Here is a 57,671-nt window from a genome sequence, read left to right as displayed (position 1 = left end):
CTTCTTTTTGTCGGCCGAAAAACCTACGTCGGCATATTTCGCGCGTAGAAGATTTCCAGCATTTCGTGTTTCACCCGTTCAGTCACCTGGCTGCGCTGTTCCGCCGAGAGGTTGCTGGTGGCGTCACCGAACAGGTAGTTGTCCAGTTCAAAGTCCTTGAGCAGCATCTTGGTGTGGAACAGGTTTTCCTGGTAAACGTTCACATCCGTCATCTGATAGCTCTTGCGGCTGTCTTCCGAGAGATAGTTCTGGATCGAGTTGATCTCGTGGTCGATGAAATGTTTCCGGCCTTCGACATCACGGGTGAAACCGCGCACGCGATAATCGACGGTGACGATATCCGAGTCGAACTGGTGAATCAGGTAGTTGAGGGCTTTGAGCGGTGAGATGACGCCGCAGGTCGACACATCGATGTCCACACGGAATGTCGCGATACCGTCGACCGGATGGATTTCCGGGTAGGTATGCACCGTGATATGGCTCTTGTCGAGGTGAGCCAGGATGGTCTCGGGCAACGGGCCCGGGGATTCTTCGATCTGGCTGTCGGTTGGCGTCACCGGCTGCTCGGAGATCAGGATAGTGACACTGGCACCTTGAGGGTCGTAGTCCTGACGCGCGATGTTCAGGATATTGGCACCAATGATATCCACCACTTCCGTGAGGATCTGCGTCAGGCGTTCCGCGTCGTATTCCTGGTTGATGTACTCGACGTAGGCCTGCTGGTCCTGCGGGGTTTCCGCATAGCAGATGTCATAGATGTTGAAGCTCAAGGTCTTGGTCAGGTTGTTGAACCCGTGGAGCTTGAGTTTGCTTTTCACCGTTGGAAACTCTCTATGTCGATGCGGCACCGCCGCGTGATCAAGCATGCCCGTCAGTTGTGAACGACACAGCTGCGTAGGACGGTTAACACCTCTTCGCGATGGCGACTCTGGTTGCTGTTCGGATCCGCGGCCGCAGGCGTGCTGCTGGCCGGGCGCCCTGAAAAAAGTGGCGCGCTATGCAGACCTGAACGAGTGCTCGCCAGAGTCTGCATGGACTTTATGATAGTTGAATGTCGACTCAGCCGAGTTCGATGATCTCGTAGTCGTGAGTGATGGCAACGCCAGCAGCACCGAGCATGATCGAAGCCGAGCAGTATTTCTCCGCCGACAGCTCGATCGCCCGCTTGACCTGGGCTTCCTTCAGGCCACGGCCCTTGACCACGAAATGCAGGTGGATCTTGGTGAATACCTTGGGATCTTCAGTCGCGCGCTCGGCTTCGAGAAAGGCTTCGCAGCTTTCAACCGGCTGACGGGCTTTCTTCAAGATGCTGACCACATCGAAGTTGCTGCAACCGCCCAGGCCCAACAGCAGCATTTCCATGGGACGAACGCCCAGGTTGCGACCACCGCTTTCCGGCGGACCGTCCATGACCACCACATGCCCGCTACCGGACTCTCCGAGGAACATGGCTTCGCCAGCCCATTGGATGCGTGCCTTCATCACCTAGACTCCACTGCTGAAAAAAGGGAGCCAGCTTAGCACAGCCCCCCGCTCCGACAGGAAGCCGACAACGGGCGACGACCGGTTAGTCAGCCACCTAAATTCCCCATTTTCCACACAATGCCTCTGTTATGCTGGCGCCAAATCGCTGGCGTTCTGCCAGCGTTGCAGCTATGCCTAAAAAAACAAACCACACCGCGCAGTCTTTTCGGGATACCACCATGGTTGCTCTGGCTTCCGCTTCCTCCCCCAAGATCAAGAACCTCGACAAACTGCTGATGCATTGTCAGCGCCGCCGCTACCAGGCCAAGAGCAATATCATTTGTGCCGGTGATCGTTCGCAAACCCTGTCGTTCATCATCAAGGGCTCGGTCACGATCCTGATCGAAGATGACGACGGACGGGAAATGATCATCGCCTACCTCAATGCCGGCGATTTTTTCGGTGAACTGGGTTTGTTCGAGCAGGCCGGCCATGAACAGGAGCGCAGCGCCTGGGTGCGGGCCAAGGTCGAATGCGAAGTGGCGGAGATCAGCTACTGCAAGTTTCGCGAACTGGCCCAACAAGACCCGGATATTCTCTACGCCCTCAGCGGCCAGATTGCCCAACGCCTGCGCAACACCACGCGCAAGGTCGGTGACCTGGCGTTCTTCGACGTCACCGGTCGTGTTGCCCGTTGCCTGCTCGAACTGTGCAAGCAACCCGATGCCATGACCCACCCCGACGGTATGCAGATCAAGATCACCCGCCAGGAAATCGGCCGGATCGTCGGCTGCTCGCGGGAGATGGTCGGACGGGTGCTCAAGGATCTGGAAGAGCAAAACCTGGTGCACGTCAAAGGCAAGACCATGGTGGTATTCGGCACCCGTTAAGGCTGGAAGATATCCTGCAACATCTGTTGGTACAGCTCGCTGAGCCGCTCAAGGAATAGCGGCGCGGCATACACCTCATGCAAGGCGACATGGCTTTGCGCCCTGACCCGGGCATCCAGCTGACAGGCCTGGTTGAAGCGATTGACCGCCGCCGCCATCGAATCGCGCTCGTTATCCATCAGCATCGCCCCATGCACCAACCCCACCGGCCGAGTGCCACCCTGGCTCTGGCGCCAGCGCTGGGCGGTGCCGACCATCTTGCGGCCATTGAGGTTGACGTTGAAGCGGCCGTCGCAAAACGCACCGTCGATTTCGCCCAGGGATGACACGCCCCCCAGCTCATCGAGGGCATCGCAGATCGGCTGGCACAGGCGCCGATAACCGGTTTCGATACGATTCTGGTCACCTTCGTGACGGGGCGGAGCATACACCAGGGCAATATTGACCGTGGCGCCGGACTGCGGCACCGGCTCGCCGCCGGTTTCACGCAGCAATACCGGCCAGCCGGTGGCCGCCAGGTCATCGCACGCCGCGTCGAACCCCGGCAAACGATTCAAGCGCCGTGGCATCACCAGGGCACGGTCGCTGGGTTGCCAGAACAACAACCCCCAATCCTGCTCACCGGCACAGACCGAGGCCAGCAAATCCTGCTCGGCGCGCAGTCCAGCTTCTACGGTGAGGGCAACAGCCAGGGGCATCGAGGTCATCCTGATAGCAAGTCCCGGTCAGTCGAGGGTCGAACCGCTGATGGCCGGTGCACCACGCTCGGGGAAAAACAGCCGCTGCAGTTCATCGCCCGGGCTGTCCGCGCGCATGAAGGCCTCGCCTACCAGGAACGAATAGACCTCGCTGATTTCCATCAGCTCGACATCCGCCCGGTTGAGAATACCGCTCTCGGTAATCACCAAACGATCCCGAGGGATGATCGGCAACAGGTCGAGGGTGGTTTCCAGGCTGACCTCAAAGGTGTGCAGGTTGCGGTTGTTGATCCCGATCAGCGGCGTGTCGAGGACCTTCAAGGCCCGCTCCAGTTCGGCGGCGTCATGGGATTCCACCAGCACATCGAGACCGACGCCCTTGGCTACCGCGGCCAGTTCGGCCATCAGCCCGTCGTCCAGCGCCGCGACGATCAGCAGGATGCAATCGGCGCCGAGGGCACGGGCTTCGACGATCTGATACGGGTCGACCATGAAATCCTTGCGGATCACCGGCAACTTGCACGCCGCGCGCGCCTGTTGCAGGTAAAGGTCGGAACCCTGGAAATAGTCGACGTCGGTCAACACCGACAGGCAGGTCGCCCCGCCCTTTTCGTAGCTGCGGGCGATATCGGCCGGAATGAAGTTCTCGCGGATCACACCCTTGCTCGGCGAAGCCTTCTTGATTTCGGCAATCACCGCCGGCTGCTTCTGCTTCGCACGCCCGATCAGCGCCTGGGCGAAACCACGCGGCGCATCGGCGGCCCGTGCCAGCGTCTCAAGCTCGGCCAGACTCACACGGGCGCGGCGCTCAGCCACTTCCTCGGCCTTGCGGGCGAGGATCTTCTCCAGAACGGTTGGCACACTCATCCTTCATTCTCCTGCTTGAATACGGCGGTGAACGCGCCCAGCTCTTCGAGTTTTTCCCGGGCAAGGCCGGTGTGCAGTGCATCGTGAGCCAAGGCTACGCCTTCTTTGAGGCTGCTGGCATGGTCGGCGGCATACAGCGCGGCGCCGGCATTGAGCACGATCATTTCGGCGGCCTTCTGGCCGTTCTCGGTCTTGCGACGACCCAGGGCATCGCGGATCAGTTCCAGGGATGCCGCCGGACTCTCGACCACCAAGCCAAATAGACTCTGGCTTTTTATACCCAAGTCTTCCGGCTGAACCCAGTATTCAGTTATTGCACCATCTTTCAGCTCCGCCACAAAGGTCGGCGCGGCAAGGCTGAATTCGTCCAGGCCATCCTGGGAATGCACCACCAATACATGCTTGCTACCCAGGCGGTGCAGCACTTCGGCCAATGGCCGGCACAAGGCCTGGGTGAAGACACCGACCACCTGATGTTTCACGCCGGCCGGATTCGTAAGCGGGCCGAGCATGTTGAACAAGGTGCGCAGGCCGAGATCGCGGCGCGGACCGGCGGCGTACTTCATGGCGCTGTGATGGGTCTGGGCGAACATGAAGCCGATGCCGACATTGTCGATGCAACGCGCCACCTGGACCGGGGTCAGGTTGAGGTAGATACCGGCGGCTTCGAGCAGGTCGGCACTGCCGCTTTTACCCGAGACCGCGCGGTTGCCGTGCTTGGCCACAGTGCAACCGGCAGCGGCCACCACAAAGGCGGAAGCGGTGGACACGTTGAAAATATTCGCCCCGTCACCGCCGGTGCCGACCACATCGACCACGCCGTCGAGGGTCTTGAGTTCGACCTTGTCGGCCAACTCGCGCATCACCGAGACCGCGCCGACGATCTCGTCGATGCTTTCGCTCTTCATGCGCATGGCCATCATAAAGGCGCCGATCTGCGCCTCGGTGCATTGCCCGGTCATGATTTCACGCATGACGTCGCGCATTTCTTCGGTGCTCAGGTCCAGATGGCCGACGATACGGCCCAGGGCTGTCTTGATATCCATGAAAACTCCTTAGCGCGTGCCGCCGGTCTGTTTGAGAAAGTTGGCGAACAGCTCGTGGCCCTGCTCGGAGAGAATCGACTCGGGGTGGAATTGCACCCCTTCAATGTTCAGTGTCTTGTGCCGCAGGCCCATGATCTCGTCGACCGAGCCGTCTTCCAGTTGGGTCCAGGCGGTCAGCTCCAGGCAGTCCGGCAAGGTTTCGCGCTTGACGATCAAGGAGTGATAGCGGGTAACGGTCAGCGGCAGGTTCAAACCGGCGAACACGCCCTTGCCTTCGTGGAACAGCGGGCTGGTCTTGCCGTGCATCACCTGGCGGGCCCGCACCACATCGCCGCCAAAGGCCTGGCCGATGGATTGGTGACCGAGGCAGACCCCGAGGATCGGCAGCTTTCCGGCGAAATACTTGATGGCCTCCAGGGAAATGCCCGCCTCGGTCGGCGTGCACGGGCCTGGAGAGACGACAATGCGTTCCGGCTTGAGGGCTTCGATTTCGGCCACGGTCAATTCGTCATTACGCACGACCTTGACGTCCGCGCCCAGCTCACCGAGGTATTGCACGACGTTGTAGGTAAACGAGTCGTAGTTATCGATCATCAGCAACATGACAAAAAGCTCCTCAGGCGTCGGACGCGGGGGTTTGTTCAGCGAGGGCGACAGCACGGAACATCGCGCGACGCTTGTTCAGCGTTTCTTCCCACTCCAGCGCCGGCACCGAGTCGGCGACGATGCCGCCACCGGCCTGCACATGCAGCTCGCCGTCCTTGATCACCGCGGTCCGAATGGCGATGGCGGTGTCCATATTGCCGTTCCAGGCGTAGTAACCGACCGCGCCGCCATACACACCGCGCTTGACCGGCTCCAGTTCATCGATGATTTCCATCGCGCGAATCTTCGGCGCACCGGACAGCGTGCCCGCCGGCAGGATCGCGCGCAGGGCGTCCATGGACGTCAGGCCGCTCTTCAGTTGCCCGGTGACGTTGGACACGATGTGCATCACATTCGAGTAACGCTCGATCACCATCTTCTCGGTCAGCTTCACCGAACCGATCTCGGACACCCGACCGGTGTCGTTGCGGCCCAGGTCGATCAGCATCAGGTGCTCGGCGATTTCCTTGGCGTCGGACAGCAGGTCGTCTTCCAGGGCCAGGTCGGCTTCCTCGGTAGCACCCCGTGGACGGGTACCGGCGATGGGGCGGACGGTGATCAGGTTGTCTTCGACCCGCACCAGCACCTCCGGCGAACTGCCGACCACATGGAAGTCGCCGAAGTTGAAGAAGTACATGTACGGCGTCGGGTTGAAGCAGCGCAACGCCCGGTACAGGTCGATGGGCGCGGCCTTGAAATCGATGGACATGCGCTGCGACGGCACGACCTGCATGCAGTCACCGGCAAGGATGTATTCCTTGATGGTGTCGACTGCCCGCTCGTAGTCACCCTGGGTGAAACTCGAACGGAACACCGGGTCGGCGGCCGGTGGCCGGTCGAGTTCCAGGCCGCGACGCGGAATGATCGGCTGGCGCAGTTGTTCCAGCAATTCCTGCAGACGCGCCTGGCCTTGTTCGTAGGCGTTGTCCTGGGACGGATCGGCCAGGACGATGGCGTGCATCTTACCCGCCAGGTTGTCGAAGACCACCACGGCGTCGGAAACCATCAACAGGATATCGGGTACGCCCAGTGGATCCGGGTTCGGGCATTTACCCAGACGCTTTTCCACATAACGCACACAGTCATAACCGAAGTAGCCCACCAGCCCGCCGTTGAAACGCGGCAACCCGGCGATGGTCGGCACGTTGTAGCGCGCCTTGAAGGTCTCGACGAAATCCAGCGGATCCTCGGCCTCGCAACGCTCGATCTCGACGCCGTCGTGAGTCACGCTGACCTGGTGGTCGTGCACCCGCAGCACGGTGCGGCACGGCAGGCCGATGATCGAATAACGGCCCCATTTCTCGCCGCCCTGCACCGACTCCAGCAGGTAGGAGTTGGGCTGGTCGGCCAGTTTCAGGTAGATCGACAACGGGGTATCGAAGTCGGCCAGGGTTTCGCAGGCAAGCGGGATGCGGTTGTAGCCGGCAGCGGCCAAACGCAGGAATTCTTCGCGGGTCATCATATGCCTCGTGGCTTGAGGGTCGAACAGTCAGGTATGCAAACGCGCCGCATGAGTCGCGGCCAGGATCAAGTCAGGCGCGCCAACGCCAGCGGGCCAGGGCCTTGATGACTTTCATCCAGAGTTTGCGAGTAACCACCACGATGGCGTTTCCAGGAGGGGATTGAACAGAGTCCACCGACATTAGCTCAGCGCCAGCTTCCAGGCAACCGGGAATCAGCGCCCGCAGATCGTCGATGACCAGCGCGGGCTCTTCTTCGGCGATCGGCCGGCCATGGTTGTAGCCATAGCTGAGGGCCACGCAGGTGACGCCGGCGGCCTTGGCGGCCTGCACATCACTGCGCGAGTCACCGATAAACAGGCACTGCGAGGCCGGGATACCAGTCATTTTCATCACATGGAACAGCGCCGCCGGGTCGGGCTTGCGCTGCGGCAAGGTGTCGCCGCCGATGATCAGGCGGAAAAACCGTCCCAGTTTCATTTCATCCAGCAAGGGCGCGACGAACTGCTCCGGCTTGTTGGTGATCAGGGCCATTTCCATGCCCTGCTTGTGCATCCAGCTCAGGGTTTCGTGCACGCCGGGATAGACCTGGGTCAGCTCATGACCACCGGAATAGGCCTCCATGAAGATCGCCAACGCCTGCTCGGCTTCGTCGTCGTCGACGCCCGAGTGATCGATATGACCGGCCAGCGCCCGACGTACCAGGACCAGCACGCCGTTGCCAACCCACTCGCGCACCGCGTGCAGCCCGGCCACCGGACGCCCGAGGGCGAGCAGCATTTTATCCACCGCCAGGGCCAGGTCGGGCACCGAATCCACCAGCGTCCCATCCAGATCGAACATCACCAGCTTGGGCAAACGGCCCGGAAAAAGCTGCTCGAACACGGTCATGATCGAGCCAGCGCCAGTTCGGCGCGCATTTTCTCGATGACTTCAAGGTAGTTCGGGGCATTGAAGATCGCCGAGCCGGCGACAAAGGTGTCGGCACCGGCCGCGGCGATTTCGCGGATATTGTTGACGTTCACACCGCCGTCGATTTCCAGGCGGATATCACGGCCAGAGGCATCGATCAGGGCCCGCGCTTCACGCAGCTTGTCGAGGGTGCCGGGAATGAACTTCTGCCCGCCAAAACCCGGGTTGACGCTCATCAGCAGGACCATGTCGACCTTGTCCATCACGTACTTGAGCACATCCAGGGGTGTGGCCGGGTTGAACACCAGGCCGGCCTTGCAACCGCCTTCGCGGATCAGTTGCAGGGAACGGTCGACGTGCAGCGTGGCTTCCGGGTGGAAGGTGATGTAGGTCGCACCGGCTTCGATGAAGTCGCCGACGATGCGGTCCACCGGGCTGACCATCAGGTGTGCATCGATGGGCGCGGTGATGCCGTACTTGCGCAGTGCCGCGCAGACCATCGGGCCGATGGTCAGGTTGGGCACATAATGGTTGTCCATGACATCGAAGTGCACGAAGTCGGCTCCGGCAGCGAGCACGTTGTCCACTTCCTCACCCAGACGGGCGAAATCGGCGGAGAGAATCGACGGAGCAATGACGAAGGGCTGCATGACGCACCTTTTTTGAGCAGAATCACGATGGCGGGCATTGTATACCGCCCGCTTTGCCCCGCCCACCGTGACCGCGACGATTGGCCATGCAAGCCTGGAATGCTTGAGCCAAAGCCCTCAGTAAGCGGCGCGGTAGATCTTTTCGATGTCCACCGCACTCAGGCGACGGGGATTGTTGCGCATCAAACGCTCGGTGGCCGCCGCCTCCTCGGCCATGGCCGGGATCGCGTCCAGGGGGACGCCGAAGCTTGCGAGACCGGCGGGAATCTCCACCGCGGCGCACAGATCGGTCATGGCGGCTACGGCTTTGTCGGCCGCTTCGATCAGGCTCAGACCCGTGACATTGACGCCCATGGCGATGGCAATGTCACGCATGCGCTCGACACAGGCGATCTTGTTCCAGCTCATGACATAGGGCAGCAACAGGGCATTGCTGACCCCGTGGGCGATATTGAAGCGTCCACCCAACGGATAGGCCAGGGCATGTACGGCACCGACGCCGGCATTACCGAAAGCCATCCCGGCCATCAGGCTGGCGGTAGCCATTTCCTCACGGGCCTGGAGGTTGGACGGGTTGGCGTAGGCCTTGGGCAGCGCCGTGGCAATCAGCTTGATCGCGCCAATGGCCAGGGCATCGGTAATCGGCGAGGCATTGAGTGACAGGTAGGCTTCAATCCCGTGGACCAAGGCATCGACGCCACTGGCGGCGGTGACGCTGCGCGGGCAGGTCAGGGTCATCTGCGGACTGACCAGTGCCACATCCGGCAGCAGGTAATCGCTGACGATGCCCTTTTTCAGCTGGGCCTGCTTGTCGGAGAGAATGGCGACATTGGTCACCTCGGAGCCGGTGCCGGCTGTGGTGGGGATGGCGATCAGCGGCGGGCCCTTGCGCGGCACCTGGTCAATGCCGAACAGATCCTCCAGGGCCCCGTGATAACCGGCGTAGGCACCCACGCTTTTAGCGATGTCGATGGCGCTGCCACCGCCCAGGCCGATCAGGCCGTCGTGCCCGCCTTCGCGGTAGGCCCGCATGCAGTCCTCGACAATGGCGATTTCCGGGTCGGGCAGCACACGGTCGAAGATTGCATAGGTGCGCCCACCCAGGTGAGCCAGTGCCAGCTCGACGGTCCCTGACTTGACCAGTGCGGCATCGGTCACGATCAACGGATGGTCGACATTCAGCCGGGTCAGCTCATCGGCCAATTGCTCGATGGCGCCACGGCCGGTGATCAGTTTATGGGCGATCTTGAATGAGGAAATGCTCATGCTCGCAGCCTTCTTGTCGTGATGATCAGGGCACGGGCAAGCATAACCGGGATTGGCTTTGCTCTGTCATCCAGAAGATGAATTCAGGTTATGAATGGGAAATGCGCTCCCATGAGCGCCATGAAACCTGTAGGAGCAGGGCTTGCCCGCGAAGGCGTCCTTAAAGGCGCCAAAAGCTTCGCGGGCAAGCCCTGCTCCTACAGGTCCCATGGTGTTTTCAAGAGATCATTTTCAGACCTGGGTCGTGCGCAGTTTCTCGCTGCGCCCGCGCAGCCATTCCAGGGTCAGCAGCAGGATCACCGAGAAGACAATCAGCAAGGTCGCCGCCGCGGCGATGGTCGGGCTGAGGTTCTCGCGAATGCCGCTGAACATCTGCCGGGGCAGGGTCGCCTGTTCGGGGCCGGCAAGGAACAGGGTCACCACCACTTCGTCGAACGAGGTCGCAAAGGCAAACAGCGCCCCGGAAATCACCCCCGGCGCGATCAGCGGCAGGGTCACCCGGCGGAACGCCGTCAGTGGCGAGGCCCCCAGGCTGGCCGCGGCACGTACCAGGTTGTGATTGAAACCCTGCAAGGTCGCCGACACGGTGATGATCACAAAGGGCACGCCCAACACCGCATGCACCACGATCAACGAGAAGAAACTGTTACCCAGCCCCAGGGGAGCGAAGAACAGGTAGCTGGCCACACCGATGATCACCACCGGCACCACCATGGGCGAGATCACCAGGGCCATCACCAGCGGCTTGCCCGGGAAATCGCCCCGGGTCAGGCCGATCGCCGCCAGGGTCCCGAAGACCATCGCCAGCGCCGTGGCCGCCGGAGCGACGATGATGCTGTTGCGCAAGGCGCGCATCCATTCCGCCGAGGCGAAGAAGTCCTGGTACCAGTGCAGCGAGAAGCCTTGCAGCGGATAGACGAGGAAACTGCCCGAGTTGAACGACAGCGGGATGATCACCAGCACCGGCAGGATCAGGAACAGCAGGATCAGCCCGCACAGGGTGCGCAAACTGTAGAACCAGACCCGCTCGACGGGCGACATGTAGGGACTCAGCATTTCTTATTCTCCTTAGCTCAGGCGCAGGCGGCTGGCGCCCACCAACCGGCTGTAAATCAGGTACAGGACCACGGTCGCCAGCAGCAGCAAGCCACCCAGGGCGGTCGCCATGCCCCAGTTGATGCTGGTGTTGGTGTAGAAGGCGACGAAGTAGCTGACCATCTGGTCGTTCGGACTACCGAGCAGGGCCGGGGTGATGTAGTAACCAATCGCCAGGATGAACACCAGCAGGCAACCCGCGCCCACGCCGGCATAGGTCTGCGGGAAGTACACCCGCCAGAAGCTGGCGAACGGATGACAGCCCAGGGAGATTGCCGCGCGCATATAGGTCGGCGAGATGCCCTTCATCACGCTGTAGATCGGCAGGATCATGAACGGCAGCAGGATGTGCACCATGGAGATGTAGACGCCGGTGCGGTTGAACACCAACTCGAGCGGCTTGTCGATCACCCCCATGGCCATCAACGCGCTATTGATCAGGCCACCAGACTGCAACAGCACGATCCAGGCCGCGACCCGCACCAGGATCGAAGTCCAGAACGGCAGCAGCACGAGGATCATCAACAGGTTGCTCTGCCGCGACGGCAGGTTCGCCAGCAGGTAGGCCAGCGGGTAGGCCAGCACCAGGCAGATGGCGGTGATCACCAGGCCCATCCAGAAGGTGCGGGCAAAGATATCGAGGTAGATCGCCTGGTCCGGGGTGGCCGGGGCCAGTTCGCCGAGGTCGTCGATCCGATGGTCGACGGCCGCCAGCAGGTAATAAGGGGTGATGCTGCTGGTATTGCGCCGGATCGCCTGCCAGTACGCCGGATCACCCCAGCGTTCGTCGAGGGCTTCCAGGGCTTCTTTATAGGAGGCCGGTTCGGTCTTGAACGGCAGGGCGCGCGCGGTCTTGGTCAACAGGCTGCGATAGCCGGCCAGTTCCATGTTCAGGCGCTTGGACAGATCGCCCAGGGTCTGATTCTTGCGGGCGTCGCCGAGGTCTTCGCTCAAGGCCTTGTAGACCGGCTCGCCGGGCAGGCTCTTGCCGTCCCAGGCGGCGACGGCGACCACGGTGCGCGGCATGGCGCCGACCACTTCCGGGTTACCGACACTTTTATAGAGCAGCGCCACGATGGGCACCAGGAACACCAGCAACAGAAACAGCACCAGCGGTGCAATCAAGGCCTGGGCCTTCCAGCGGTTGACCCGCTCGGCACGCGCCAGGCGCTGCTTCAAGGTGGGACTGGTGACCTCGTTCAGAGGAACGGTGAGGGCCATGGCGAACTCCGGAATTCTTTTATTGTTACAGCGGGCGGTGTCGCGTTGCCGCGCACCGCCCGCTGTTCTTGGGACCTGCTGTGTTACTTGGCAGCCCAGGCGTTGAAGCGCTGTTCCAGCTGCTCACCGTTATCCGCCCAGAAGGCAACGTCGATCTGCACCTGGTTGGCGATGTTTTCCGGGGTGGTCGGCATGTCTTTCAGGATGGCTTTATCGAGCAACGGCACCGCCTGGACGTTGGCCGGGCCGTAGGCGATGTTTTCCGAGTAGACCTTCTGCTGCTGCGGCATCACCGAGAAGGCGATGAATTTCTTCGCCGCTTCAAGACGCTCGCCCTTCAGGCCTTTTGGAATCGCCCAGGCGTCGAAGTCATAGACGCCGCCGTTCCAGACCACTTTCAGGTTGCTTTCTTTCTGTACCGCGGCGATCCGACCGTTGTAGGCCGAGCTCATCACCACGTCGCCGGAGGCGAGGTACTGCGGCGGCTGCGCGCCGGCTTCCCACCACTGGATATTCGGCTTCAGCTCGTCGAGCTTCTTGAACGCACGGTCCTGGCCATCCTTGCCGGCCAGTACCTTGTAGACGTCTTTCGGCGCCACGCCGTCAGCCATCAAGGCGAATTCCAGGGTGTACTTGGCGCCCTTGCGCAGGCCACGCTTGCCGGGGAATTTCTTGGTGTCCCAGAAATCGGCCCAGCTGGTCGGTGCACTGCTCACTTTGTCAGCGTTGTAGGCCAGTACCGTCGACCAGACAAAGAAGCCCACGCCGCAAGGCTGGATGGCGCCCTTGACGTAATCTTCGCCCTTGCCGAACAGCGCCGGGTCGAGGGGTTCGAACATGTCTTCGTCGCAACCGCGGGACAGTTCCGGCGACTCGACCTCTACCAGGTCCCAGGACACGCTCTTGGTGTCGACCATGGCCTTGACCTTGGCCATTTCACCGTTGTACTCGCCGGCCACGATCTTGCCCTTGCCCGCCGCCTCCCACGGCGCATAGAACGCCTTGACCTGTGCGGCCTTGTTCGCGCCACCAAAGGACACCACGGTCAGGTCGGGCCCCGCCATGGCATTTGCCGCGCACATCAGCCCAAGGGTCAGGGCGCTGAATTTCAGGGATTTAAGCATTTATTCTTCTCTCCACAGTGCAGGTTGGTGAAGCACGGGGCGATGGATTCGCCTCTTGGGTTACCGCGGTCAACTGGCGTCCAGTAACGGATCGAGCGCGCGAACGTGCTCCACTTGCCAGCCGATAGGTACGACGTCGCCGACCGCCAGGGCTGGGTCCAGCTCGGCAATGGGCTGTTTCACGAAAAAGTCGGTCTTGCCGCAGACTTCCAGGCGCACACGCACGTGGTCGCCCAGATAGATGAACTCGGCCACACGGCCCGAGAAGCGGTTGACGCAGGACTCGCTGGAGCCGTTGAGGCTGATGCGTTCCGGGCGGATCGACAGGGTCACCGGCTCGCCGGTCTTGCCGACGTTCACCGCCAGTGCCTCGACCTTCTCACCACGGCCGAGCTCGACCACGCAGCGATCACCGCTGTGACTGTGCAGGCGGCCGTTGAGGCGGTTGTTCTCGCCGATAAAGTTGGCGACGAAGGTGTTCTTCGGTTCTTCGTAGAGGGTGCGCGGCGGCGCGATCTGCTGGATCTCGCCCTGGTGGAACACCGCCACGCGGTCGGACATGGTCAGGGCTTCGCCCTGGTCGTGGGTCACGTAGACCACGGTCACGCCGAGGCGCTGGTGCAGGTGCTTGATTTCCATCTGCATGTGTTCGCGCAACTGTTTGTCCAGTGCACCGAGGGGTTCGTCCATCAGCACCAGTTGGGGCTCGAACACCAGGGCCCGGGCCAACGCCACCCGCTGCTGCTGGCCACCGGACAACTGCGCCGGGTAGCGCTGGGCGAACTTGTCGAGCTGGACCATGCCCAGCACCCGCTTGACCCGCTCGCTGACGTCGGTCTTGCTCAAACCGCGCACGGTCAACGGGAACGCCAGGTTCTCGGCGACGGTCATGTGCGGGAACAGGGCGTAGTTCTGGAACACCATGCCGATGTCGCGTTTGTGCGGTGGGACATTGTTGATGGAGCGGCCGGCCAGCAGGATCTCGCCGGCGGTCGGGGTTTCGAACCCGGCCAGCATCATCAGGCTGGTGGTCTTGCCAGAACCGGAAGGCCCGAGCAGGGTCAGGAATTCGCCCTTGCGAATGTCCAGGTTGAGGTCTTTGACGATCAGGTTCTCACCGTCGTAGCTTTTCTGTACGCCACGAAAGCTGACCAGTACATCGTTCGCCCCAGCGCTTGAATCAACCTCGCTCATACCCTCACCTTTTTGTTTTGGACTGCCGTGGGGCTAAGCCTAGTGAAGGCTGGTGGCAGCGCAAATCGGGGGGCGGGAGAGATTGTCCTCAGCCGTCTGGAAGAATTGGGGTAGGGATTGCCCTACAAGGATGGCGGGATTGGATAAGCCCATGAAGCGCTCTCGACGGAGAGGCCCGGAACATCGTCAGACGACCATCCAAGGCTGTCGCAAATGGATATGTGCATACCTGTTTTTGTAGGAGCGAGCTTGCTCGCGATGGTGACCCAGGCTCCGCGGGGCATCAGACTTCCCGCGTTATCGTTAACGTCCATCGCGAGCAAGCTCGCTCCTACAGGGTCAGGGAATTCCGCCTCAGAGCAGCTTGTGCTCCATCGCGTATTTCACCAGTTCGGCCAGGGAGGTGATGTTGAGCTTCTGCATCAACCGCGCCTTGTGGGTGCTGATGGTCTTGCTGCTCAGGGCCAGTTGCTGGGCGATGTCGTTGACATTGGCGCCCTGGGCCAGGCGCTCGAAAACCGAGAACTCGCGCTCCGAGAGCAAGGCGTGCAGTGGTCGCGAATCGGTCAGGCCGACTTCGAAGACCATGCGGTCGGCCAGGTCCGGGTCAATGTAGCGACCGCCGGCCGCGACCTTGCGGATCGCCGTCAGCAACAGCGCCGGATCGCTGTCCTTGGTCGCATAGCCGGCGGCACCGACCTTGAGCGCCCGAGCCGCCATCTGCGCCTCGTCGTGCATGGACAGCACCAGGATCGCCGGGGGATTGTTCAACGCGCGAATCCGCGGGATGGCCTCCAGGCCGTTGACACCCGGCATCGAGATATCCAGCAGGACCACTTCGCAGGGCGTATGGCGCAGGACTTCGAGCAGTTGTTCGCCATTGCTGGCCTCCCCCACCACGGACAGGTCCTTGGCCAGACCGATCAACTGCTTGATGCCCTCGCGGACAATGGTGTGGTCTTCGGCTACCAGTACGCGGATCAATGTTATCTCCCGGTTGAATCAGTTGAACCGCTATCAAGGCCTACACGTCCAACGGCACCCGTGCGCTGAGGGTCGTCCCCTCACCCACCACGCTTTCCAGGCGCAACGTGCCGCCGAGCATCAATACCCGCTCACGCATGCCGACCACTCCAAAGGAGGTCGGCCTGCCGCTGGCGGAGACGAATCCTACGCCATCATCACTGATGGTCAGGCATAAATCCTCGCCCTCAACGGTCAGTGTCAGCTCAACAGTATGCGCCTGGGCATGGCGCATGACGTTGGTCAGCGCTTCCTGGAGGATACGAAACAGGCCGATGGCTTTTGCATCACTGAGTGCCGGCAGATGCTCCGGCACTTGCACCAGGCAGGGAATCTGCGTCCGCGCCTCGAACCGCCGGGCCTGCCATTCGATGGCCGAGGCAATGCCGGCATCGAGAATCGGTGGGCGCAAGGCCGTCGCCACATCCCGGACCAGTTGGAACAGTTGAGCAATCAGCTTCTTCATGCTGTTGAGCCGATCATTCAGGCCAGGATCGAGCTGAGCATAGGCCAGTTCGCACATGGACGTTTCCAGCTTGAGCACCGTCAGCATCTGCCCCAGTTCGTCGTGAACCTCCCGGGCGATACGGGCCTTCTCCTCTTCACGGACGCTTTCCAGGTGGGCCGACAGCTCGCGCAGCTGTTCGCGGGACGCCGCCAGTTCCAGCTCGATGCGCTTGCTCTCGCTGATATCCCAGACGATACCGTCCCAGACCACGCTGCCATCCTCCAGCCGACGGCTGATGGCCTTGATCTCGGCCCAGCGCTGGCGGCCTTCGCGGGTCATGATCCGGCCTTGCCAGGACCAGTCGCTGTCCGCCTCCAGCGCCCGATCCTGGGTCTGGTGGTAACCGGCCCTGTCGTCCGGATGCACCAGGCTGCGCAAGCCGATGTCCTGCTGGCGCAGGGTCGCCGGGGCATAGCCCACCAGACTCTCGCTGCCTTCGCTGATATAGGGAAAATGCAGCTCGCCGGTCAACGGTACACGCTCCAGTCGGAACACCAAGCCCGGCACATTGGCGGCGATTGCCTTCAAACGCGCTTCGCTTTCCTGGGCTGACGCCAGCGCACGGCGGCGCTCGGTGACGTCGTTGAGGTAGACCACCAGGTATTCGCCCTCGCGAAAACGCAGGAAGCTCAACGACACATCGGCCGGCAGGATGCTGCCATCGGCGCGAACGCATTGGGTTTCCAGACTTTGCGGGCCTTCCTCGCTAGCCCGGGCACGCTTCCACAGGTTCAGCCAGCGATCCATGTTCAGGTTCGGATCGAAGTCGATCAAGGGGCGGTCGAACACCGCGCCCGGCGGATAACCGAGCATCTCTTCCGCCGCTCGGTTGGCATAACGGACATGACTGTCCCAGTTGACCCAGAGAATCCCCACCGTGCTCTGGTCGATGGAAAACTGGGTCAGGCGCAGGGCTTCTTCACTCGCCTCACGTCGGGCGAGGGCTTCCCGGGCGGCGAGCAGCTCATGCTCCAGGCTGTGCTGCTGGCGACGCAGCCAGAAGATGATGGCCAGGCCCGCGAACAACAACACCACCAGCAGCAGACAGAGGTTTTGCCAGAAGCCCGGTGACTCCGTCAGGCGCGGGTACTTCGGTTGCAGCCAGCGGGCATGCAGTTGCTCCAGATCCCGCGCCGGGATCGCATGCAGAGCCTTCTCCACAACCCCCGCCAGTTCCGGCCAGTCGCGCCGTGTCGCCACTCGCAGTAGCTGCGGCAAGCCGATATCGCCGACCACTGCCAGCCCGGCAAACTCTTCTTCGTTGGACAGGCGACTGAGCTGCGCCTCATCGATCACCGCGTAGCGAGCCTGCTGGCTTGTCAACAATTGCAGGGCCTGGCGCTCCAGCGGCACACCCTGCAGATTGAGATTGGGGTAGGTGTTGCGCAGGTAATCGGCGACCGTACTGGGCATGCGCACGGCCACGCGGGTCTGGCTGTCGAGTTTTTCCAGCTCCACGGCGCCGGCGCCGTTGCGTTCGCCCACCACCAGTTGCGGTACACGCATATAAGGATCGGAGAACAGCCACAGGCGCAGCCCCGCCGGGGTCTGGGTCAGCCCCGGTGCGAGGTCGATCTCGCCTTCGCGCAAGGCTTTTTCCAGTTGCGTCTGATCGGGAAAGTTACGCCAGGTCAGTTCGACATCGAGGCTCTTGGCCACCCAGGCCATCAGTTCCACATTGGCCCCGGACAAGCGCTGCAGCCGACGGTCGTATTGCGCATACGGCGCCTGCAGGACCAGACCGACCCGCAACTCGTGGTGCTGGTCGAGCCACTCGCGCTGCTCGCCGGACAAGACAACCCCTTGCCCATGGGAAGCAGGCGCCGCCCAGGCAATCAAGGGAAAACACAAACAGCCGATAACCCACAGGCAGCAAAACCGTATCATTCGACGCTCACACACTGACAAATGCTGACCAACCCATTAGGCTGCCAGGATGACTCTGGCCTGGAAAATTCGATGCCTCTTCTCTACCGCCTGGCACTGCCCGCGCTGTGCCTGTCGCTGATACTACCTTGTGCCGCGCCCGTCATGGCCGCCGACCCGGCGCAGAAGCCCGCCGAAAAGCCGGTGGAGCGCCAGCCCCTGCTCGAGCGTAGCCAGGAAGACGCGACCGCGCTGGAACGCCAATTGCCCCAGCAGGAACAACAGCAACTGCAAGCCGGCGGCGACAGTTTCCTGGCCTTGTGGAAACCGGCCAACACGCCTTCGCCCCTGGGCGCGGTGATCCTGATTCCCGGTGCCGGCGAAACCGCTGACTGGCCCCAGGCAATCGGCCCGTTGCGGCGCAAGTTCCCGGATGCCCAGTGGAGCAGCCTGAGCCTGACCCTGCCGGACCTGCAAAGCGACGCGATCCAGCCACGGGTGGACGAAGCGCCCAAGGCACCGGCGGCGACCGCCAGCAACAGCAAGGACGCCAGCACCACGGCCAAGCCCATCGAACAGGCGGCCAGCGCCGAAGCCGAGGTGGTCGACCAGGCCGCCGCGCAAACCGCTGAAGATCAGCTGAAGGCCGACGCGGAACGGATCTTCGCACGAATCGACGCGGCGATTGCCTACGCCAAACAGCAAAATGCCCGCAGCGTGGTCCTCCTGGGCCATGGCACCGGCGCTTACTGGGCGGCCCGCTACATGAGCGAGAAGCCTTCGCCGCAGATCCAGAAACTGCTGTTGGTGGCCGCACAGACGCCGACTACTGCGCCACAGAACCTGGCCCAGATCACCCCCGGACTGAAACTGGCGACGGCGGATTTCTTCTACCAGGACCGGCCGCTGGATCGCAAAGCCGCACTGGAGCGGTTGCAGGCCAGCAAGCGGCAGAAAACCACAAGCTACAACCAGATCGCGCTGAAGGCCCTGCCGGGCAATGCCGGGCAGGAACAGTTATTCCGGCGCATCCGTGGCTGGTTGAACCCGCAGGATGTGGGCGGTCTCTGAAACGTAGCGCCTAACGGAAATCCCGGCGATCGCGAATCAGCACATAGGCATTGTGCAAATCGCGGGTTTTTTCCGTGGCCTCGCGCACTTGTAGAGGCGTGGCGCCACTGCCCGCGATCTTGTCCGGGTGGTGGCGACTGAGCAGGCGCCGATACGCCCGCTTGATTTGCGCCGGCTCACTGTTGGCCGCCACGCCCAGTAACACCAGCGCCTCCTCATAAGTCCCGGTCGTGTTCGACAGCACCTTGCGCCCCGGCTCGTAGTCATGGGCCAGGGCCTGGACCTGATGGCTGGTCCAACCCAGCCATTTGCCCCAGAGCATGATCAACTCACGCTCCTTCGTCCCGACCCGACCGTCGGCCCAGACCATTCGCCAGCACGCCCGCAAAACGCCTTCGGCGGCATGGGGCTGGGTCTTCAGGTGATTCAGGTAGCCGCGCAGTCGATCATTCCCCGACTTGCCCCGGTTGAACGCGGCAATCGCCCGGCTCCGCGCCGCATCAGCCATATCCAGTTGACGCATTTCCTCGCGCGCCTGCTGGATATGTCCGTCGACCACCTGCCCATCGCTCTTGGCCAGTCGCCCCAGCAAGACAAACAGCAATTCATCGTTGCGTAACGCCGGCTTGCCCCCCAGGCGCTCGCGCAAATGGGCAAGGCTGTGCAATTGCAGGCGCCGATCCAGCGCCTGCCCGAGTAACGCGCCCAACATGGCCCCCGGAATACTGGCGATCGCAAAACCCGCCCCGGCTCCAATCAGAGTCCCTGGCCACAACATAATCAGTGTCTCTCTTTCAACAATTGCTCGACTTGCGCCAGGCGCTCCACGGTGCCGACATCCACCCAGTGTCCGTGCATGTGCTCTCCACTCACCAGCCCCCGCGCCATCGCCTCGCGCCACAACGGCGCGATCTTGAAGGCGCCGTCCGAGCAGGCGGCAAACAGTTGCGGGTGCAGGACTGAAATACCGCTGTAGGTCAGCTTCTCGCCCAGCGCCCCACCGTCATGCAGTTGGCCGTCGAGCAGGTTGAAGTCGCCCCCGGCCGGGTGGTGCGGCGGATTGTCGACCATGACCAGATGCGCCAGACCGGCAATCGGCCGACGTAGCGAAGCAAAGTCATAGTCAGTCCAGATATCGCCATTGACCACCAGGAAGGGCTCATCACCCAACAGCGGCAACGCACGGAAGATACCACCACCGGTTTCCAGCGGCTCCCCCTCGGGCGAATAGGCGATGCTCAGGCCATAGCGGGAACCGTCGCCGAGGTAGTCTTCGATCTGCTGTCCCAACCAGGCGTGGTTGATCACCACCTCCTTGAACCCGGCGGCCGCCAGCGCCCGCAGGTGATAGTCGATCAGCGGCGTGCCGTTGGCACGGATCAGCGGCTTGGGGGTGTGCAAGGTCAACGGACGCATCCGCTCGCCTTTGCCGGCAGCCAGGATCATTGCCTTCATATCTCGGCCCCCACCGGGCGACGCAGGCTGGCCAGCAACTCGCCCAGTTCGGCCAGCTCCGGACGGCGCGCTACCACCGCTTCTATATAAGCGAAGAAGCGCGGTACATCCGCCAGGTAACGTGGCTTGCCGTCACGATGGCAGATGCGTGCAAAGATCCCGATCACTTTCAGATGACGTTGCACGCCCATCAGGTCGCTGGCCCGGAGGAATTCCTCGAAATCGGCCTGTACCGCGATACCGGCACCTGTCGCCTTCTGCCAATAATCCTGCAGCCAACCACGCACCCGGGCCTCGGGCCAACTGAGGAAGGCGTCCTTGAACAGGCAGGTGATGTCGTAGGTCACCGGCCCATAGACCGCATCCTGGAAATCCAGCACACCAGGGTTGGGCTCGCTGGCCATCAGGTTGCGCGGCATATAGTCACGGTGCACCAGTACTTTCGGCTGGGCCAGGGCGCTGTCGATCAGCCGGTCGCTGACCCGTTGCCACATCGCCAACTGCGCGGGATCGAAAGCGCGGCCCAGCTCATGCCCGACGTACCACTCGGGAAACAGCTCCAGCTCACGGCGCAGCAAGGCCACGTCATAACTCGGCAGTTCGCTGTCCATCGGCAGTTGCTGGAAAGCCAGCAAGGCGTCGATGGCATCGGCGAACAACCCATCGGCGTTGTCGCTGTCGATCACGTCCAGATAGGTCTGGTTGCCCAGGTCATTGAGCAAAAGAAAACCGTTTTCCAGATCCTGCGCGTGAATTTTCGGCACGTTGATTCCGGATTTCGCCAGCAAATGGGCGATATCCACAAAGGGTTTGCAGTTTTCCCGGGGTGGCGGAGCGTCCATGACGATCAAACTACGGCCCCCGCCCTCCCAGCGGAAGTAGCGTCGAAAACTCGCGTCACTGCTGGCCGCGGTCAACGTAGCCGGGGGGATGGTGCCCCAGCCTTCGCCCAGAAAGAGCGTTTCCAACTGCCGATCCAGCCAAACTTTCAGGTGTTGCAAGCGTACATCTTGGTCAGGCATTACATGGGTCTCCGACGACGCTAGCCGTCAAGCGGGTGTTGCTTTATTATCCAGCATCTTTTTCTGACCATCGATAGGCGTGTGACCCCCACCGCGGGCAGATGGCACGCAGGAAGCCCGGACTAATAAGATGGCATTGAAATCCCCCGCGTTTCGTAAAAAATTCCCGTTGCTGGTTACCGGCGGTTTGCTGGCTCTGCAACCTCTTGCCACCCCGTTCGCTGTCGCCGCGGAACAGTATGACTGTTCCGTCTCTGCTTCCGGTGCCTGGGACTGTGCGCCCAAAACCACTACGGCCCAGTTGCCACCTCGCCCCGTGCATGACGGTAATGCCGAGGCCTTGGGCACTGCCGCCACGGCGGACAGCGGTTCCAGCAGCGAGAAAGCTGCCGGCCCGGTGCTGGTCACCGAAGCCAAGGGCCGCGGCCTGAAGTCGCGCAGTGCCGACTACAGTCACCTCGACTGGGTCCCGCGTGACAAGCTGACACCTGCCCAGTTGGCCGAAGCCGGTCCTTATTGCTCTGGTTCCTATATCGAACCGATTCGTCCTGGCATGAATGACACGACGAATAAAAGTGATGCGCCGACCTTCATCGGGGCCAAGGCCTCGCGTTATGAGCAGGACAAGCAGGTCGCGACACTGGCCGGCGACGTGGTCATGCGCCAGGGCAGCATGCAGGTCGAGGCCGACGAAGCCAGCCTGTACCAGGCTGAAAACCGTGGCGAGCTGAACGGCAACGTTCGGGTTCGCGACCAGGGTGCCCTGCTGGTCGGCGACCATGCCGAAGTACAGCTGGACACCGGCGAATCGCGGGTCGACAACGCCGAATACGTGATGCACAAGTCGCGGGTCCGTGGTAACGCGCTATATGCCAAGCGCGCAGAAAACGCGATCATCCGCCTCAAGGACGGTACGTACACCACGTGCGAACCGAACAGCAACGCCTGGCAGCTCAAGGGTAACAACATCACCCTGAACCCGGCGACCGGCTTTGGTACGGCGACCAACGTGACCTTGCGCGTCAAGGACATTCCGGTCCTCTATACCCCGTACATCTATTTCCCGATCGACGACCGTCGCCAGTCCGGTTTCCTGCCGCCGAGTTTCTCCAGCGACAGCACCTCAGGCTTCAACCTGACCACGCCTTACTACTTCAACCTGGCACCAAACTACGATGCCACGTTGTATCCGCACTACATGAGCAAGCGCGGCATGTTGACCGAGGGCGAGTTCCGCTATCTGACCAAGTCCAGCGAAGGGCAGTTCGGCGGTGCGTACCTGAACGATGAGAGCAATGATCGCTCCCTGCAGTCGGACGCCACTAAAGATCGCTACATGGTCAACTGGCAGCACAAGGGCGGCTTGGATTCCCGCGTACTGACAACGGTCAACTACACCAAGATCAGCGACCCGTACTACTTCCAGGACCTGCAGAGCAACCAGATCGGCGTCAAAAGCGCTGACTATGTAAATCAACAGGCCACGACGAGCTATCGCGGTGACAACTTCATCGCCCAGGTGAACGTACAGGCCTATGAGCTGGCGAGCGTGGCGGTTATCACACCGTACAACCGCCTACCACAGATCACCTTCAACGGTAGCCTGCCGTATCATCCGGAAGGCCTCAGTTTCACCTATGAAACTGAAGCCACCCGTTTCGAGCGGAGCCTGGAAAACGGCACCTTCTCCGACAAGGATGGCGTCACCTCGCCACGCCTGGATACCAACGTGACCGGTCTGGCCCGCGCCAACGGCGACCGCCTGAATCTGAAGCCGGGTGTCAGCCTGCCGCTGAATTGGACGTACGGCTTCATCACGCCGTCGCTCAAGTATCAGTACACCCAATACGATCTGGATCTGGGCTCACTGGGCCAGTCTCAAATCGTGGCAGCCCAGGCGGCTAATCCGAATTACGTCGGCGGAACCTACAGCAGCTCGCAAAGCCGTGGCGTCCCTATTGCCAGCATCGACAGCGGTCTGTACTTCGACCGCAACACTGAACTCTTCGGCACAAACTATCGCCAGACCCTGGAACCGCGCCTGTTCTATCTCTACGTTCCGGAGAAAGATCAGAAAGATATTCCGGTGTTCGACACCGGCGAGTACAGCTTCAACTATGCCTCGCTGTTCCGCGACAACCGTTTCTACGGCAGCGACCGCGTCGGTGACGAGAACAAACTGTCCCTGGGTGTCACCAGCCGCTGGATCGAAGACAACGGTTTCGAACGTCAGCGCGTGAGTGTCGGCCAGGCTTACTACTTCAAAGATCGAACCGTGCAATTGCCAGGTGTCGACTTCAATACCCGTGCCGACGCCAAGACCAATGTCTCGCCGTACGCCCTGGAATACGCCTACAACTTCAACCGCGACTGGCGCGCCACGGCCGACTACAACTGGGATCCGAAAAGTCACCAGCCACGTTCCGGCAGCGCGATGTTCCACTACCAGCCTGAAGACAACCCGAACAAGGTCATCAACGCCGGCTATCGCTATCGCAACGACCAGGTGATCTACAACCAGAACACTGGCCAATGGCAGTTCGGCGGCGACTACGGCACACCTGGCCAACCCGGCTACGTGAAGGACTACTACAAGATCGAGCAGCACGACTTCTCGGTCATCTGGCCGGTCGTTCCACAGTGGAACGTCATCAGCCGCTGGCAGTACGACTACAACCGCAACCGTACGCTGGAAGCCTTCGGTGGCTTCGAGTACGACAACTGCTGCTGGAAAATGCGCCTGATCAACCGCTACTGGGTCCAGTATGACGAGTTCAGTCAACAGGCTCCGCAAAACGAACGAGGCGACCACGGTATCTTCCTTCAGTTTGTACTGAAGGGCCTGGGTGGCGTCATGGGCAACAAAGTCGAGAGCTTCCTCGACAAAGGCATCCAAGGTTATCGTGAACGTGAAGATCAAGCTTTCTGATTGTCTGCGCCCGCTGATGCTGGGCGCGCTGGTCCTGAGTGCGGCGGTTCACGCCGCTGTGCAGCCCCTCGACAACGTCGTGGCCATCGTCGACAACGATGTGATCATGCAGAGCCAACTGGACCAGCGTGTCCACGAGGTTCAGCAGACCATCGCCAAGCGCGGGGGCGGCGTGCCGCCCACCAGCGTCCTCGACCAACAGGTCCTGGATCGCTTGATCGTCGAAAACCTGCAATTGCAGATCGGCGAGCGCTCGGGTATTCGCATCAGCGATGATGAGTTGAACCAGGCCATCGGCACCATTGCCCAGCGCAACAACATGAGCATCGATCAATTCCGCGCGGCCCTGACCCACGACGGCCTATCCTATGAGGACGCCCGTGACCAGGTTCGCCGGGAAATGATCATCAGCCGTGTGCGTCAGCGTCGTGTCGCCGAGCGGGTCCAGGTGTCGGAGCAGGAAGTGAAGAACTTCCTCGCCTCGGACCTGGGCAAGATGCAGCTCTCCGAAGAACTGCACCTGGCCAATATCCTCGTGTCGACCCCGGACAGCGCCAACTCGCAAGTCATCCAGGCCGCCGCAACCCAGGCCCAGGACCTCTACCGGCAACTCAAGCAAGGCGCTGACTTCAGTCAGTTGGCCATTGCCCACTCCGGCAGCGATAACGCCCTGGAAGGCGGCGACATGGGCTGGCGCAAGCCGGCTCAATTGCCACCACCGTTCGACCACATGCTCAGCAGCATGGCGGTTGGCGACATCAGCGAACCGACACGCACCCCAGGGGGCTTCATTATCCTGAAGGTCCTGGAGAAGCGCGGTGGCGAAACGCAGATGCGCGACGAAGTGCATGTTCGTCACATCCTGATCAAGCCCAACGCCATTCGCAGCGAAGCCGACACCCAAGCCCTGGCGCAGAAGCTCTACGAGCGGATCTCCAACGGCGAAGACTTCGGTACGCTGGCCAAGAGCTTCTCGGAAGACCCGGGCTCGGCGCTTAACGGCGGCGACCTGAACTGGGTCGACCCGAACGCACTGGTACCGGAATTCCGCGAAGTGATGGCCAAGACCCCGCAAGGTGTCCTGTCCAAGCCGTTCAAGACCCAATACGGCTGGCACGTACTGGAAGTCCTTGGCCGTCGCGCCACCGACAGCACCACCCAGGCACGCGAACAGCAAGCCATGACCGTGCTGCGTAACCGCAAATACGATGAAGAGCTGCAAACCTGGCTGCGTCAGATCCGCGACGAAGCCTACGTTGAAATCAAGCTCCCCGGCGCGGAACAGGCGCCAAAGTGAAACCCCGGCGTTTCGCGTTGACACCCGGCGAGCCGGCGGGCATTGGTCCAGACCTTTGCCTGCTGCTCGCCTCGCGCCCCCAGCCTTACCCCCTGATTGCCATTACCAGCCGCGACCTGCTCTCCGAGCGGGCCGCGCAACTGGGCGTGGCCGTCGATCTGCTGCCAGTCGCGCCGGGCCAGTGGCCTGAGCAACCGGCAGCGGCGGGTAGCTTGTATGTCTGGGACACCCCGCTGGCGAGCCCGGTCATCGCAGGGCAACTGGACCAGGCCAATGCCGCCTTTGTCCTGGAAACCCTGACCCGTGCCGGTCAAGGCTGCCTGGACGGCGATTTCGCCGGCATGATCACCGCCCCGGTGCACAAAGGCGTGATCAACGACTCCGGGATCGCCTTTTCCGGCCACACCGAATTCCTCGCCGACCTGACCCACACCCCCCAGGTGGTGATGCTGCTGGCAACCCGGGGACTGCGCGTGGCCCTGGTGACCACCCACCTGCCCCTGCGGCAAGTCGCCGATGCGATTACCCCAGAGCGCCTGGAGCGGGTCACCCGTATCCTGCATGGCGACCTGCGGGAAAAGTTCGGCATTGCCAACCCTCGTATCCTGGTCTGCGGGCTCAACCCCCATGCCGGCGAAGGCGGGCACCTGGGTCACGAAGAAATCGACATCATCGAACCGACATTGGAGCGCTTGCGCGGCGAGGGCATGGACCTGCGTGGCCCGCTGCCTGCCGACACTCTGTTTAACCCCAAATATCTGGAGCACTGCGACGCGGTGCTGGCGATGTACCACGACCAGGGCCTGCCCGTGCTGAAATACAAAGGTTTCGGCGCCGCAGTCAACGTGACCCTGGGCTTGCCGATCATCCGCACGTCGGTCGACCACGGCACTGCCCTGGACCTGGCCGGCAGCGGCAACATCGACACCGGCAGCCTGCAAGTCGCCCTGGAAACCGCCTACCAGATGGCCGAGACCCGTTTATGACTGAGCAATACCAACACCGGGCGCGCAAGCGCTTCGGGCAAAACTTCCTGCACGACGCCGGCGTGATCGACCGCATCCTGCGCGCCATCCATGCCAAACCCGATGACCGCCTGCTGGAAATCGGCCCGGGCCAGGGCGCCCTGACCGAAGGCCTGCTCAACAGCGGTGGACAGCTGGATGTCGTCGAGCTGGACAAGGATCTGGTACCGATCCTCAATGAGCAATTCGGCAGCCGAGCCAATTTCAACCTGCACCAGGGCGATGCGCTGAAGTTCGACTTCACCAGCCTCAACCCGGCACCCAACAGCCTGCGGGTGGTCGGCAACCTGCCCTACAACATCTCCACGCCGCTGATCTTCCATCTCCTGCACAACGCCAGCCTGATTCGCGACATGCACTTCATGCTGCAAAAGGAAGTGGTCGAGCGCCTGGCTGCCGGCCCCGGCGGTGGCGACTGGGGTCGCCTGTCAATCATGGTCCAGTACCATTGCCGCGTGGAACATTTGTTCAACGTCGGCCCGGGCGCCTTCAACCCGCCGCCCAAGGTCGACTCGGCCATCGTGCGCCTGGTGCCCCACGCCGTCCTGCCCCACCCGGCCAAGGATCATCGCCTGCTGGAGCGCGTCGTGCGCGAAGCCTTCAACCAGCGTCGCAAAACCTTGCGCAATACCCTCAAGGCGCTGCTCAGCAACGCCGAGATCGAAGCCGCCGGCGTCGACGGCAGCCTGCGTCCGGAACAGCTCGACCTGGCCGCCTTCGTGCGCCTGGCCGACAAACTCAGTGAGCAAGCCGTCACCGCCCCCGACGTCGACTGACCCCATCGGTAGCAGGCCAGCGCGCATGTCTGGCCTACTACCCGGGACTTGACCTAGACTGGGCTTCGTCCAGCGTCTCTTGCGCTTCAGCTTCCAAGGCCTCTTGCATGTCCGATCCTCGTTACCAGGTCGACGTCAGCGTCGTCACCCGCTTCCTTGCAGAACAATCGCAACCCGAGCAGAACCGCTTTGCCTTTGCCTACACCATCACGGTGCGGAACAACGGCGAACTGCCCGCCAGGTTGATGTCGCGGCACTGGGTGATCACCGATGGCGACGGTCACGTGGAAGAAGTTCGCGGTGCCGGTGTCGTCGGTCAGCAACCGCTGATCGAGGTCGGCCAGAGCCATACCTACAGCAGCGGCACGGTGATGACGACGAAAGTCGGCAACATGCAGGGCACCTACGAGATGGTGGCCGAGGACGGCAAGCGCTTCAACGCCGTGATCGCCCCCTTCCGCCTTGCCGTACCCGGGGCCCTGCACTGATGGCGGTGTATGCCGTCGGCGACCTGCAAGGCTGTCTGGAACCGCTCAAGTGCCTGCTCGAACGCGTCAAGTTCGACCCTACCTGCGATAAGCTGTGGCTGGTGGGCGACCTGGTCAACCGGGGCCCGCAATCCCTGGAGACCCTGCGCTTTCTCTACGGTATGCGCGAATCGCTGGTCTGCGTGCTGGGCAATCATGACCTGCACCTGCTCGCCGCCGGGCACAATATCGAGCGCCTGAAAAAAAGCGACACGCTGCGTGAGATCCTCGACGCCCCGGATCGGGCCGATCTGCTGGACTGGCTGCGCCGCCAGAAGCTGCTGCACCACGACGCCGAGCGCAACGTCGCCCTGGTCCACGCCGGCATCCCCCCCCAGTGGACGCTGAAGAAAGCGCTCAAATACGCCGCCGAAGTGGAAACCGCCTTGCGCGACGACAACCTGCTGACGCTTTTCCTCGACGGCATGTACGGCAATGAGCCGAACAAGTGGGACGGCGATCTGCAGGGCGTGGCCCGCCTGCGGGTGATCACCAACTATTTCACGCGGATGCGCTTCTGCACCGCCGACGGCAAGCTCGACCTCAAGGGCAAGGAAGGCGCCGACACCGCCCCCCGCGGCTACGCCCCCTGGTTCAGCTACAAGGAGCGCAAGACCCAGGGCCTGAAGATCATCTTCGGCCACTGGGCCGCCCTTGAAGGCCGATGCGACGAGCCCGGGATCTTCGCCCTCGACACTGGTTGTGTCTGGGGCGGGGCCATGACCCTGATGAACGTCGACACCGGCGAGCTTCTGACCTGCAAGTGCGATGCCCAGGGTGGCGTTGCTCCGCCACCGACCCTGGCCGAGCGCTTCCGGGCCTGGTTATATCGCTAGACTGTACGACCTACCTGCCCCAGATGGAGCCCATCATGACCGAATTCAAACGTATCCCGCCCGAACAAGCCCAGGCCCTGCGCGAGCAGGGCGCCGTGGTCGTCGACGTCCGCGACCCGCAGACCTTTGCCCTGAACCACATCAGTGGCGCCCGTCACCTGGACAACCACAACATCGCCGATTTCATTCGCGCCGCCGACCTCGACGCACCCACGGTGGTGTGCTGCTATCACGGCAATTCGAGCCAGAGCGCGGCCGCCTACCTGGTCAGCCAGGGCTTCAGTGACGTCTACAGCCTGGACGGTGGCTTTGAGCTGTGGCGCACGACCTATCCGTCAGAAATTGCTCAAGATATTTCCGAATAATTTTTTTCTGCTGCTGGAGCCCGCGGGATTCGCGGGCTAGAGCCTTTCCTGACGAACGGTCAGGCGTAACTAATTGCTCATCTTGACTTGCCCCCGCCGATTCCGAACTATCCTTAAGCGCAGGCCATCCAAATCAGGGGAGAGCCGGTACACCGGCGTACGGGTCATCGGTAGTAATTTTCAAAGTGATCATCGCTTTGAAGGTGTTCTGGGGGGTAAACGGCAACGGCTTTCGCGGTTGCATGCCAGCACTGGACTGACTGATCCGGCACCGGCTCCACGTATCGAGCGAGGTGACGTCATGAGCATTTTCAGCCATTTCCAACAACGCTTCGAATCCACACGGCAAGAAGAACTCACGCTGCAGGAGTACCTTGAGCTGTGCAAAAAGGATCGCAGTGCTTACGCGTCGGCAGCTGAACGGCTGCTACTGGCAATCGGCGAACCCGAACTGCTGGATACGTCCACCAACTCACGGTTGTCGCGCATCTTCTCCAACAAGGTGATCCGGCGCTATCCGGCCTTTGAAGACTTCCACGGGATGGAAGAATGCATCGACCAGATCGTTTCGTATTTCCGCCACGCCGCCCAAGGCCTGGAAGAGAAGAAACAGATCCTTTACCTGCTCGGCCCCGTCGGCGGCGGTAAATCGTCCCTGGCCGAAAAGCTGAAACAGCTGATCGAGAAGGTCCCCTTCTACGCCATCAAGGGCTCGCCGGTCTTCGAGTCGCCCCTGGGGTTGTTCAACGCCACTGAAGACGGCGCGATCCTCGAGGAAGACTTCGGGATTCCACGGCGTTACCTGAACACCATCATGTCGCCCTGGGCGACCAAGCGCCTGGCCGAATTCGGCGGCGACATCAGCCAGTTCCGGGTGGTCAAGCTCTACCCCTCGATCCTCAACCAGATCGGCGTGGCCAAGACCGAACCGGGCGACGAAAACAACCAGGACATCTCGGCCCTCGTGGGCAAGGTCGATATCCGCAAACTGGAAGAGTTTCCACAGAACGACGCCGACGCCTACAGCTACTCGGGCGCCCTGTGCCGGGCCAACCAGGGCCTGATGGAGTTCGTGGAAATGTTCAAGGCACCGATCAAGGTGCTCCATCCATTGCTCACCGCGACCCAGGAAGGCAACTACAACAGCACCGAAGGCCTGGGGGCCATTCCGTTCACCGGAATCCTGCTGGCCCACTCCAACGAATCGGAGTGGCACACCTTCCGCAACAACAAGAACAACGAAGCCTTCATCGACCGGATCTACATCGTCAAGGTCCCGTACTGCCTGCGGGTCAGCGACGAAGTGAAGATCTACGACAAACTTCTGTTCAACAGCTCCCTGGCCAAGGCCCACTGCGCACCCGACACCCTGAAGATGCTCGCCCAGTTCACCGTGCTCTCGCGCCTCAAGGAGCCGGAAAACTCGAACATCTACTCGAAAATGCGCGTCTACGACGGCGAAAACCTCAAGGACACCGACCCGAAAGCCAAGTCGATCCAGGAATATCGCGACAGCGCCGGTGTCGACGAAGGCATGAACGGCCTGTCGACCCGTTTCGCCTTCAAGATCCTCTCGAAAGTCTTCAACTTCGATCCCCACGAGATCGCCGCCAACCCGGTGCACCTGCTCTACGTGCTGGAACAACAAATCGAACAGGAACAGTTCCAGGCCGAAACCCGTGAGCGCTACCTGCGCTTCCTCAAGGAATACCTGGCACCACGCTATATTGAGTTCATCGGCAAGGAAATCCAGACCGCGTACCTGGAGTCCTACAGCGAGTACGGCCAGAACATCTTCGACCGCTACGTGCTGTACGCGGACTTCTGGATTCAGGATCAGGAATACCGCGACCCGGAAACCGGCGAAATCCTCAACCGCGTGGCCCTGAACGAAGAGCTGGAGAAAATCGAAAAACCGGCCGGTATCAGCAATCCGAAGGATTTCCGCAACGAGATCGTCAACTTCGTCCTGCGTGCCCGGGCCAACAACAACGGCAAGAATCCGACCTGGCTCAGCTACGAGAAGCTGCGGGTGGTGATCGAGAAGAAAATGTTCTCCAACACCGAGGATCTGCTGCCGGTCATCAGTTTCAACGCCAAAGCCAGCAAAGAGGATCAACAGAAGCACAACGACTTCGTCACCCGCATGGTCGAACGTGGCTACACCGACAAACAGGTACGACTGCTCTCCGAGTGGTACCTGCGGGTCAGAAAATCGCAGTAGTAACGGCAGCTGCAAGCGGCTCGCGACAAGCCGCAGGCACGTTTATCGACGTGCCTGCGGTGCAGGAGCTGACCGCTTGTCTTTAAGCTTCCAGCTTGGCGCTTGAAGCTTGTAACTTGAAGCTGTCCGGAGGGCTCCTCATGAGCTATGTGATCGACCGACGTCTCAATGGCAAGAACAAGAGCACGGTGAACCGTCAGCGCTTCCTGCGGCGTTACCGTGACCATATCAAAAAGGCTGTCGAGGAAGCCGTGAGCCGGCGCTCCATTACCGATATGGAGCATGGCGAGCAAATCAGCATCCCCGGCCGCGATATCGATGAACCCGTGCTGCACCATGGCCGTGGCGGCAAGCAGACCGTGGTGCATCCCGGCAACAAGGAATTCACCAGCGGCGAGCATATCCCCCGGCCACCCGGCGGCGGTGGCGGCCGAGGTCCGGGCAAGGCCGGCAACTCGGGCGAAGGGATGGACGAATTCTCCTTCCAGATCACCCAGGAAGAGTTTCTCGAGTTCATGTTCGAGGACTTGGAGCTGCCGAACCTGGTCAAACGCAACCTCACCGGCACCGACACCTTCAAGACCGTTCGCGCCGGGATCAGCAACGAGGGCAACCCCTCGCGCATCAACATCATCCGCACCCTGCGCTCGGCCCACGCGCGGCGGATCGCCCTGTCCGGCAGCAGCCGGGCCAAACTCAAGGAAGCCAAGGCCGAGCTGGAGCGTCTGAGACGCGAAGAGCCGGACAACTTCGGCGATATCCAGGAGATCGAGGCGGAAATCGAGAAACTCAGTGCGCGTATCCATCGCATTCCGTTCCTCGACACCTTCGACCTCAAGTACAACCTGCTGGTCAAGCAACCCAACCCCAGCTCCAAGGCCGTGATGTTCTGCCTGATGGACGTCTCCGGCTCCATGACCCAGGCGACCAAGGACATCGCCAAGCGTTTCTTCATCCTGCTGTACCTGTTTCTCAAGCGGAACTACGACAAGATCGAAGTGGTGTTCATCCGCCATCACACCAGCGCCCGGGAAGTCGACGAGGAGGAGTTCTTCTACTCGCGGGAAACCGGCGGCACCATTGTTTCCAGTGCACTGAAGCTGATGCAGGAAATCATGGCCGAACGCTACCCGACCAATGAATGGAACATCTACGCCGCCCAGGCTTCCGACGGCGACAACTGGAACGATGACTCGCCCATCTGCCGCGACATCCTGATCAACCAGATCATGCCGTTCGTGCAGTACTACACTTACGTAGAGATCACCCCCCGCGAACATCAGGCCCTGTGGTACGAATACGAACGCATCAGCGAGGCGTTCGGCGATACGTTTGCCCAGCAGCAGCTGGTGTCGGCCGGCGATATCTACCCGGTCTTCCGTGAACTCTTCCAGCGCAGGTTAGTGACATGACCGCCAGAGAGCCGAAACAACAGAAACGCCAACCCCTCTCCACCGGTTCGGAGTGGACCTTTGAGCTGATCCAGGCCTACGACCGCGAAATCAGTCGTATCGCCAATCGTTATGCCCTGGATACCTACCCCAACCAGATCGAAGTCATTACCGCCGAACAGATGATGGACGCCTATGCCTCCGTCGGCATGCCCCTGGGTTATCACCATTGGTCCTACGGCAAACACTTTCTAAGTACGGAAAAGTCCTACAGCCGCGGCCAGATGGGCCTGGCCTACGAAATCGTGATCAACTCGGACCCGTGCATTGCCTACCTGATGGAAGAAAACACCATCTGCATGCAGGCACTGGTGGTGGCCCATGCCTGCTATGGCCACAACAGCTTCTTCAAGGGCAACTACCTGTTCCGCACCTGGACCGACGCCAGCTCGATCATCGACTACCTGGTCTTCGCCAAGCAGTACATCATGCAATGCGAGGAGCGCCATGGCATCGACGCGGTCGAAGACCTGCTCGACTCCTGCCACGCCCTGATGAATTACGGCGTCGACCGCTACAAACGCCCCTACCCGATTTCCGCCGAAGAGGAACGGCGGCGGCAGAAAGACCGCGAAGAGCACCTGCAAAAGCAGATCAACGACCTGTGGCGCACCATCCCCAAGGGTGCGGACAAGTTCAGCGACAAGGACAATGCACGCTTCCCCGCCGAACCCCAGGAAAACATCCTCTATTTCATCGAAAAACACGCACCGCTGCTGGAACCCTGGCAGCGGGAAATCGTCCGGATCGTGCGCAAGATCGCGCAGTACTTCTATCCCCAGCGCCAGACCCAGGTGATGAACGAAGGCTGGGCAACCTTCTGGCACTACACCCTGATGAACGATCTCTACGACGAAGGCCTGGTCACCGACGGCTTCATGATGGAGTTCCTCACCTCCCACACCAGCGTGGTCTTCCAACCGGGCTTCGACAGCCCCTACTACAGCGGCATCAACCCCTATGCCCTGGGCTTTGCCATGTACCGCGACATTCGGCGGATGTGTGAATCCCCCACGGAAGAAGACCGTCACTGGTTCCCGGACCTGGCCGGCAGCGACTGGCTCTCGAGCATCAAGTTCGCCATGAGCAGTTTCAAGGACGAGAGCTTTATCCTGCAGTACCTGTCACCCAAAGTGATTCGCGACCTCAAGCTGTTCAGCATCCTCGATGACGACCAGCGCGACGACCTGCTGGTGCCGGCCATCCATGACGAAGGCGGCTACCGGACCATCCGTGAAACCCTGGCCGCCCAGTACAACCTGGGCAACCGCGAGCCCAACGTGCAGATCTGGAGCATCGACCGCCGTGGCGACCGTTCGCTGACCCTGCGTCACCAGCAGCACGACCGCAAACCCCTGGGCGACTCTACCGAGGAAGTGCTCAAGCACCTGCACCGCCTCTGGGGCTTCGATATCCACCTGGAGACCCTGCAAGGCGACCAGGTCATGAAAACCCATCACGTCCCACCCAAGGGCGAGCACGGCGAAGGGGAGTACGGTCGACTGGACCTGGCCGTGATTCATCTCTGAGCAGCTCCTCACCTCCGTTGACGCGATTCACGGGTTATCCTGTCGTGCCAACGGAGGTTTTTCATGCAGATTTATAAAGTCGGCGGCGCGGTCCGCGATCGCCTGCTGGGTCAGCCGGTTACCGATATCGACTGGGTGGTGGTGGGTGCCAGCGCCGAAGAGATGCTCGCCAAGGGGTTTCGCCCGGTCGGTGCGGACTTTCCAGTTTTTCTTCATCCATCCAGTGGCGAGGAATATGCCCTGGCCCGAACCGAACGCAAAAGCGGACGCGGTTATGGCGGGTTCACGTTCCACGCCAGCCCCGATGTCACCCTGGAAGAGGACCTGATCCGCCGGGACCTGACCATCAACGCCATGGCTGAAGACGAGCACGGCAAGCTGACCGACCCCTATCACGGCCAGGCGGATCTCGCCGCCCGCCTTCTACGTCATGTTTCCCCCGCATTTGCCGAAGATCCCCTCCGTGTTCTGCGCGTTGCCCGCTTTGCCGCGCGCTATGCCGCCATGGGTTTCAAGGTGGTCCCCGAGACCCTGGCCCTGATGCGTCAACTGGCCGAATCGGGCGAACTGCAAGCCCTGACACCAGAGCGCAGCTGGAAAGAAATCTCCCGGGCCCTGATGGAAGACCAGCCCCAGGTGTTTATCCAGGTGTTGCGCGACTGCGGCGCGCTCGCCGTGCTGTTTCCGGAAGTCGACGCGCTGTTCGGGGTGCCGCAACCCGAGGCCCATCACCCGGAAATCGACAGCGGCGTACACACCCTGAGCGTCCTGGAGCAAGCCGCCCGCCATCAGCAACCACTGACCGTGCGCTGGGCCTGCCTGCTGCACGACCTCGGCAAGGGACTGACACCCGAAAGCGAGTGGCCCAAGCATATTGCCCACGAGTTCAAGGGCCTGAAGCTGATCAAGGCGGTGAACGAGCGCTACAAGGCGCCACGCGACTGCCAGGAACTGGCCTTGCTGGTCGGCGAATACCACACCCATGGCCATCGTGCCCTGGAGCTCAAGGCTTCGACCTTGCTGGAGTTGTTGCAGAGTTTCGATGTCTATCGACGCCCGCAACGTTTCGAGGAGTTTATCGCCTCGTGCGAGATGGATGCGCGGGGACGCCTGGGGCTGGAGGAGCGAACTTATCCACAGGCGGACTATTTACGCGGGGCTGCGACGGTCGCCAAGGCAGTCGCGGTTCAACCGCTGCTGGAGCAAGGCTTCAAAGGGCCGGAGTTGGGTGAAGCGCTCAAACGTGAGCGCCTGAAAGCCCTCAAGGCCTACAAGGAGCAGGCCGCAGGCTAGGTGCGCAAAAGATCAGGGGGCGTCAGTTGCCCCCCACGCCATTCAAACGCCACGGGGGCCAGCACCTGATCGATCTGCGCCTCTTCCCACAACATTGCGAAAGACTTCCCCGCCTCTGGATGCAAACGGTCCGGCGCAATCAGCGCCAACGGCCACAACACAAAGGCATTCTTGAGAATTTCCGCCCGCGGCAGGATCAGCCCGTCGAAATTCCCGACCTGCTCACCATACAACAGCACATCGATATCCAGCGGCAGGCCCTTGCGGTCCGGCGCATAACGGCCATTGTCGGCCTCGATGAACTTCAACCGGCGGTCCAGCTCCAGCAACGGCAGGTCGGTAAACGCCGACACCACCAGATTGAAGAACGGCCCGCTCTTGATGCCCACCGGCTGGCTTTCGAACACCGCCGAACAGCGGATATCCACCAGGAACGCGGCCAGTGCGTCCAACCCGGCACACAAGTGGGTTTCGCGCTCGATATTACTGCCGAGCCCGAGATAAACCTGAGTTAGCGACATCCGCGCTCAATCTCCACGCCCACGCCCCTGGCCGCCGCAACGGCCCCCGGCTTGGTCAGTTTGAGGTGCAACCAGGGAATCTGGAACTCGCTCATCAGCACCTGGGCCAGACGTTCGGCGAAGGTCTCCACCAGTTGGAACTGCGACTGCTCGGCAAACAGCTGGACGCGCGCAGAAACACTCGCATAATCGAGAGCCAGGCTCAGATCGTCGCCGGCCGCCGCCGGGCGGTTGTCCCAGGCAAAACTGAGATCAAGGCGCAGGCACTGACGGATGCCGCGCTCCCAGTCATAGGCACCGATCACGGTGTCGACTTCCAGGCCCTCGATAAACACTCTGTCCAAGCACTTCTCTCCGCAGCACGACAAGGGCGCAATGCGCCGTTAGAATCAGGGCGTCCCCGCCCGGAATAGTTAGCATGTTTTGGTTACTGGCGATCCTCGCCTACCTGCTCGGCTCTCTGTCCTTTGCCATTTTGCTCAGCCGCCTCACGGGAAATCCCGATCCGCGAATGAGTGGCTCGGGCAATGCCGGCGCGACCAACATGCTGCGCCTGGCCGGCAAGAAGCTGGCCATCCTGACCTTGCTCGGCGACCTCTGCAAAGGCCTGCTGCCGGTGCTGATCGCCGGCTACGCCGGGCTGTCGCTCCAACAGCAAGCCTGGGTCGGGCTCTGCGCCGTCCTCGGCCACCTGTTTCCGTTGTACTTCCGCTTTCGCGGCGGCAAAGGCGTCGCCACGGCCGCCGGCATGCTGCTGGGGCTGTATCCCCCCGCTGCCCTGTTGGCCCTGCTGACCTGGCTGCTGACCTTCTACCTCACCCGCACCAGCTCGCTGGCCGCCCTGATCGCCACGCCACTGACCCTGCCGCTGCTGGCCTGGCAGGAACCGGCCGCATTGCTGCCGATGAGCGTGGTGACCGGGCTGATCGTCTGGCGCCATCGCGGCAATCTACGCGACCTTTTCGCAGGGCGCGAACGACATTTCTGATCCTGATCGTGAAGGTGACTCACGCGCCACCTTGCACCGATCCCACTCAAATCGCCGACAACTGCTCCATCGGCCAGCGTGCCTGCACGCTGATCGCCAGGCTTTCCTTCTGTCCGGCCTGCAAGCGCTGGCACCCGGCAAACGCAATCATCGCGCCATTATCGGTGCAGAACTCGGGACGGGCATAGAACACGTCGCCCTTCATCTCACCGAGCATCTTTTCCAACGAAACACGCAGGGCCTTGTTGGCGCTGACGCCCCCGGCGATCACCAGACGCTTCATGCCCGCCTGCTTCAACGCACGCTTGCACTTGATGGTCAAAGTCTCCACCACCGCCTGCTGGAAGGCCAGCGAGATGTCGCAACGGGTTTGCTCGCCGTCGTCTCCAGTGCTCGCGCACTGCTGCCAGGTATTCAGGGCGAAGGTTTTCAAACCACTGAAACTGAAATCCAGCCCCGGGCGATCGCACATCGGCCGCGGGAAGACGAAGCGCCCCGCTACACCCTGCTCGGCCAGGCGGGCGATTTCCGGACCGCCCGGATAATTGAGCCCCATCATCTTCGCGGTCTTGTCGAAAGCTTCGCCGGCCGCGTCATCCAGGCTTTCCCCCAGCAACGCGTATTGGCCGATGCCATCGACCCGAACCAGCTGCGTGTGCCCGCCGGAGACCAACAAAGCGACGAACGGAAACTCCGGCGGTCGCTCCTCCAGCATCGGCGCCAGTAAATGGCCTTCCATGTGATGCACACCCAGGGCCGGTATATCCCAGGCAAAAGCCAGGGCCTGGGCGCACGAAGCCCCGACCAGCAAGGCCCCGACCAGGCCCGGACCGGCCGTGTAGGCAATCGCGTCGATCTCGGTCGGCGCGCAGTCGGCCTCGGCCAGGACCTGGCGGATCAACGGCAGCATGCGCTTGACGTGATCGCGTGAGGCCAGCTCCGGCACCACGCCACCATAGGCGCGATGCAAGTCGATCTGACTGAACAACGCATCGGCGAGAAGCCCGCGTTCACTGTCATACAGCGCGACGCCGGTTTCGTCGCAGGAGGTTTCTAATCCCAGTACTAGCATGGGTTTGCGCCTTGTAGAGGCTAGATTCGAAGGCGCGCATAATAGTCGTCACTCCAGGCCCCTACCAGCGGTTTTCGATCAGAGGCTTTGCATTCCGCGTCATGAGGGGTTAACATCCGCAACCCTTAAAAACCGACGATCTCCAGTGCGCTTTTGCCTGAGGACGTCGACCCCGGTAATGAATGAAGGTAGCTCTGGATGCCAGCCGTCAAAGTTAAAGAGAACGAACCCTTCGACGTAGCTCTGCGTCGTTTCAAGCGCTCCTGCGAAAAAGCCGGTGTTCTGGCTGAAGTTCGTAGCCGCGAATTTTACGAGAAGCCGACTTCGGAGCGTAAGCGCAAGGCAGCTGCTGCTGTTAAGCGTCACGCCAAGAAAGTTCAGCGCGAACAGCGCCGCGCCGTTCGTCTGTACTAATACACAGACGTTCGTTGCAAGCTTCTGCCAAGCCCGGCCCTCAGCCGGGCTAATGGCATTTGCGGATATCGCTTGATGCTTCACCGTCGAAGCCGCCGATGCGACCCAGACGAACCTGCTTGACCCCGTCAGACCTGGCACTTGCCAGCGGTGCGCGTCTTTCTGACGAGCCTTCCAAGGCTACCGACGAGCACACCCTTTCCGTTCCAGCTATCGAGCACTCTGCGATGATGAGAACGCCATGGCCGGGCTAATTCCCCAAAGCTTTATTGACGACCTTCTCAACCGCACCGACATCGTCGACGTGGTGAGTTCCCGTGTGCAACTGAAAAAAGCCGGCAAGAACTACACCGCCTGCTGCCCGTTCCACAAGGAAAAGACACCGTCCTTCAGCGTCAGCCCGGACAAGCAGTTCTACTACTGCTTTGGCTGCGGCGCTGGCGGCAATGCCCTCGGCTTCCTCATGGACCACGACAACCTGGATTTCCCCCAGGCGATCGAGGACCTGGCCAAAGCCGCCGGCATGGAAGTACCCCGCGAGGAAAGCGGACATGCGCGCAAACCGCGCCAGCCGACCGATTCGCCGCTCTACCCGCTCCTGACCGCGGCCGCCGACTTCTATCGCCAGGCCCTGAAAAGCCATCCGGCGCGCAAGGCGGCGGTGGACTACCTCAAGGGCCGCGGCCTGACCGGTGAAATCGCCCGGGATTTCGGCCTGGGCTTTGCCCCGCCGGGCTGGGACAACCTGTTCAAGCACCTGTCCAGCGACACCCTGCAGCAGAAAGCCATGATCGACGCCGGCCTGCTGATCGAGAACGCCGAAACCGGCAAGCGTTATGACCGTTTCCGCGACCGCGTGATGTTCCCCATCCGCGACAGCCGCGGCCGGATCATCGCCTTCGGCGGCCGGGTGCTGGGCGACGACAAGCCGAAATACCTGAACTCCCCGGAAACCCCGGTGTTTCACAAGGGCCAGGAACTCTACGGCCTGTTCGAGGCGCGCAAGAACAACCGCAACCTCGACGAAATCATCGTCGTCGAAGGCTACATGGACGTCATCGCCCTGGCCCAGCAAGGCCTGCGCAATGCCGTCGCGACCCTGGGCACCGCCACCAGCGAAGAACACCTCAAGCGCCTGTTCCGCGTGGTGCCCAACGTATTGTTCTGCTTCGACGGCGACCAGGCCGGCCGCAACGCCGCCTGGCGCGCACTGGAAGCGACCCTGGGCAGCCTGCAGGATGGCCGCCGCGCGCGCTTCCTGTTCCTGCCCGAAGGCGAAGACCCGGACACCCTGATTCGCGCCGAAGGCACCGACGCCTTCCGCGCCCGGATCAACCAGCACGCGCAGCCCCTGGCGGATTACTTCTTCCAGCAACTGACCGAAGAAGCCGATCCACGCTCGCTGGAGGGCAAGGCACACATGGCCACCCTCGCCGCGCCGTTGATCGACAAGGTGCCGGGCGCCAACCTGCGCACCCTGATGCGCCAGCGCCTCACCCAGATCACCGGCCTGACCCACGAAACCGTCAGCCAACTGGTGCACAGCGCACCGGCCGACGCGCCGCCGGCTTATGACCCCGGTATCGACTATGACGCCATGCCCGACTATTCGGACTATCATGTTCCCCAGCAGGAGGCTTACGCGCCCCAGCAGGAGTGGACGCCGAAAAAGCCCGGTGCGGGCGGCAAGAAGTGGGACAAGAAGCCCTGGGACAAGAACGGCAAGCGCGGTGGCGACCGCGACGAGCCCCGCGGCCCGCGCATCCCGGCCGCCGTCGAGCCACCGACGCTCACCGCCCTGCGCACCCTGGTCCATCACCCGCAACTGGCCGGCAAGGTCGAGACCGCCGGTCACCTCGCGGACGAAGAAAACACCCATGCACAGCTGCTCGTGGCCTTGCTCGAAGCCGTGCAAAAGAATCCTGGGCTAAGCTCATTTCAACTGATATCGCGTTGGCACGGCACCGAACAGGGTCGATTACTCACCCGTCTGGCGGAAAAGGAGTGGCTGATTGAAGGAGAGAACCTTGAACAACAGTTTTTCGACACCATAACCAGCTTGTCAGCCCGTCAAACCGAGCGAAAGCTGGAACAACTCATCAGGAAGTCGCGACAAGGCGATTTGAGCGCTGAAGACAAAATTCAGCTGCTTGAGCTGCTAAAACGCAATCTTCCTGCATCAAACCCGACCTCAACTGGCGCGTGAGGTCATAGCTCGGGTATAATCCTCGGCTTGTTTTTTGCCCGCCAAGACCTTCAGTGGATAGGGTGTTATGTCCGGAAAAGCGCAACAGCAGTCTCGCCTCAAAGAGTTGATCAGCCGTGGTCGTGAGCAGGGTTACCTGACTTACGCCGAGGTCAACGACCACCTGCCGGAGGATATTTCAGATCCGGAACAGGTGGAAGACATCATCCGCATGATCAACGACATGGGGATCAACGTATTCGAGAGTGCTCCGGATGCGGATGCCCTTTTGTTGGCCGAAGCCGATACCGACGAAGCCGCTGCCGAAGAAGCAGCGGCTGCGTTGGCGGCCGTGGAAACCGACATCGGTCGCACTACTGACCCGGTGCGCATGTACATGCGCGAAATGGGTACGGTAGAGCTGCTCACACGTGAAGGCGAAATCGAAATCGCCAAGCGTATCGAGGAAGGCATCCGTGAAGTGATGGGCGCAATCGCGCACTTCCCTGGCACGGTTGATCACATCCTCAGCGAATACGATCGTGTTACCAGCGAAGGCGGTCGGCTGTCCGACGTCCTGAGCGGCTACATCGACCCGGACGACGGCATTGCGCCGCCGGCCGCCGAAGTACCGCCGCCTGTCGACGCCAAGGCCGTTAAAGCCGACGACGACACGGACGACGAAGAAGCCGAAGCCAGCACCGACGACGAAGAAGAAGCCGAAAGCGGTCCCGATCCGATCATTGCCGCACAGCGCTTCGGCGCCGTGGCCGAGCAAATGGAGATCACCCGCAAGGCCCTGAAAAAGCACGGTCGCAACAACAAGGCGGCGATTGCCGAACTGTTGGCCCTGGCCGAGCTGTTCATGCCGATCAAACTGGTACCGAAGCAATTCGAAGGCCTGGTCGAGCGTGTTCGTGGTGCCCTGGATCGCCTGCGTCAGCAGGAACGCGCCATCATGCAGCTGTGCGTGCGTGATGCCCGCATGCCGCGTGCCGACTTCCTGCGCCAGTTCCCGGGCAACGAAGTCGACGAAAGCTGGACCGATGCACTGGCCAAGGGCAAGAGCAAATACGCCGAAGCCATTGGTCGCGTACAGGCCGATATCGTTCGCTGCCAGCAGAAGCTGACCGCGCTCGAGACCGAAACCGGCCTGACGATTGCCGAGATCAAGGACATCAACCGTCGCATGTCGATCGGCGAGGCCAAGGCCCGCCGCGCGAAGAAAGAGATGGTTGAAGCGAACTTGCGTCTGGTGATCTCCATCGCCAAGAAGTACACCAACCGCGGTTTGCAGTTCCTCGACCTGATCCAGGAAGGCAACATCGGCCTGATGAAGGCCGTGGACAAGTTCGAATACCGTCGCGGCTACAAATTCTCGACTTATGCCACCTGGTGGATCCGTCAGGCGATCACTCGCTCGATCGCCGACCAGGCCCGCACCATCCGTATTCCGGTGCACATGATCGAGACGATCAACAAGCTCAACCGCATTTCCCGGCAGATGTTGCAGGAAATGGGTCGCGAACCGACCCCGGAAGAGCTGGGCGAACGCATGGAAATGCCTGAGGACAAGATCCGCAAGGTATTGAAGATCGCTAAAGAGCCGATCTCCATGGAAACCCCGATCGGTGATGACGAAGACTCCCACCTGGGTGACTTCATCGAAGACTCGACCATGCAGTCGCCAATCGATGTTGCTACCGTTGAGAGCCTTAAAGAAGCGACACGCGAAGTACTCTCAGGCCTCACTGCCCGTGAAGCCAAGGTTCTGCGCATGCGTTTCGGCATCGACATGAATACCGACCACACCCTTGAGGAAGTCGGTAAGCAGTTCGACGTTACCCGTGAGCGGATTCGCCAGATCGAAGCCAAGGCGTTGCGCAAGCTGCGCCACCCGACGCGAAGCGAGCATTTACGCTCCTTCCTCGACGAGTAATACCAAAACCCCCGGCTCGCCGGGGGTTTTGCTTTCTGCAGTTTCCCTTCTCTCTGCCCGCCGTCCGTGCGCTGCCCGTCTACACTCGAATCATTCCTCCGAGCCATAACGAGACCGTTATGCCCAGACTGTCGGCCCTGCTTCTGTTTTTGCTGCTTACCTGGACCGCAACGGCTGGCGCGTTGAATCTCACCGATGATGAACGTGACTGGCTGAAAGCCCACCCGCAACTGCGCCTGGGTGTGGATGCCTCATGGCCGCCCTTCGAGTTCAGGGGCGAAAATGGCGCTTACCAGGGACTGACGAGCGATTACGTTCACCTGATCGAAAACCGCCTGGACATCACGCTCAGCCCCATCGAGCCGGTGAATTGGACCGAGGTGCTGGAACAGGCGAAGGCCGGCCAGATCGACCTGCTGCCCGGCATCATGTCGACCCCGGAACGGCAAGCCTATCTGTCCTTTACCCGCCCTTACCTGGATTTTCCGATTGTCATCCTGGCCCATGAAGGCGGCGCCAACCCCCATGACATGAAAGAACTCTATGGCCTGAAAATAGCCGTGGTGGAGAACTACGCACCCCACGAGCTATTGCGCAGCCATCATCCGGACCTCAACCTCGTCCCCATGCCCAATATCAGCTCGGCCCTGCAGGCCCTGGCCACCGATGAGGTCGATGCGGTCATCGGCGATCTCGCCTCCAGTGTCTGGAGCCTGAACCAGCTCAAGCTCGAAGGGCTCTACGTCAGCGGTGAAACGCCCTATCGCTACCAGTTGGCGATGGCCGTGCCCAAGGAACAGAAAGTCCTCGTGGGGATTCTCGACAAGGTCATGGCCGACATGACCGTCGCCGAAAAGGAGACGATCCAGAACCGCTGGGTGGGCAACGTCCTGACCAGTCGCTCCATCTGGGCCGATCTACTGCTTTACGGCTTGCCCTGTGCCCTGCTGCTGATCGCCATACTGGCTGCGGTCATTCGCATCAACCGCCGCCTGAGCTCGGAAATATCCCAGCGCGTGGCCCTCGAGCAGGAACTGCGCAGTAGCGAATACCATTACCGCGGCCTGGTGGAGAGCCTGTCGGCCATCGCCTGGGAAGCGCGCATGGACTTCACCTACACCTACGTCTCGCCCCACGCCGAAGCCTTGCTCGGTTATCCGCTGGCCCATTGGCTGATTCCCGGCTTCTGGCGCAGCATCACCCACCCTGCCGACCTGACCCGTGCCCAGGCCTTCTGCGACAAGGAGATCATCGAGGGCCGCGACCACACGCTCGACTACCGGGTGATCAGCGCCGACGGTCGCACGCTCTGGGTCCGCGACCTGGTCAGCCTGATCGAACACGACAGTGAGCCGCTTATCCGTGGCCTGATGATCGACATCAGCGAAACCAAACGGACCGAAGAGGCGTTGCGCCTGTCCGAACAGAAATTCGCCTCGGTCTTCCAGCAATGCCCGGACATCCTGGTGATCGCCCGCCTGTCCGACGGCCACCTGCTGGAAGTCAACACCGCCTTCGAGGAACAGATCGGCATGAGCGCCCGGGAGGTGATCGGGCATACCGCTACCGAGCTCAATATCTGGGGCATCGACGGTGTCGGCTCGGGACTGCTGGAGCGGTTAAGGGGCGGCAGTATCCGTAACCTGGAGATGCCCTTCAGGCGCAGCAATGGCCAAATGTTCACCGGACTGATCTCCGCCGAGCCCTTCGAACTCGACACCACGCCGGCCCTGGTGGTGGTGGTCAGGGACATCAGCCAGCTCAAGCAAACCCAACAACAACTGCAAACCTCCGAAGAAAAGTTCGCCAAGGCCTTCCACGCCTCCCCCGACGGTTTGCTGTTGAGCCGGCAAAGCGACGGCCTGCTGCTGGAAGTCAATGAAGGTTTCAGCCACCTCACCGGCTACAACAGTGCCACCTCGCTGGATCGATCGACCCTGGAACTGGGCATCTGGGTCAACCTGAACGAACGCAAACACATGCTCGAATTGATGCGGCGCGATGGTTTCGTCCGCGATTTCAGCTGCCATATCCGCCGCAACGATGGGCAGATCCGCCTGTGCGAAGTGTCCAGCCGGCCGCTGCCGATCGGCGGAGAGGATTGCATGCTGACCATCGCCCGGGACATCACCGAACGCCACGTCATGCAGGAAAAGCTGCAACAGGCCGCCACCGTCTTCGAAAGCACTGCCGAAGGCGTACTGATCACCGATATCCAGCAACACATCAGTGCGGTCAATCGGGCCTTCAGTGAAATCACCGGCTACAGCGAAACCGAGGCCCTGGGCCACACCCCGCGCCTGCTTGCCTCCGGCCAGCATGACAGCGCCTTCTATGCGGCCATGTGGCACCAGTTGACCGCCGAAGGTCATTGGCAGGGGGAGATCTGCAACCGGCGCAAGAACGGCGAGCTCTATCCTAGCTGGCTGACCATCAGTGCCGTGCGTAACCGCGAGAACGTCATCACCCACTTCGTCGCCGTGTTCGCCGACATCTCCAGCCTGAAACATGCCCAGGCGCGCCTGGACTACCAGGCCCACCACGACCCGCTGACCGGCCTGCCCAACCGCACCCTGTTCGAAAGCCGCCTGTTGGCCGCCCTGAACAGCCAGGCCGAAAACGGCGGCCAGGGGGCGGTGCTGTTTCTCGACCTCGACCGTTTCAAACATATCAACGACAGCCTCGGCCATCCGGTTGGCGACCTGCTGCTCAAGGGCATCGCCGTCAGGCTCAAGGAGCAACTGCGCGACGTCGACACCGTGGCCCGACTGGGCGGCGACGAGTTCATCATCCTGCTGCCGGGCCTGCACCAGGCCAGCGACGCCACGCACTTGGCCAACAAGCTGCTGGGTTGCTTCGGCGCGCCGTTCCAGGCGGGTGAACACGAGTTTTTTATCAGTGCCAGCATCGGCACCAGCCTCTATCCCAAGGACGGCAATGACGTCGCCAGCCTGATCAAGAACGCCGATGCGGCGATGTACCGCTCCAAGGCCAAGGGTCGTAACCGGGTCGAAAGCTACACCCGCGACCTCACGGCCCAGGCCAGCGAACGCGTGGCTCTGGAGCACGAACTGCGCCGGGCCATCGAGCGCCAGGAACTGCAACTGCTCTACCAACCCAAGATCAGTCTCCACGGCGGTCAACTGGTGGGGGCCGAGGCCTTGATTCGCTGGCAGCATCCGACTCTGGGCGAGGTACCACCGGAGCATTTCATTCCGCTGGCCGAAGAAAACGGCATGATCCTGCAGATTGGCGACTGGGTGCTGGAGCGCGCCTGCCGGCAGATGCAGCGTTGGAACAGGACCCACGGAGACTTCGGCCCGCTCTCGGTCAACCTCGCCGGCGCGCAGTTGCGCCAACCGAACCTGCTGGCGCGGATCGAACAGTTGCTCAGGGATTACCGGCTAGAGCCCGGCTGCCTGCAGTTGGAGATCACCGAGAACTTCATCATGAGCCAGGCCGAGGAGGCCCTGGAGGTCCTGCATCAACTCAAGCACCTGGGGGTGCAATTGGCCATTGATGACTTCGGCACCGGCTATTCGTCACTGAGCTACCTCAAGCGCCTGCCGCTGGATGTGTTGAAAATTGACCAGTCGTTTGTACGTGGTTTACCGGACGATCCCCATGATGCCGCTATTGTGCGCGCCATCATCGCCTTGGGCCGCAGCATGCAGTTCACGGTGATTGCCGAGGGTGTGGAGAACCAGGCACAGCAGGATTTCCTGGCCGTCGAAGGGTGCGAACAGATCCAGGGTTACATCGTCAGCCTGCCGCTACAGGCCGAAGAATTCGCCGCGACCTTCCTTCATATGAGGCTTTCGGAGTTTTCGGATAGCCCCCGCGAGAAACCATCGCTATAATTCGCGGCCTACTGAGGGCCTATAGCTCAGTTGGTTAGAGCAGAGGACTCATAATCCTTTGGTCCACGGTTCAAGTCCGTGTGGGCCCACCATACTCAAAGCCGCGCATTGCGCGGCTTTCGCGTTTCTGGGCGGCTCACCACAGATACAGTCCTATGGTCCAAGGGTACAATTTAGGTACAGTGCTGGTTCGCCAGCCGCCTAGGAGCCCCCTCTCATGGCTACTCTCATCAAAACCCCTTCCGGCACCTGGAAGGCGCTCATTCGTAAAAATGGCTGGCCCACTGTCGCCGTACTATTCACCGGGGCCTCACATCACAGACCGTTTGCATCTTAGTCACCGCTTGTAGAAAATCATCGTCTTTTTGCACGAATGGATACGCGCATGAAGTTCGAGAAGACCACGCAGTACAGGTCCGAGGAAGGGATCGTCTTCAATCTGTCTCAAATCACCCTCATGGAAAGCGACCGAGGTCGCCTGCGCGAGCTGCACTTTGGCGAAGCGAAACGCGCCCATTACCAAGTCAACAGCATGGTCGTCGATATGTACGACCGAATGCAGGCTCGAAACCTGCCATGCCTGCTGACAGTCTGCATTTCCAATCCCCTGACCCGGCAGCAGGCCGATGCTATCAGCACTATGCGCGGCAACGTCGCCAAGGGAATTGCTGCGGCCTCAGGTGGCGTTGCCGGGAGGGTAGGTACGTTGGGCGGGCCGCTCATTGGCTGGGCTTCAGGTGCAGTCGTGACGACAGGTGTCAACTGGTACCTCAAAGGGGCCCTGCCGAACCTGCATGCAGGTGACGTGCTGGTCAGCATCGAGGGAGAGGTCCATGGCGGGATTGGCCCACAGCGCTCTGTCGTGACGCTGGTCATCAAGGTCTGAGGAACTGCACATGCCCTACATCATGCAAACTGTCGTCCTTCTGGTGCTGGGCGCGATCCTCGTTCAGTTTCTGAAACCATACCCGCTGCGCAAGTGGCTGGGTTTGGCGCTGCTGGCAACGGGCTTGGTCAGCATCTTCAAGGTTGGTGAGCAGCAGGTGCTGGGCTTTGACCTGGAGCTGCTAGCACTGCTGGCCGTGCCGCTGGGCGTGGTGCTTTTCCTGACGCGGCGGCGGTTCACGGAGGGGGACTGAAGCCCTGGCACGATTTTTCGGTGCCGTCTCTGACCCAAAATCATATGGGACAACAGTCGATCAACAGCGCGTTGATCGATGATCTTAGCGTTGGACCTTGCCGGCGGATTGGGGGTTACTTTGAACATACTGGTAATGTTGGCGCTGATTGAAAACTGACCCACTGGCCTGGGTCTCGCGGCATAACCAGTCCAAGTTTTTTGCCGCACCCTCAACTGCTCGTAGAGGCACATCTCACACAGCTCGCTATGGAAGCGCAAACGCCTTGCTTTCAAGCGAGCTGGTGAGAGCCAGGGCGACTTGTCGCGCGGGGTATCTCCAGCATCCATGCCACTGAGATTGCGGACTTGTACTGGAATGCCGACGTGCCAGTACAACTGGTGGTAAAGTCATGAGCTACCGCAGATTTCTAAAAATTACGCCAAACCCACGGATTACGCCGCTTTCAGCTTTTTTCACTTTACCAGTGCACTACCCTGCAAGCTTTTTTAACTCGTTGGCCGAGAAGTGAGGGTTACCCAAAGAGATGAGATCGGCATGCCGGCTATTGGCCGTGTTCGGCCTCTTCCAGCTACGACTGCTGGTCGGCCAGGGCTGCTTGTCTATGACTGCGAGACTGGTTTCCAGGATCTCCTCGGCTGTTCACTGACGCGACAAGGGCCTGGGCCTGGAACTGCCAATGGCAATCCCCTCCCCACGAATCTGACTCGGCATCACATTCAGCCACCTGCGTAGCAACCGTCGTAGGGTCGCCGCATCTCCTAGTCCCACCTCGGCAGCCACTTCCTCTACCGAAAGTCCGCTACCTTCCAATAGCACGCGCGCCTTGTTCAATCGCACCGACTGGATCAGTTGCTGCGGCCCGTAGCCTAGCACTTTGGTGACCTGCCGGTTGAGCGTGCGCGTGGATACGTTCGCCTTGAGAGCCAGCGCGCCCACTGTCACCGGCGCTGGAATTGTCTGCGCAATATGCGCGGTCAGTTGGGCAATCAGACCGTTCTCGGGCGCCATCATCGTCGGGGACATATAGGGCGACTGCAGGCGTCGACGCTCCACCAGGAGTGCCTGACCTATCATCGCGGCCAGCCGCTCACCGAAGCTCTGGCGCAGTACATACAGCAGCAGGTCCACGTGGGCCAGCGCTGCGCCTGCGGTGATCAGTGGACCATCGGCGTGCACCATGCGGTCCGGTTCCACGCGTGCCTGAGGAGCCGCGTGACGCAACGCGGATGCCAGCCACCAGGTGGTGGTGACGCAGCGCCCATTCAGCAGTCCGGCGGTGTTGAGCAAGAACACGGACGAGCACGAAGCAGCAATCTTGCCGCCAGCTTCGGCGTGACGACGCAGGGCTGCAGCCAGTGGTGCGACGTCCGGCTGGGCCATCCGTACTCTGAGTTGCGCGGCGTCGTCTACATCCAGCCCAGGCAGGATCCAGCAGTCGTGCTTGTTCGTTTGGAGGGGCAGGTTTGCGACCTTTAGTTGCAGGCCGCCGGACAACTCTAGGGTACCGGCGCTAATACCACACACGCGCCAGCGTGGCGCGACCACACCTACCCGGGACGCAAGCTTGGCGGCGGTGGCCAGTAGATCCAGGGTAAGGGTGACGCTAGAAGCGAAGGCGCCTTGGGGCACCACCAGAGTGAAATCGTACATTGACTGATAGTGCATGATTTACGGCAAATCGGCCACTGTTGCTCGCGGTGGTCGTGCTCTTTAATGGAGGTTCTTTCCCACAGGAGCTGTGATCAATGCCGACTATTTTCATCAAGACCCCTGCCGGCGCACTGAGCGCGCAGCAGCGTGAACGGATGCTCACCGCCGTCGACGCGGCAGCCACACAGTGCAGTGGGCTGGGACCGGACCCGCGTCAGCGCCGTCTATGCTGGGTGATCGCCGAGGAGATTCCTGCGGGCCTGTGGCGCTGCGGCGGCAGCGACGACTTCAGCCAGTTTGTACCATGCCTAGTGCAGATCCTGGCCCCAGCCGGTGTGCTGGATGACGCGCATCGTGCGCGTTATGCCGCAGCAGTGCATCAGGCGATCGTGGAAATCGTGCCGGTACCTGAAGCACAGCGGCTGGTGACCTCCATCATCGTCAGCGACGTAGAGGATGGGACGTGGGGCGCAAACGGTCAGTTGTGGCGACTTCCGCAGTTCGTGGCAGCGGCGGGGTATGCACATATGCCACAGGTGGTGCCCTCCAGCGCTCCGTGAATCGCCCACTTCATTGAACATGTGCTTACGTCTGCCAAGGGATACGGTTGGCCTCAAGGAGAATGCTCCGACTTAAGAGCCGGAGCATCGGGATCGATCAGTCCAGCTGTTTCCCCTTGGTTTCGGGTAACTGCATAACTGCATAGTGGAGCGAGCCTCAAACGCTGCAAAATCAGTACAACCACGGTACAGTACTCAGCTTGAGCAACCTTCTCAAAGTTACGCTTAACACCACGTACTACGGGGCCTCCAGCTATGCCAACCTACGTTCACCTACGAACGCTTTCTCTAGGCATACCAGTTCGCCCAGCAACTCATAATCCTTTGGTCCACGGTTCAAGTCCGTGTGGGCCCACCACCTCTGAAGGCCGCGTCTTACGCGGCCTTCGCATTTCTGGCACAGCGCATTTTCCGGCTCTAAAAAGGGCCAAAAGTCGCCTTCCGTCCAAGATTCGTCCAATCTCAAAAATTCACACCATTTCAAGCAAATGGTCGGTCATCTAGATGGGATGAGGTCGATCCCTCGAGCAGAGCATCCACAACAGCCCGAGCCATTTCTACCGAGTGAAGCATGCCCCAGAACAGGGATCGCTCCACCGGATTCGTATGCAAGCTGATTTCGTCACCGTTCAGTTCGGCTGCTTCGAGCAATTTCGAGACATAGATCAGCGCGTCCTGGGCATTGACGCCTGGTTGGATGGCAAAAATCGAGGGTTTGAGAGGGTCAGCGTGATCGATGGTTTTGGATACTGTAAAAGAGAGAGTACCAAGCAAACGGGCCGTATCAGACCGGATCAACTTTACAGAGTCGTTGGTGCCTTCAACGACGCCACGAACGAGAGCACTGCCCTCATCTGAGTTGGGGGCCTTGGAAACGGAAGGCGGATCGGGAGTGATTTTCTTGGTCACAGGTAAAACTCCTACGTAAGAAATACCTCAAGGAGTTCGTACATTTTCGTGTCCAGCGAAAAGGTGACGAACTGTACGCAGGTGGACAACCGGGTAACGTAGGACCCGGCACACCCCTCAAGGATGTCCCGCGCACAGTCCGCCATAAAGCGAACACAAGAATACCGCATGCGCGGCATTGTGCGACTACGTTTGAAAACCACGGGTGTCCAGCCCGATCGCTGAATTTGCAGCGACAGTCAAAAGGTAATTGTCGTACTTAGCTGGCGCAACTTGAAAAACGTGTGCAAATGTATGTTCCTCAAGGTGCACACGCGGGTAGATCTTGATGAAACTGAGCGCGCACAACTGAGAAAAATGTTGAGCGGCGACAAACAGGCGACGCGCAGAATCAAACAAGCGCCGATTCCGCTGGCCGCCGACACTGGGCTCAGTGATGAAGAGATTACTCCTCCAGACCAGCGCCCAGCCCTTATTGCAGCTCGAACCCCTGGCTTTTCAAAGCGACGACGCAAGCATCATGATCCTGTTGCGCGTTACCGCCCGAGATGCCGATTGCTCCGACAACCTCACCATTGAGGATGATTGGGTAGCCACCGCCGACCGCGACAAGTCGAGGACGATGCGCCAGTTGGGCGACCTGCCCATTCTCGAGGATCTCGTTCCATTTCTGCGTGGCCAAACCGAACGACGCGGCGGTCCAAGCCTTGTCGATGGCAACCTCAGCAGTCAAAAAAGCCGCTTTGTCGGAACGCTCGAAAGCCTTCAAGTGGCCGGCTGCGTCAGTAACGGCGATCGTAACCTCAATGCCGATATCGCGGCCGGCCGCGCGTGCGGCATCGATCAAGGCCAATGCGGCGTCGCGGGAAATGGTCGAGATGGCGACCGTTTGGCGGGACTGGGTGATTGCAGGTGCGTTCATAGTGCCTCCGATTGCGTGGCGAGTTGTCGTGAGGCGAATTCTGTATTGGTAAGATAAAATTGATAAGGCCCATTCATGGCTATTACTTTCAAATGAAAATTGAAAATATCGGCGACCTGGTGGTACTGGTATATACGGCGCGCACTGGCAGCCTAACCGGGGCGGCCAAGGTCATGGGGGTGACCCCGGCAGCCGCTAGTGCGATGCTCAAACGGCTGGAAACACAGTTGGGTACACGCTTATTCGAGCGCTCGACACGCGCCATGCGTTTGACCGAGCAAGGCCAGACGCTACTTGAATACGCGAGCCGCGCATTTGACCTGGTTGCGGAAGGGGAGGCTCAGGTAGCGGCGGAACATACGGGCCTGGTTGGAAGGTTGCGCGTGGCGGCGCCTTCCGATCTGGCCCGAACCACGTTATTGCCCTGGTTCGATGAATTCCTTGCCCTGCATCCAGCTATCGAGTTCGCCCTTGCAGTCGGGGACCGAACACTCAATGTCATACAGGATGAAGTAGACATCGCCATTCGATACGGCAATCTGGCGGATTCTCGTATGGTTGCACGCCCGCTATTGATGCAAAGGCCTATCGTTACGGCATCGCCCGAGTATTTGAGACGGCATGGTACGCCCATGACCCCGCTCGATTTGACGCAGCATAACTGCCTTGTATTTGGCCGTGGCGGGCAGGAACACCGTCTGTGGAAGTTCTCCAGGAATGGTAAGGACATGCAGGTGCGGGTGAGTGGTGACCGCTGCGTCGACGACGCATCCCTCGCCCGCGAATGGGCCATCGCGGGCGCTGGCTTTCTATTCAAGACCCCACTCGAATTACAACCAGAACTACGGGCAGGGCGTCTGGTACGTGTCCTGCAGGACTGGGAAACCGATCCCTACCCCTTGCAGGCGCTACTCCCGAGCGGGCGGTTCGTTCCAAACCGGGTGCGAGTCTTCGTGGCATTCATCTCCGGCAAGTTCAGCGAGTCGGCATTCGGCGAACACATAACAGTGCCACGTGACTGACGGGACATTGGCTTGTTCATCTGGAAGATCGGGTGCAACTCTCGGTGACGGTATTCATCCGGGCGTACAGGCATCAGTAAACTGATTGCAGCCTTCAGGCGTCGTAACTTGCAGTACGGTCGTCATCAATCGAACACTCCCCGTATTTCGTCCAACGTGGGCATTACCGCTGGCACCACGGCGAACTCACAGTCCAAAGCACCCAGGGCTCGCGCATAGGCGACCATACCCACTGACAGATCACCCTTCTCGATGGCGATGACCTTCTGTCGGGTGATGCCAGCCAAGGTAGCGAGTCGGGCTTGAGTCAACCCGCGACTCAGACGACGCTGCCGGACCTGCTCGCCAAGACGCGTTGTGATAAGGGCATAATCCATGTTCTGTATACGCGACAAACTATATTAAATGTAACGTATACCGAACCTCTGAAAAATCAAAGCAGATATGCCGCTCAACCCAAGTGCAGCCTGCAGCGTCTCCCAGCTAGACGATGAGCCGAATAAATCGCACAATCGGCTCACCAAATGAGCCGAATAAGCCTTTTATTCGGCTCACGCTCATGCGGAGTCCTCTATGAACGATCTGCCTCACTGGATCTGGCAACAGCCCGACTGGCCTCATTTCACCTGGCAGGAAAAGGTCCTGACGCCGCTGCTGCTGGAATGCGGACACGCCCAGGGACGCTTGCTCGGCATGGCCGCAGCCATCGGCGAGGACAGCAGTGCGCAGAACGAACTGGATGCCTTGCTGCAAAACATCATCACGTCATCGGCCATCGAAGGAGAGCCGCTGAATGTCGGTTCAGTCAGGTCTTCGTTGGCAAGACGCCTCGGACTGAGCGCCGACCAATCCGCCAGCCCACGTAGCGAGGGCCTGGCGGAACTGCTGTTGGACGCAACGCAACACCACCAATCGCCGTTGAGCCTTGAGCGCCTGCTGTATTGGCAAACACTGCTTTTCCAGCCCGACGAAAGCCCTCTGGCACCGAAAATCCGTATCGGCAGGCTGCGCGGTAACGAGCCGATGCAGGTGGTCTCCGGACGTCTGGATCGACCTGTCGTGCATTTCGAGGCACCACCGCAGGCCGGGCTCGACGAAGAACTGACGGCGTTTATCCACTGGTTCAACGCCAGTCAGGCCGACACGGCACTCGACCCACTATTGCGAGCCGGAGTCGCGCATTTCTGGTTCGTGACCTTGCATCCATTCGATGATGGCAATGGTCGCCTGACCCGTACCCTCACTGATCTGGCACTGGCCCAGGGCGAACAACAGGCGATTCGGTTCTATGCGATGTCCGCGAGCATTCTCGAAGACCGGAAGGGCTATTACGAAATACTCGAGTCCAGCCAGAAGGACTCGCTGGATATCACCCCTTGGCTGCAATGGTTCCTGAAAACCCTGCTGCGCAGCCTGGAGCAGGCCCAGGCCAACATCGATCGGGTACTGGTCAAGGCACGGTATTGGCAACAACGTCGCCATCTTCAACTCTCGCCGGAACAACTCAAAGTTATCAACAGGCTGCTCGATGGCGGTGAGAGAGGTTTCGAGGGTGGTATCAATGCCGCGCAATACCAGGCAGTCGCCAAAGTCAGTAAGGCGACGGCAACCCGTCATCTGGCGGATCTTCTGGAGAAAGGCTGCCTCTATCGCCTTCCCGGAGGCGGACGCAGTACCCGCTATCAGATTCCCGGCCTAAGGCCGGCGGATCCTTCAAGCCTGTAACATGGCACCACTCTCAACACCCGCCACCGGAGCCCGACCTTGTCCGACACCCGCCCTCCCGCACTCGACGAAATCGACCGACAGTTGATTTCCGCCCTGCAGATCAATGCCCGTGAAAGCGTGGCGATGCTGGCTCGGCAGTTGGGGATCGCGCGCACCACGGTCACCTCAAGGCTGGCACGCCTGGAAAAAGCCAAGGTGATTACCGGTTATGGCGTGCGACTGGGTCAGCGGGTGGTCGATGGTGGTTTGCAGGCCTATGTCGGGATCACGGTGCAGCCGCGTTCGGGCAAGGATGTGGTGCGGCGGCTCAGTGCCATGGCGCAGATCCAGCAGCTCTGCGCCGTGAGTGGCGAGTTCGACTATGTAGCCTGGCTGCGTAGCGATTCGCCGGAACAGCTGGACCAGTTACTCGACCAGATCGGCAGCGTTGAAGGGGTGGAGAAGACCACGACCTCGATCATTCTCAGTAGCAAAGTGGATCGGGGGCAGCCGGTTTAACCCCGCAAGTTTGCTGGCTGGACGCGTACCTGTAGGAGCGGCCGGTCGACGCTCGATTGCCCGCGAAGCTTTTAGCGCCCTCAAGGTCCTCTTCGCGGGCAAGCCCTGCTCCTACAGGTACGCGTCACTTCGAACAAATAGTTCGTCATAAAGCATCATACAAGATCAAAACGACGACACTTTGCGTCTTATTAACGCACTCCCCGCTCCCTACAATGGCCTCAGTCTTTTCCTATCTATACTCCAGCCGGACACACCGCCCGGCCCGAGTCGCCAGCAAGGTCAGCCATGAACAAGAACAATCGCCATCCTGCCGACGGTAAAAAACCCATCACCATCTTTGGCCCGGACTTCCCGTTCGCCTTCGATGACTGGATCGAGCACCCGGCCGGACTGGGCAGCATCCCGGCGGAAAATCACGGGGCGGAAGTGGCGATTGTCGGCGCCGGGATCGCCGGATTGGTGGCCGCCTATGAACTGATGAAACTGGGCCTCAAGCCGGTCGTCTACGAAGCCTCGAAAATGGGCGGACGCCTGCGCTCCCAGGCCTTTGAAGGCGCCGAAGGCATCATCGCCGAGCTCGGCGGCATGCGTTTCCCGGTCTCGTCCACGGCGTTCTACCACTACGTGGACAAGCTCGGCCTTGAGACCAAACCCTTCCCCAACCCGCTGACCCCGGCCTCCGGCAGCACGGTGATCGACCTCGAAGGCGAAACCTACTACGCCGAGAAACTCGCCGACCTGCCCGCCCTGTTCCAGGAAGTCGCCGACGCCTGGGCCGACGCGCTGGAAGACGGTTCGCGCTTCGGCGATATCCAGCAGGCCATTCGCGACCGCGACGTGCCGCGCCTGAAAGAACTGTGGAACACCCTGGTCCCACTGTGGGACGACCGCACCTTCTACGACTTCGTCGCCACCTCCAAGGCCTTCGCCAAGCTGTCGTTCCAGCACCGCGAAGTGTTCGGCCAGGTCGGTTTCGGCACCGGCGGCTGGGACTCGGATTTCCCCAACTCGATGCTGGAAATCTTCCGCGTGGTGATGACCAACTGCGACGACCACCAGCACCTGGTAGTCGGCGGTGTGGAGCAAGTCCCCCTGGGCATCTGGCGCCATGTGCCGCAGCGGTGTGCCCATTGGCCGGCCGGCACCAGCCTGAGCAGCCTGCACCACGGCGCGCCACGTACCGGCGTCAAACGTATTACCCGCGATGCCGACGGTCAGTTCGCGGTCACCGACAACTGGGGCGATACCCGTCAGTACGCCGCCGTCCTCGTCACCTGCCAGAGCTGGCTGCTGACCACCCAGATCGAATGCGAGGAGTCGCTGTTCTCCCAGAAGATGTGGATGGCCCTGGACCGTACACGCTACATGCAGTCCTCGAAGACCTTTGTCATGGTCGACCGGCCGTTCTGGAAGGACAAGGATCCGCAAACCGGTCGTGACCTGATGAGCATGACCCTCACCGATCGCCTGACCCGTGGCACTTACCTGTTCGACAACGGTGACGACAAGCCCGGGGTGATCTGCCTGTCGTACTCATGGATGAGCGACGCCCTGAAAATGCTTCCGCAACCCATCGAAAAACGGGTGAAGCTGGCCCTGGACGCGCTGAAGAAGATCTACCCGAAAGTGGATATCGCCGCGCGCATCATCGGCGATCCGATTACCGTGTCCTGGGAAGCCGACCCGCATTTCCTCGGTGCCTTCAAAGGCGCCCTGCCCGGCCACTACCGCTACAACCAGCGGATGTACGCGCACTTCATGCAGGCCGATATGCCCGCCGAACACCGCGGCATCTTCATTGCCGGTGACGATGTGTCCTGGACGCCGGCCTGGGTCGAAGGCGCGGTACAGACTTCGCTCAATGCCGTGTGGGGCATCATGAACCACTTCGGTGGACGCACCCACGCCGAGAACCCGGGACCGGGCGATGTCTTCAAGGACATCGGCCCGATTGCCCTGGCCGACTGAAAGGAACGCGCCTGTGCAGATCGCTCTCTATCAATGCCCGCCGCAACCGCTGGATGTCGCGGGCAACCTGCAACGCTTGCAGCGCCTGACCGTCGAGGCCCGTGGCGTGGATGTGCTGGTGCTCCCGGAAATGTTCCTGACCGGCTACAACATCGGTGCCGAAGCGGTAGGTGCCCTGGCCGAAGCTAGCGATGGCACCAGCGCACAGCATATTGCCGCCCTCACCCGGGCGGCGAACATGGCCATTGTCTACGGCTACCCGGAGCGTGCCGAGGACGGCCAGATCTATAACGCGGTGCAGTTGATCGACGCCCAGGGTCAGAGCCTGTGCAACTACCGCAAGACCCACCTCTACGGCGACCTGGATCATTCGATGTTCAGCGCCGGGCCTGACCACTTCCCGGTGGTGGAACTGGGCGGCTGGAAACTCGGACTGTTGATCTGCTACGACGTCGAGTTCCCGGAAAACACCCGGCGCCTGGCCTTGAGCGGCGCCGAGGTGATTCTGGTGCCCACCGCCAATATGGTGCCGTTCGACTTCGTCGCCGATGTCACCATCCG

Annotated in this window: 52 protein-coding genes, 1 tRNA gene and 2 pseudogenes (1 of these 55 cut by a window edge); 28 read left to right on the top strand and 27 right to left on the bottom strand. The window is 61.0% G+C overall.

Translation table 11 applies throughout. From position 1 onward, the window contains the following. Positions 1–23: 23 nt before the first annotated feature. Together speD and M5C56_RS26255 are read right to left on the bottom strand one after the other, a co-directional pair. Positions 24–818, bottom strand: coding sequence for an adenosylmethionine decarboxylase (gene speD / locus M5C56_RS26260; RefSeq protein ID WP_103495736.1), 795 nt, complete (start codon positions 816–818; stop codon positions 24–26). A 241-nt stretch (positions 819–1,059) separates the two neighbouring features. After that, positions 1,060–1,482 (bottom strand): OsmC family protein, encoded by a 423-nt coding sequence (locus tag M5C56_RS26255; RefSeq protein ID WP_103495735.1) that lies wholly within the window; start codon positions 1,480–1,482, stop codon positions 1,060–1,062. Positions 1,483–1,703: 221 nt separating this feature from the next. Between M5C56_RS26255 and crp the strand changes: the two genes are divergently transcribed. Next, entirely contained in the window at positions 1,704–2,354 is a 651-nt protein-coding gene (gene crp, locus M5C56_RS26250; RefSeq protein ID WP_103495734.1) for a cAMP-activated global transcriptional regulator CRP, read from the top strand. On the opposite strand, the gene M5C56_RS26245 is transcribed toward crp, so the two are convergent. The 14 genes from M5C56_RS26245 to M5C56_RS26180 all read right to left on the bottom strand — a co-directional run bounded on the left by M5C56_RS26245 (position 2,351) and on the right by M5C56_RS26180 (position 17,950). Then, positions 2,351–3,052: a lipoate--protein ligase family protein gene (locus M5C56_RS26245; RefSeq protein WP_103495733.1), complete on the bottom strand. Its 702-nt coding sequence runs from the start codon at positions 3,050–3,052 to the stop codon at positions 2,351–2,353. The two genes, crp and M5C56_RS26245, sit on opposite strands and share 4 nt — an antisense overlap. A 27-nt stretch (positions 3,053–3,079) precedes the next feature. Then, positions 3,080–3,919 carry an indole-3-glycerol phosphate synthase TrpC gene (gene trpC, locus M5C56_RS26240; protein WP_103495732.1) on the bottom strand — a complete coding sequence of 280 codons (840 nt, stop codon included), beginning with the start codon at positions 3,917–3,919 and terminating at the stop codon, positions 3,080–3,082. After that, positions 3,916–4,965: an anthranilate phosphoribosyltransferase gene (gene trpD / locus M5C56_RS26235; RefSeq protein ID WP_103495731.1), complete on the bottom strand. Its 1,050-nt coding sequence runs from the start codon at positions 4,963–4,965 to the stop codon at positions 3,916–3,918. Before trpD ends, trpC begins: the two co-directional genes overlap by 4 nt. Positions 4,966–4,974: 9 nt before the next feature. Next, entirely contained in the window at positions 4,975–5,568 is a 594-nt protein-coding gene (locus M5C56_RS26230) for an aminodeoxychorismate/anthranilate synthase component II (protein WP_103495730.1), read from the bottom strand. Positions 5,569–5,581: 13 nt separating this feature from the next. Continuing rightward, positions 5,582–7,069, bottom strand: coding sequence for an anthranilate synthase component I (trpE, locus tag M5C56_RS26225; RefSeq protein WP_103495729.1), 1,488 nt, complete (start codon positions 7,067–7,069; stop codon positions 5,582–5,584). A gap of 73 nt (positions 7,070–7,142) precedes the next feature. Beyond that, a complete protein-coding gene (locus M5C56_RS26220) occupies positions 7,143–7,961 on the bottom strand; it encodes a phosphoglycolate phosphatase (RefSeq protein WP_103495728.1) in 819 nt (272 codons plus the stop codon). Next, entirely contained in the window at positions 7,958–8,632 is a 675-nt protein-coding gene (gene rpe, locus M5C56_RS26215) for a ribulose-phosphate 3-epimerase (RefSeq protein ID WP_103495727.1), read from the bottom strand. Before rpe ends, M5C56_RS26220 begins: the two co-directional genes overlap by 4 nt. 117 nt (positions 8,633–8,749) lie before the next feature. Next, on the bottom strand, positions 8,750–9,898 hold the full coding sequence (locus tag M5C56_RS26210) for an iron-containing alcohol dehydrogenase (RefSeq protein WP_103495726.1): 1,149 nt from the start codon (positions 9,896–9,898) through the stop codon (positions 8,750–8,752). A 231-nt stretch (positions 9,899–10,129) separates the two neighbouring features. After that, on the bottom strand, positions 10,130–10,954 hold the full coding sequence (locus M5C56_RS26205; RefSeq protein ID WP_103495725.1) for an ABC transporter permease: 825 nt from the start codon (positions 10,952–10,954) through the stop codon (positions 10,130–10,132). 12 nt (positions 10,955–10,966) lie between these two features. Then, positions 10,967–12,214, bottom strand: a complete 1,248-nt coding sequence (locus tag M5C56_RS26200; protein WP_103495724.1) for an ABC transporter permease — start codon at positions 12,212–12,214, stop codon at positions 10,967–10,969. Between the two features lie 83 nt (positions 12,215–12,297). Next, positions 12,298–13,338: an ABC transporter substrate-binding protein gene (locus M5C56_RS26195; protein WP_103495723.1), complete on the bottom strand. Its 1,041-nt coding sequence runs from the start codon at positions 13,336–13,338 to the stop codon at positions 12,298–12,300. A gap of 69 nt (positions 13,339–13,407) precedes the next feature. Beyond that, a complete protein-coding gene (locus tag M5C56_RS26190) occupies positions 13,408–14,532 on the bottom strand; it encodes an ABC transporter ATP-binding protein (RefSeq protein WP_103495722.1) in 1,125 nt (374 codons plus the stop codon). 354 nt (positions 14,533–14,886) lie between these two features. After that, a complete protein-coding gene (locus M5C56_RS26185) occupies positions 14,887–15,516 on the bottom strand; it encodes a response regulator transcription factor (RefSeq protein WP_100940518.1) in 630 nt (209 codons plus the stop codon). Positions 15,517–15,556: 40 nt separating this feature from the next. After that, positions 15,557–17,950, bottom strand: coding sequence for a sensor histidine kinase (locus tag M5C56_RS26180; RefSeq protein WP_103495720.1), 2,394 nt, complete (start codon positions 17,948–17,950; stop codon positions 15,557–15,559). Between the two features lie 72 nt (positions 17,951–18,022). Between M5C56_RS26180 and M5C56_RS26175 the strand changes: the two genes are divergently transcribed. Beyond that, a complete protein-coding gene (locus M5C56_RS26175; protein ID WP_103495719.1) occupies positions 18,023–19,000 on the top strand; it encodes an alpha/beta hydrolase family protein in 978 nt (325 codons plus the stop codon). A 10-nt stretch (positions 19,001–19,010) separates the two neighbouring features. Here M5C56_RS26175 and M5C56_RS26170 read toward each other — a convergent pair whose 3' ends face one another. The 3 genes from M5C56_RS26170 to M5C56_RS26160 are packed head-to-tail and all read right to left on the bottom strand — an operon-like array spanning position 19,011 to position 21,477. Next, entirely contained in the window at positions 19,011–19,778 is a 768-nt protein-coding gene (locus M5C56_RS26170) for a TerB family tellurite resistance protein (protein WP_103495718.1), read from the bottom strand. A 2-nt stretch (positions 19,779–19,780) separates the two neighbouring features. Beyond that, entirely contained in the window at positions 19,781–20,455 is a 675-nt protein-coding gene (murU, locus tag M5C56_RS26165; protein ID WP_103495717.1) for an N-acetylmuramate alpha-1-phosphate uridylyltransferase MurU, read from the bottom strand. After that, the gene (locus tag M5C56_RS26160) at positions 20,452–21,477 is read right to left on the bottom strand and encodes a phosphotransferase (RefSeq protein WP_103495716.1); all 1,026 of its coding nucleotides are present in this window, start codon (positions 21,475–21,477) and stop codon (positions 20,452–20,454) included. Before M5C56_RS26160 ends, murU begins: the two co-directional genes overlap by 4 nt. 130 nt (positions 21,478–21,607) lie before the next feature. On the opposite strand from M5C56_RS26160, the gene M5C56_RS26155 reads away from it, so the two are divergent. The 11 genes from M5C56_RS26155 to M5C56_RS26105 all read left to right on the top strand — a co-directional run bounded on the left by M5C56_RS26155 (position 21,608) and on the right by M5C56_RS26105 (position 35,729). Next, complete coding sequence (locus M5C56_RS26155) at positions 21,608–24,406, top strand: LPS-assembly protein LptD (protein WP_103495715.1); 2,799 nt, start codon at positions 21,608–21,610, stop codon at positions 24,404–24,406. Further along, on the top strand, positions 24,387–25,703 hold the full coding sequence (locus M5C56_RS26150) for a peptidylprolyl isomerase (protein ID WP_103495748.1): 1,317 nt from the start codon (positions 24,387–24,389) through the stop codon (positions 25,701–25,703). The genes M5C56_RS26155 and M5C56_RS26150 overlap by 20 nt, the downstream gene beginning before the upstream one ends. Next, complete coding sequence (pdxA, locus tag M5C56_RS26145; protein ID WP_103495714.1) at positions 25,700–26,689, top strand: 4-hydroxythreonine-4-phosphate dehydrogenase PdxA; 990 nt, start codon at positions 25,700–25,702, stop codon at positions 26,687–26,689. The genes M5C56_RS26150 and pdxA overlap by 4 nt, the downstream gene beginning before the upstream one ends. Next, positions 26,686–27,504, top strand: a complete 819-nt coding sequence (rsmA, locus tag M5C56_RS26140; protein ID WP_103495713.1) for a 16S rRNA (adenine(1518)-N(6)/adenine(1519)-N(6))-dimethyltransferase RsmA — start codon at positions 26,686–26,688, stop codon at positions 27,502–27,504. Before pdxA ends, rsmA begins: the two co-directional genes overlap by 4 nt. Positions 27,505–27,611: 107 nt before the next feature. Further along, the gene (gene apaG / locus M5C56_RS26135; protein ID WP_103495712.1) at positions 27,612–27,992 is read left to right on the top strand and encodes a Co2+/Mg2+ efflux protein ApaG; all 381 of its coding nucleotides are present in this window, start codon (positions 27,612–27,614) and stop codon (positions 27,990–27,992) included. Then, positions 27,992–28,867 (top strand): symmetrical bis(5'-nucleosyl)-tetraphosphatase, encoded by an 876-nt coding sequence (locus tag M5C56_RS26130; protein WP_103495711.1) that lies wholly within the window; start codon positions 27,992–27,994, stop codon positions 28,865–28,867. Before apaG ends, M5C56_RS26130 begins: the two co-directional genes overlap by 1 nt. Before the next feature lie 35 nt (positions 28,868–28,902). Further along, entirely contained in the window at positions 28,903–29,232 is a 330-nt protein-coding gene (gene glpE, locus M5C56_RS26125) for a thiosulfate sulfurtransferase GlpE (RefSeq protein ID WP_103495710.1), read from the top strand. A gap of 301 nt (positions 29,233–29,533) precedes the next feature. Beyond that, a complete protein-coding gene (locus tag M5C56_RS26120; RefSeq protein ID WP_017128689.1) occupies positions 29,534–31,456 on the top strand; it encodes a PrkA family serine protein kinase in 1,923 nt (640 codons plus the stop codon). 140 nt (positions 31,457–31,596) lie between these two features. After that, a complete protein-coding gene (locus M5C56_RS26115) occupies positions 31,597–32,868 on the top strand; it encodes a YeaH/YhbH family protein (RefSeq protein WP_103495709.1) in 1,272 nt (423 codons plus the stop codon). Beyond that, entirely contained in the window at positions 32,865–34,436 is a 1,572-nt protein-coding gene (locus M5C56_RS26110; RefSeq protein ID WP_103495708.1) for a SpoVR family protein, read from the top strand. The genes M5C56_RS26115 and M5C56_RS26110 overlap by 4 nt, the downstream gene beginning before the upstream one ends. A 63-nt stretch (positions 34,437–34,499) precedes the next feature. After that, complete coding sequence (locus M5C56_RS26105; protein WP_103495707.1) at positions 34,500–35,729, top strand: multifunctional CCA addition/repair protein; 1,230 nt, start codon at positions 34,500–34,502, stop codon at positions 35,727–35,729. Here M5C56_RS26105 and folK read toward each other — a convergent pair. Further along, on the bottom strand, positions 35,726–36,250 hold the full coding sequence (gene folK / locus M5C56_RS26100; protein ID WP_103495706.1) for a 2-amino-4-hydroxy-6-hydroxymethyldihydropteridine diphosphokinase: 525 nt from the start codon (positions 36,248–36,250) through the stop codon (positions 35,726–35,728). The two genes, M5C56_RS26105 and folK, sit on opposite strands and share 4 nt — an antisense overlap. Continuing rightward, positions 36,241–36,594: a dihydroneopterin aldolase gene (folB, locus tag M5C56_RS26095; RefSeq protein WP_103495705.1), complete on the bottom strand. Its 354-nt coding sequence runs from the start codon at positions 36,592–36,594 to the stop codon at positions 36,241–36,243. The genes folK and folB overlap by 10 nt, the downstream gene beginning before the upstream one ends. Positions 36,595–36,668: 74 nt before the next feature. On the opposite strand from folB, the gene plsY reads away from it, so the two are divergent. Continuing rightward, positions 36,669–37,238 carry a glycerol-3-phosphate 1-O-acyltransferase PlsY gene (gene plsY, locus M5C56_RS26090; protein ID WP_100938509.1) on the top strand — a complete coding sequence of 190 codons (570 nt, stop codon included), beginning with the start codon at positions 36,669–36,671 and terminating at the stop codon, positions 37,236–37,238. 46 nt (positions 37,239–37,284) lie between these two features. Here the strand turns inward: plsY and tsaD are convergent, their stop codons facing one another. Beyond that, positions 37,285–38,310: a tRNA (adenosine(37)-N6)-threonylcarbamoyltransferase complex transferase subunit TsaD gene (tsaD, locus tag M5C56_RS26085; protein ID WP_103495704.1), complete on the bottom strand. Its 1,026-nt coding sequence runs from the start codon at positions 38,308–38,310 to the stop codon at positions 37,285–37,287. Positions 38,311–38,508: 198 nt separating this feature from the next. Between tsaD and rpsU the strand changes: the two genes are divergently transcribed. From rpsU to M5C56_RS26045, 8 genes and pseudogenes are all read left to right on the top strand, one after another. Next, positions 38,509–38,724, top strand: coding sequence for a 30S ribosomal protein S21 (gene rpsU, locus M5C56_RS26080; protein WP_002551877.1), 216 nt, complete (start codon positions 38,509–38,511; stop codon positions 38,722–38,724). Positions 38,725–38,965: 241 nt separating this feature from the next. Next, a complete protein-coding gene (dnaG, locus tag M5C56_RS26075; RefSeq protein WP_103495703.1) occupies positions 38,966–40,930 on the top strand; it encodes a DNA primase in 1,965 nt (654 codons plus the stop codon). Positions 40,931–40,997: 67 nt separating this feature from the next. After that, a complete protein-coding gene (rpoD, locus tag M5C56_RS26070; protein WP_103495702.1) occupies positions 40,998–42,848 on the top strand; it encodes an RNA polymerase sigma factor RpoD in 1,851 nt (616 codons plus the stop codon). Between the two features lie 119 nt (positions 42,849–42,967). Continuing rightward, on the top strand, positions 42,968–46,708 hold the full coding sequence (locus M5C56_RS26065) for an EAL domain-containing protein (protein ID WP_103495701.1): 3,741 nt from the start codon (positions 42,968–42,970) through the stop codon (positions 46,706–46,708). Between the two features lie 15 nt (positions 46,709–46,723). Next, positions 46,724–46,800: transfer RNA gene (locus M5C56_RS26060), tRNA-Ile, on the top strand. A 125-nt stretch (positions 46,801–46,925) separates the two neighbouring features. After that, a pseudogene (locus tag M5C56_RS26055) lies at positions 46,926–47,000 on the top strand (integrase); the annotation flags it as partial. Positions 47,001–47,093: 93 nt separating this feature from the next. Continuing rightward, positions 47,094–47,594, top strand: a complete 501-nt coding sequence (locus M5C56_RS26050) for a hypothetical protein (protein WP_247263363.1) — start codon at positions 47,094–47,096, stop codon at positions 47,592–47,594. A gap of 10 nt (positions 47,595–47,604) precedes the next feature. Beyond that, complete coding sequence (locus M5C56_RS26045) at positions 47,605–47,847, top strand: hypothetical protein (protein ID WP_054594326.1); 243 nt, start codon at positions 47,605–47,607, stop codon at positions 47,845–47,847. A 642-nt stretch (positions 47,848–48,489) separates the two neighbouring features. Here the strand turns inward: M5C56_RS26045 and M5C56_RS26040 are convergent. Then, the gene (locus tag M5C56_RS26040) at positions 48,490–49,500 is read right to left on the bottom strand and encodes a helix-turn-helix domain-containing protein (RefSeq protein ID WP_103495700.1); all 1,011 of its coding nucleotides are present in this window, start codon (positions 49,498–49,500) and stop codon (positions 48,490–48,492) included. 95 nt (positions 49,501–49,595) lie between these two features. Between M5C56_RS26040 and M5C56_RS26035 the strand changes: the two genes are divergently transcribed. Beyond that, complete coding sequence (locus M5C56_RS26035; RefSeq protein ID WP_103495699.1) at positions 49,596–50,060, top strand: tautomerase; 465 nt, start codon at positions 49,596–49,598, stop codon at positions 50,058–50,060. 480 nt (positions 50,061–50,540) lie between these two features. Here the strand turns inward: M5C56_RS26035 and M5C56_RS26030 are convergent, their stop codons facing one another. Next, the gene (locus tag M5C56_RS26030; RefSeq protein WP_103495746.1) at positions 50,541–50,858 is read right to left on the bottom strand and encodes a hypothetical protein; all 318 of its coding nucleotides are present in this window, start codon (positions 50,856–50,858) and stop codon (positions 50,541–50,543) included. Positions 50,859–51,441: 583 nt separating this feature from the next. Beyond that, positions 51,442–51,891: a heme-binding protein gene (locus M5C56_RS26025; RefSeq protein WP_103495698.1), complete on the bottom strand. Its 450-nt coding sequence runs from the start codon at positions 51,889–51,891 to the stop codon at positions 51,442–51,444. A 92-nt stretch (positions 51,892–51,983) separates the two neighbouring features. Here M5C56_RS26025 and M5C56_RS26020 point away from each other — a divergent pair, with 92 nt between their 5' ends. Next, positions 51,984–52,913, top strand: coding sequence for a LysR family transcriptional regulator (locus M5C56_RS26020; RefSeq protein WP_103495697.1), 930 nt, complete (start codon positions 51,984–51,986; stop codon positions 52,911–52,913). Between the two features lie 8 nt (positions 52,914–52,921). Here M5C56_RS26020 and M5C56_RS26015 read toward each other — a convergent pair. Both M5C56_RS26015 and M5C56_RS26010 read right to left on the bottom strand, forming a co-directional pair. Next, positions 52,922–53,039: pseudogene (locus M5C56_RS26015) on the bottom strand (type II toxin-antitoxin system HipA family toxin); the annotation flags it as partial. Then, the gene (locus tag M5C56_RS26010) at positions 53,039–53,290 is read right to left on the bottom strand and encodes a helix-turn-helix domain-containing protein (protein WP_103495696.1); all 252 of its coding nucleotides are present in this window, start codon (positions 53,288–53,290) and stop codon (positions 53,039–53,041) included. The gene M5C56_RS26010 and the pseudogene M5C56_RS26015, both read right to left, overlap by 1 nt. A 196-nt stretch (positions 53,291–53,486) precedes the next feature. Between M5C56_RS26010 and M5C56_RS26005 the strand changes: the two genes are divergently transcribed. From M5C56_RS26005 to M5C56_RS25990, 4 genes are all read left to right on the top strand, one after another. Further along, positions 53,487–54,638 (top strand): Fic family protein, encoded by a 1,152-nt coding sequence (locus M5C56_RS26005; protein ID WP_103495695.1) that lies wholly within the window; start codon positions 53,487–53,489, stop codon positions 54,636–54,638. A 39-nt stretch (positions 54,639–54,677) separates the two neighbouring features. Further along, positions 54,678–55,139: an Lrp/AsnC family transcriptional regulator gene (locus M5C56_RS26000; RefSeq protein WP_100938519.1), complete on the top strand. Its 462-nt coding sequence runs from the start codon at positions 54,678–54,680 to the stop codon at positions 55,137–55,139. 288 nt (positions 55,140–55,427) lie between these two features. Beyond that, positions 55,428–57,110 (top strand): NAD(P)/FAD-dependent oxidoreductase, encoded by a 1,683-nt coding sequence (locus M5C56_RS25995; RefSeq protein WP_103497062.1) that lies wholly within the window; start codon positions 55,428–55,430, stop codon positions 57,108–57,110. Positions 57,111–57,123: 13 nt separating this feature from the next. After that, positions 57,124–57,671, top strand: partial view of a carbon-nitrogen hydrolase family protein gene (locus M5C56_RS25990; RefSeq protein ID WP_103497063.1) — the 5' portion only. It continues 247 nt past the right edge of the window; only the first 548 of its 795 coding nucleotides appear in the window; it begins with the start codon at positions 57,124–57,126; its stop codon lies beyond the right edge, outside the window.

The sequence above is a fragment of the Pseudomonas sp. MWU13-2862 genome (assembly GCF_023242495.1).
Classification (GTDB): Bacteria; Pseudomonadota; Gammaproteobacteria; order Pseudomonadales; family Pseudomonadaceae; genus Aquipseudomonas; species Aquipseudomonas gingeri_D.
The sequence above is the reverse complement of the archived record's forward strand: the minus strand, read 5'-3'. Positions and strand labels throughout refer to the sequence as shown.

Coding starts and splice junctions, on each gene's coding strand:
- M5C56_RS26255 (WP_103495735.1), bottom strand. CDS start 1,482: ATGAAGGCACGCATCCAATGGGCTGGCGAAGCCATGTTCCTCGGAGAG.
- crp (WP_103495734.1), top strand. CDS start 1,704: ATGGTTGCTCTGGCTTCCGCTTCCTCCCCCAAGATCAAGAACCTCGAC.
- M5C56_RS26245 (WP_103495733.1), bottom strand. CDS start 3,052: ATGCCCCTGGCTGTTGCCCTCACCGTAGAAGCTGGACTGCGCGCCGAG.
- trpC (WP_103495732.1), bottom strand. CDS start 3,919: ATGAGTGTGCCAACCGTTCTGGAGAAGATCCTCGCCCGCAAGGCCGAG.
- trpD (WP_103495731.1), bottom strand. CDS start 4,965: ATGGATATCAAGACAGCCCTGGGCCGTATCGTCGGCCATCTGGACCTG.
- M5C56_RS26230 (WP_103495730.1), bottom strand. CDS start 5,568: ATGTTGCTGATGATCGATAACTACGACTCGTTTACCTACAACGTCGTG.
- trpE (WP_103495729.1), bottom strand. CDS start 7,069: ATGACCCGCGAAGAATTCCTGCGTTTGGCCGCTGCCGGCTACAACCGC.
- M5C56_RS26220 (WP_103495728.1), bottom strand. CDS start 7,961: ATGACCGTGTTCGAGCAGCTTTTTCCGGGCCGTTTGCCCAAGCTGGTG.
- rpe (WP_103495727.1), bottom strand. CDS start 8,632: ATGCAGCCCTTCGTCATTGCTCCGTCGATTCTCTCCGCCGATTTCGCC.
- M5C56_RS26210 (WP_103495726.1), bottom strand. CDS start 9,898: ATGAGCATTTCCTCATTCAAGATCGCCCATAAACTGATCACCGGCCGT.
- M5C56_RS26205 (WP_103495725.1), bottom strand. CDS start 10,954: ATGCTGAGTCCCTACATGTCGCCCGTCGAGCGGGTCTGGTTCTACAGT.
- M5C56_RS26200 (WP_103495724.1), bottom strand. CDS start 12,214: ATGGCCCTCACCGTTCCTCTGAACGAGGTCACCAGTCCCACCTTGAAG.
- M5C56_RS26195 (WP_103495723.1), bottom strand. CDS start 13,338: ATGCTTAAATCCCTGAAATTCAGCGCCCTGACCCTTGGGCTGATGTGC.
- M5C56_RS26190 (WP_103495722.1), bottom strand. CDS start 14,532: ATGAGCGAGGTTGATTCAAGCGCTGGGGCGAACGATGTACTGGTCAGC.
- M5C56_RS26180 (WP_103495720.1), bottom strand. CDS start 17,950: ATGATACGGTTTTGCTGCCTGTGGGTTATCGGCTGTTTGTGTTTTCCC.
- M5C56_RS26175 (WP_103495719.1), top strand. CDS start 18,023: ATGCCTCTTCTCTACCGCCTGGCACTGCCCGCGCTGTGCCTGTCGCTG.
- M5C56_RS26170 (WP_103495718.1), bottom strand. CDS start 19,778: ATGTTGTGGCCAGGGACTCTGATTGGAGCCGGGGCGGGTTTTGCGATC.
- murU (WP_103495717.1), bottom strand. CDS start 20,455: ATGAAGGCAATGATCCTGGCTGCCGGCAAAGGCGAGCGGATGCGTCCG.
- M5C56_RS26160 (WP_103495716.1), bottom strand. CDS start 21,477: ATGCCTGACCAAGATGTACGCTTGCAACACCTGAAAGTTTGGCTGGAT.
- M5C56_RS26155 (WP_103495715.1), top strand. CDS start 21,608: ATGGCATTGAAATCCCCCGCGTTTCGTAAAAAATTCCCGTTGCTGGTT.
- rsmA (WP_103495713.1), top strand. CDS start 26,686: ATGACTGAGCAATACCAACACCGGGCGCGCAAGCGCTTCGGGCAAAAC.
- apaG (WP_103495712.1), top strand. CDS start 27,612: ATGTCCGATCCTCGTTACCAGGTCGACGTCAGCGTCGTCACCCGCTTC.
- M5C56_RS26130 (WP_103495711.1), top strand. CDS start 27,992: ATGGCGGTGTATGCCGTCGGCGACCTGCAAGGCTGTCTGGAACCGCTC.
- glpE (WP_103495710.1), top strand. CDS start 28,903: ATGACCGAATTCAAACGTATCCCGCCCGAACAAGCCCAGGCCCTGCGC.
- M5C56_RS26120 (WP_017128689.1), top strand. CDS start 29,534: ATGAGCATTTTCAGCCATTTCCAACAACGCTTCGAATCCACACGGCAA.
- M5C56_RS26115 (WP_103495709.1), top strand. CDS start 31,597: ATGAGCTATGTGATCGACCGACGTCTCAATGGCAAGAACAAGAGCACG.
- M5C56_RS26110 (WP_103495708.1), top strand. CDS start 32,865: ATGACCGCCAGAGAGCCGAAACAACAGAAACGCCAACCCCTCTCCACC.
- M5C56_RS26105 (WP_103495707.1), top strand. CDS start 34,500: ATGCAGATTTATAAAGTCGGCGGCGCGGTCCGCGATCGCCTGCTGGGT.
- folK (WP_103495706.1), bottom strand. CDS start 36,250: ATGTCGCTAACTCAGGTTTATCTCGGGCTCGGCAGTAATATCGAGCGC.
- plsY (WP_100938509.1), top strand. CDS start 36,669: ATGTTTTGGTTACTGGCGATCCTCGCCTACCTGCTCGGCTCTCTGTCC.
- tsaD (WP_103495704.1), bottom strand. CDS start 38,310: ATGCTAGTACTGGGATTAGAAACCTCCTGCGACGAAACCGGCGTCGCG.
- rpsU (WP_002551877.1), top strand. CDS start 38,509: ATGCCAGCCGTCAAAGTTAAAGAGAACGAACCCTTCGACGTAGCTCTG.
- dnaG (WP_103495703.1), top strand. CDS start 38,966: ATGGCCGGGCTAATTCCCCAAAGCTTTATTGACGACCTTCTCAACCGC.
- rpoD (WP_103495702.1), top strand. CDS start 40,998: ATGTCCGGAAAAGCGCAACAGCAGTCTCGCCTCAAAGAGTTGATCAGC.
- M5C56_RS26065 (WP_103495701.1), top strand. CDS start 42,968: ATGCCCAGACTGTCGGCCCTGCTTCTGTTTTTGCTGCTTACCTGGACC.
- M5C56_RS26050 (WP_247263363.1), top strand. CDS start 47,094: ATGAAGTTCGAGAAGACCACGCAGTACAGGTCCGAGGAAGGGATCGTC.
- M5C56_RS26045 (WP_054594326.1), top strand. CDS start 47,605: ATGCCCTACATCATGCAAACTGTCGTCCTTCTGGTGCTGGGCGCGATC.
- M5C56_RS26040 (WP_103495700.1), bottom strand. CDS start 49,500: ATGTACGATTTCACTCTGGTGGTGCCCCAAGGCGCCTTCGCTTCTAGC.
- M5C56_RS26035 (WP_103495699.1), top strand. CDS start 49,596: ATGCCGACTATTTTCATCAAGACCCCTGCCGGCGCACTGAGCGCGCAG.
- M5C56_RS26025 (WP_103495698.1), bottom strand. CDS start 51,891: ATGAACGCACCTGCAATCACCCAGTCCCGCCAAACGGTCGCCATCTCG.
- M5C56_RS26020 (WP_103495697.1), top strand. CDS start 51,984: ATGAAAATTGAAAATATCGGCGACCTGGTGGTACTGGTATATACGGCG.
- M5C56_RS26010 (WP_103495696.1), bottom strand. CDS start 53,290: ATGGATTATGCCCTTATCACAACGCGTCTTGGCGAGCAGGTCCGGCAG.
- M5C56_RS26005 (WP_103495695.1), top strand. CDS start 53,487: ATGAACGATCTGCCTCACTGGATCTGGCAACAGCCCGACTGGCCTCAT.
- M5C56_RS25995 (WP_103497062.1), top strand. CDS start 55,428: ATGAACAAGAACAATCGCCATCCTGCCGACGGTAAAAAACCCATCACC.